The 57,671-nt window shown below is 40.5% G+C and carries 54 protein-coding genes (2 of these 54 only partly in view); 25 read left to right on the forward strand and 29 right to left on the reverse strand.

The genetic code is table 11. From position 1 onward, the window contains the following. Together R2S08_RS01265 and R2S08_RS01270 are read right to left on the reverse strand one after the other, a co-directional pair. Positions 1-343: the beginning of a permease prefix domain 1-containing protein gene (locus R2S08_RS01265; RefSeq protein ID WP_316833500.1), read on the reverse strand. The gene continues 683 nt to the left of window position 1, outside the view; only the first 343 of its 1,026 coding nucleotides appear in the window; the start codon lies at positions 341-343; the stop codon falls past the left edge of the window. Between the two features lie 14 nt (positions 344-357). After that, positions 358-687: a PadR family transcriptional regulator gene (locus R2S08_RS01270; protein ID WP_316833501.1), complete on the reverse strand. Its 330-nt coding sequence runs from the start codon at positions 685-687 to the stop codon at positions 358-360. A 353-nt stretch (positions 688-1,040) separates the two neighbouring features. Here R2S08_RS01270 and R2S08_RS01275 point away from each other — a divergent pair, with 353 nt between their 5' ends. Next, positions 1,041-1,682, forward strand: coding sequence for a GIN domain-containing protein (locus R2S08_RS01275; RefSeq protein WP_316833502.1), 642 nt, complete (start codon positions 1,041-1,043; stop codon positions 1,680-1,682). Between the two features lie 582 nt (positions 1,683-2,264). Further along, positions 2,265-3,575 carry an ATP-binding protein gene (locus R2S08_RS01280; RefSeq protein ID WP_316833503.1) on the forward strand — a complete coding sequence of 437 codons (1,311 nt, stop codon included), beginning with the start codon at positions 2,265-2,267 and terminating at the stop codon, positions 3,573-3,575. Between the two features lie 47 nt (positions 3,576-3,622). On the opposite strand, the gene R2S08_RS01285 is transcribed toward R2S08_RS01280, so the two are convergent. The 3 genes from R2S08_RS01285 to R2S08_RS01295 form a co-directional block, all read right to left on the reverse strand. After that, on the reverse strand, positions 3,623-4,288 hold the full coding sequence (locus tag R2S08_RS01285) for a response regulator transcription factor (RefSeq protein ID WP_316833504.1): 666 nt from the start codon (positions 4,286-4,288) through the stop codon (positions 3,623-3,625). 3 nt (positions 4,289-4,291) lie between these two features. Continuing rightward, positions 4,292-5,056: a sensor histidine kinase gene (locus R2S08_RS01290; RefSeq protein WP_316833505.1), complete on the reverse strand. Its 765-nt coding sequence runs from the start codon at positions 5,054-5,056 to the stop codon at positions 4,292-4,294. A 674-nt stretch (positions 5,057-5,730) separates the two neighbouring features. Next, positions 5,731-6,207, reverse strand: coding sequence for a hypothetical protein (locus tag R2S08_RS01295; protein ID WP_316833506.1), 477 nt, complete (start codon positions 6,205-6,207; stop codon positions 5,731-5,733). A gap of 223 nt (positions 6,208-6,430) precedes the next feature. On the opposite strand from R2S08_RS01295, the gene R2S08_RS01300 reads away from it, so the two are divergent. Genes R2S08_RS01300 through R2S08_RS01315 form a run of 4 tightly spaced genes read left to right on the forward strand, consistent with a single transcriptional unit; the run spans position 6,431 to position 10,250 of the window. Then, positions 6,431-6,667, forward strand: a complete 237-nt coding sequence (locus R2S08_RS01300; protein WP_133777577.1) for a hypothetical protein — start codon at positions 6,431-6,433, stop codon at positions 6,665-6,667. Between the two features lie 57 nt (positions 6,668-6,724). Further along, a complete protein-coding gene (locus tag R2S08_RS01305; protein WP_316833507.1) occupies positions 6,725-7,081 on the forward strand; it encodes a hypothetical protein in 357 nt (118 codons plus the stop codon). An 11-nt stretch (positions 7,082-7,092) separates the two neighbouring features. Then, positions 7,093-7,992, forward strand: a complete 900-nt coding sequence (locus tag R2S08_RS01310) for a hypothetical protein (protein ID WP_316833508.1) — start codon at positions 7,093-7,095, stop codon at positions 7,990-7,992. A gap of 23 nt (positions 7,993-8,015) precedes the next feature. After that, on the forward strand, positions 8,016-10,250 hold the full coding sequence (locus R2S08_RS01315) for a hypothetical protein (RefSeq protein ID WP_316833509.1): 2,235 nt from the start codon (positions 8,016-8,018) through the stop codon (positions 10,248-10,250). A 181-nt stretch (positions 10,251-10,431) separates the two neighbouring features. On the opposite strand, the gene R2S08_RS01320 is transcribed toward R2S08_RS01315, so the two are convergent. Then, positions 10,432-12,681 (reverse strand): excinuclease ABC subunit UvrA, encoded by a 2,250-nt coding sequence (locus tag R2S08_RS01320; protein ID WP_316833510.1) that lies wholly within the window; start codon positions 12,679-12,681, stop codon positions 10,432-10,434. Between the two features lie 243 nt (positions 12,682-12,924). Further along, positions 12,925-14,328 (reverse strand): alpha-L-fucosidase, encoded by a 1,404-nt coding sequence (locus R2S08_RS01325; protein ID WP_316833511.1) that lies wholly within the window; start codon positions 14,326-14,328, stop codon positions 12,925-12,927. 153 nt (positions 14,329-14,481) lie between these two features. Here R2S08_RS01325 and R2S08_RS01330 point away from each other — a divergent pair, with 153 nt between their 5' ends. The 5 genes from R2S08_RS01330 to R2S08_RS01350 all read left to right on the forward strand — a co-directional run bounded on the left by R2S08_RS01330 (position 14,482) and on the right by R2S08_RS01350 (position 21,152). Next, positions 14,482-15,225, forward strand: a complete 744-nt coding sequence (locus R2S08_RS01330) for a LytTR family DNA-binding domain-containing protein (protein ID WP_316833512.1) — start codon at positions 14,482-14,484, stop codon at positions 15,223-15,225. After that, complete coding sequence (locus tag R2S08_RS01335) at positions 15,222-17,138, forward strand: sensor histidine kinase (RefSeq protein ID WP_316833513.1); 1,917 nt, start codon at positions 15,222-15,224, stop codon at positions 17,136-17,138. Before R2S08_RS01330 ends, R2S08_RS01335 begins: the two co-directional genes overlap by 4 nt. A gap of 129 nt (positions 17,139-17,267) precedes the next feature. Then, complete coding sequence (locus R2S08_RS01340) at positions 17,268-17,630, forward strand: hypothetical protein (protein WP_316833514.1); 363 nt, start codon at positions 17,268-17,270, stop codon at positions 17,628-17,630. Positions 17,631-17,692: 62 nt separating this feature from the next. Beyond that, positions 17,693-18,487, forward strand: coding sequence for a GLPGLI family protein (locus tag R2S08_RS01345; RefSeq protein ID WP_316833515.1), 795 nt, complete (start codon positions 17,693-17,695; stop codon positions 18,485-18,487). Continuing rightward, on the forward strand, positions 18,477-21,152 hold the full coding sequence (locus tag R2S08_RS01350; protein WP_316833516.1) for a hypothetical protein: 2,676 nt from the start codon (positions 18,477-18,479) through the stop codon (positions 21,150-21,152). The genes R2S08_RS01345 and R2S08_RS01350 overlap by 11 nt, the downstream gene beginning before the upstream one ends. A gap of 1 nt (position 21,153) precedes the next feature. Here the strand turns inward: R2S08_RS01350 and R2S08_RS01355 are convergent, their stop codons facing one another. After that, entirely contained in the window at positions 21,154-22,080 is a 927-nt protein-coding gene (locus tag R2S08_RS01355; protein WP_316833517.1) for a Dyp-type peroxidase, read from the reverse strand. Between the two features lie 195 nt (positions 22,081-22,275). Between R2S08_RS01355 and R2S08_RS01360 the strand changes: the two genes are divergently transcribed. After that, positions 22,276-24,423 (forward strand): alpha-N-acetylglucosaminidase, encoded by a 2,148-nt coding sequence (locus R2S08_RS01360; RefSeq protein WP_316833518.1) that lies wholly within the window; start codon positions 22,276-22,278, stop codon positions 24,421-24,423. On the opposite strand, the gene R2S08_RS01365 is transcribed toward R2S08_RS01360, so the two are convergent. The 9 genes from R2S08_RS01365 to R2S08_RS01405 form a co-directional block, all read right to left on the reverse strand. Continuing rightward, entirely contained in the window at positions 24,365-24,907 is a 543-nt protein-coding gene (locus R2S08_RS01365; protein ID WP_316833519.1) for a LacI family DNA-binding transcriptional regulator, read from the reverse strand. The genes R2S08_RS01360 and R2S08_RS01365 overlap by 59 nt on opposite strands. Beyond that, positions 24,877-26,322, reverse strand: coding sequence for a right-handed parallel beta-helix repeat-containing protein (locus tag R2S08_RS01370; protein WP_316833520.1), 1,446 nt, complete (start codon positions 26,320-26,322; stop codon positions 24,877-24,879). Before R2S08_RS01370 ends, R2S08_RS01365 begins: the two co-directional genes overlap by 31 nt. Before the next feature lie 36 nt (positions 26,323-26,358). Continuing rightward, positions 26,359-27,687 carry an IPT/TIG domain-containing protein gene (locus tag R2S08_RS01375; protein WP_316833521.1) on the reverse strand — a complete coding sequence of 443 codons (1,329 nt, stop codon included), beginning with the start codon at positions 27,685-27,687 and terminating at the stop codon, positions 26,359-26,361. A gap of 35 nt (positions 27,688-27,722) precedes the next feature. Next, complete coding sequence (locus tag R2S08_RS01380; RefSeq protein WP_316833522.1) at positions 27,723-29,549, reverse strand: RagB/SusD family nutrient uptake outer membrane protein; 1,827 nt, start codon at positions 29,547-29,549, stop codon at positions 27,723-27,725. A 41-nt stretch (positions 29,550-29,590) separates the two neighbouring features. Next, the gene (locus R2S08_RS01385; protein ID WP_316833523.1) at positions 29,591-33,025 is read right to left on the reverse strand and encodes a TonB-dependent receptor; all 3,435 of its coding nucleotides are present in this window, start codon (positions 33,023-33,025) and stop codon (positions 29,591-29,593) included. Between the two features lie 148 nt (positions 33,026-33,173). Next, positions 33,174-34,307 (reverse strand): FecR family protein, encoded by a 1,134-nt coding sequence (locus tag R2S08_RS01390; RefSeq protein WP_316833524.1) that lies wholly within the window; start codon positions 34,305-34,307, stop codon positions 33,174-33,176. Between the two features lie 86 nt (positions 34,308-34,393). Beyond that, positions 34,394-34,957 carry an RNA polymerase sigma-70 factor gene (locus tag R2S08_RS01395; RefSeq protein WP_316833525.1) on the reverse strand — a complete coding sequence of 188 codons (564 nt, stop codon included), beginning with the start codon at positions 34,955-34,957 and terminating at the stop codon, positions 34,394-34,396. Positions 34,958-35,355: 398 nt separating this feature from the next. Then, positions 35,356-36,063, reverse strand: a complete 708-nt coding sequence (locus tag R2S08_RS01400; RefSeq protein WP_316833526.1) for a Crp/Fnr family transcriptional regulator — start codon at positions 36,061-36,063, stop codon at positions 35,356-35,358. Between the two features lie 46 nt (positions 36,064-36,109). Further along, on the reverse strand, positions 36,110-36,706 hold the full coding sequence (locus R2S08_RS01405) for a methyltransferase domain-containing protein (RefSeq protein ID WP_316833527.1): 597 nt from the start codon (positions 36,704-36,706) through the stop codon (positions 36,110-36,112). A 142-nt stretch (positions 36,707-36,848) separates the two neighbouring features. Between R2S08_RS01405 and R2S08_RS01410 the strand changes: the two genes are divergently transcribed. Further along, the gene (locus R2S08_RS01410) at positions 36,849-37,226 is read left to right on the forward strand and encodes a YybH family protein (RefSeq protein ID WP_316833528.1); all 378 of its coding nucleotides are present in this window, start codon (positions 36,849-36,851) and stop codon (positions 37,224-37,226) included. Between the two features lie 78 nt (positions 37,227-37,304). Then, positions 37,305-38,018, forward strand: a complete 714-nt coding sequence (locus tag R2S08_RS01415; protein ID WP_316833529.1) for a 2OG-Fe(II) oxygenase — start codon at positions 37,305-37,307, stop codon at positions 38,016-38,018. A gap of 202 nt (positions 38,019-38,220) precedes the next feature. On the opposite strand, the gene R2S08_RS01420 is transcribed toward R2S08_RS01415, so the two are convergent. The 3 genes from R2S08_RS01420 to R2S08_RS01430 all read right to left on the reverse strand — a co-directional run bounded on the left by R2S08_RS01420 (position 38,221) and on the right by R2S08_RS01430 (position 40,433). Continuing rightward, complete coding sequence (locus R2S08_RS01420; protein WP_316833530.1) at positions 38,221-39,027, reverse strand: phytanoyl-CoA dioxygenase family protein; 807 nt, start codon at positions 39,025-39,027, stop codon at positions 38,221-38,223. A 254-nt stretch (positions 39,028-39,281) separates the two neighbouring features. Further along, complete coding sequence (locus tag R2S08_RS01425; protein ID WP_316833531.1) at positions 39,282-40,061, reverse strand: SDR family oxidoreductase; 780 nt, start codon at positions 40,059-40,061, stop codon at positions 39,282-39,284. Between the two features lie 105 nt (positions 40,062-40,166). Continuing rightward, positions 40,167-40,433: a hypothetical protein gene (locus tag R2S08_RS01430; protein WP_316833532.1), complete on the reverse strand. Its 267-nt coding sequence runs from the start codon at positions 40,431-40,433 to the stop codon at positions 40,167-40,169. A 222-nt stretch (positions 40,434-40,655) separates the two neighbouring features. Between R2S08_RS01430 and R2S08_RS01435 the strand changes: the two genes are divergently transcribed. Beyond that, the gene (locus tag R2S08_RS01435; RefSeq protein WP_316833533.1) at positions 40,656-41,009 is read left to right on the forward strand and encodes a hypothetical protein; all 354 of its coding nucleotides are present in this window, start codon (positions 40,656-40,658) and stop codon (positions 41,007-41,009) included. A 67-nt stretch (positions 41,010-41,076) separates the two neighbouring features. Next, entirely contained in the window at positions 41,077-41,244 is a 168-nt protein-coding gene (locus R2S08_RS01440) for a hypothetical protein (protein WP_316833534.1), read from the forward strand. Between the two features lie 151 nt (positions 41,245-41,395). Here the strand turns inward: R2S08_RS01440 and R2S08_RS01445 are convergent, their stop codons facing one another. The 3 genes from R2S08_RS01445 to R2S08_RS01455 are packed head-to-tail and all read right to left on the reverse strand — an operon-like array spanning position 41,396 to position 43,801. After that, the gene (locus tag R2S08_RS01445) at positions 41,396-41,665 is read right to left on the reverse strand and encodes a hypothetical protein (RefSeq protein WP_316833535.1); all 270 of its coding nucleotides are present in this window, start codon (positions 41,663-41,665) and stop codon (positions 41,396-41,398) included. Then, on the reverse strand, positions 41,662-43,059 hold the full coding sequence (locus tag R2S08_RS01450; protein WP_316833536.1) for a radical SAM protein: 1,398 nt from the start codon (positions 43,057-43,059) through the stop codon (positions 41,662-41,664). Before R2S08_RS01450 ends, R2S08_RS01445 begins: the two co-directional genes overlap by 4 nt. Continuing rightward, positions 43,052-43,801: a prolipoprotein diacylglyceryl transferase gene (locus R2S08_RS01455; RefSeq protein ID WP_316833537.1), complete on the reverse strand. Its 750-nt coding sequence runs from the start codon at positions 43,799-43,801 to the stop codon at positions 43,052-43,054. Before R2S08_RS01455 ends, R2S08_RS01450 begins: the two co-directional genes overlap by 8 nt. Positions 43,802-43,966: 165 nt before the next feature. On the opposite strand from R2S08_RS01455, the gene R2S08_RS01460 reads away from it, so the two are divergent. Together R2S08_RS01460 and R2S08_RS01465 are read left to right on the forward strand one after the other, a co-directional pair. Then, the gene (locus R2S08_RS01460) at positions 43,967-45,703 is read left to right on the forward strand and encodes a GMC family oxidoreductase (RefSeq protein ID WP_316833538.1); all 1,737 of its coding nucleotides are present in this window, start codon (positions 43,967-43,969) and stop codon (positions 45,701-45,703) included. 11 nt (positions 45,704-45,714) lie between these two features. Further along, positions 45,715-46,347 carry a gluconate 2-dehydrogenase subunit 3 family protein gene (locus R2S08_RS01465; RefSeq protein WP_316833539.1) on the forward strand — a complete coding sequence of 211 codons (633 nt, stop codon included), beginning with the start codon at positions 45,715-45,717 and terminating at the stop codon, positions 46,345-46,347. Between the two features lie 8 nt (positions 46,348-46,355). On the opposite strand, the gene R2S08_RS01470 is transcribed toward R2S08_RS01465, so the two are convergent. Further along, positions 46,356-46,589 carry a hypothetical protein gene (locus R2S08_RS01470; protein ID WP_133777545.1) on the reverse strand — a complete coding sequence of 78 codons (234 nt, stop codon included), beginning with the start codon at positions 46,587-46,589 and terminating at the stop codon, positions 46,356-46,358. Positions 46,590-46,671: 82 nt separating this feature from the next. Next, a complete protein-coding gene (locus R2S08_RS01475) occupies positions 46,672-47,502 on the reverse strand; it encodes an AraC family transcriptional regulator (RefSeq protein ID WP_316833540.1) in 831 nt (276 codons plus the stop codon). An 85-nt stretch (positions 47,503-47,587) separates the two neighbouring features. On the opposite strand from R2S08_RS01475, the gene R2S08_RS01480 reads away from it, so the two are divergent. The 4 genes from R2S08_RS01480 (at position 47,588) to R2S08_RS01495 (ending at position 50,414) form a co-directional block, all read left to right on the forward strand. Beyond that, positions 47,588-47,860 carry a hypothetical protein gene (locus R2S08_RS01480; protein ID WP_316833541.1) on the forward strand — a complete coding sequence of 91 codons (273 nt, stop codon included), beginning with the start codon at positions 47,588-47,590 and terminating at the stop codon, positions 47,858-47,860. Between the two features lie 4 nt (positions 47,861-47,864). Beyond that, positions 47,865-48,047, forward strand: a complete 183-nt coding sequence (locus tag R2S08_RS01485) for a hypothetical protein (RefSeq protein WP_316833542.1) — start codon at positions 47,865-47,867, stop codon at positions 48,045-48,047. Further along, positions 48,044-48,784 carry a metallophosphoesterase family protein gene (locus R2S08_RS01490; RefSeq protein ID WP_316833543.1) on the forward strand — a complete coding sequence of 247 codons (741 nt, stop codon included), beginning with the start codon at positions 48,044-48,046 and terminating at the stop codon, positions 48,782-48,784. The genes R2S08_RS01485 and R2S08_RS01490 overlap by 4 nt, the downstream gene beginning before the upstream one ends. A gap of 154 nt (positions 48,785-48,938) precedes the next feature. After that, on the forward strand, positions 48,939-50,414 hold the full coding sequence (locus R2S08_RS01495; protein ID WP_316833544.1) for a hypothetical protein: 1,476 nt from the start codon (positions 48,939-48,941) through the stop codon (positions 50,412-50,414). Between the two features lie 129 nt (positions 50,415-50,543). On the opposite strand, the gene R2S08_RS01500 is transcribed toward R2S08_RS01495, so the two are convergent. Continuing rightward, a complete protein-coding gene (locus tag R2S08_RS01500; RefSeq protein WP_316833545.1) occupies positions 50,544-50,957 on the reverse strand; it encodes a hypothetical protein in 414 nt (137 codons plus the stop codon). Between the two features lie 329 nt (positions 50,958-51,286). On the opposite strand from R2S08_RS01500, the gene R2S08_RS01505 reads away from it, so the two are divergent. Continuing rightward, positions 51,287-52,249, forward strand: coding sequence for a glycoside hydrolase family 19 protein (locus tag R2S08_RS01505; protein WP_316833546.1), 963 nt, complete (start codon positions 51,287-51,289; stop codon positions 52,247-52,249). A gap of 16 nt (positions 52,250-52,265) precedes the next feature. Here the strand turns inward: R2S08_RS01505 and R2S08_RS01510 are convergent, their stop codons facing one another. Next, positions 52,266-54,635: an ABC transporter permease gene (locus R2S08_RS01510; protein ID WP_316833547.1), complete on the reverse strand. Its 2,370-nt coding sequence runs from the start codon at positions 54,633-54,635 to the stop codon at positions 52,266-52,268. A 193-nt stretch (positions 54,636-54,828) separates the two neighbouring features. Here R2S08_RS01510 and pepE point away from each other — a divergent pair, with 193 nt between their 5' ends. Beyond that, the gene (pepE, locus tag R2S08_RS01515; protein WP_316833548.1) at positions 54,829-55,533 is read left to right on the forward strand and encodes a dipeptidase PepE; all 705 of its coding nucleotides are present in this window, start codon (positions 54,829-54,831) and stop codon (positions 55,531-55,533) included. Here the strand turns inward: pepE and R2S08_RS01520 are convergent. Both R2S08_RS01520 and R2S08_RS01525 read right to left on the reverse strand, forming a co-directional pair. Further along, positions 55,494-56,174 (reverse strand): ATP-binding cassette domain-containing protein, encoded by a 681-nt coding sequence (locus tag R2S08_RS01520; RefSeq protein ID WP_316833549.1) that lies wholly within the window; start codon positions 56,172-56,174, stop codon positions 55,494-55,496. The genes pepE and R2S08_RS01520 overlap by 40 nt on opposite strands. A 340-nt stretch (positions 56,175-56,514) precedes the next feature. Beyond that, positions 56,515-56,994 carry a GNAT family N-acetyltransferase gene (locus tag R2S08_RS01525; RefSeq protein ID WP_316833550.1) on the reverse strand — a complete coding sequence of 160 codons (480 nt, stop codon included), beginning with the start codon at positions 56,992-56,994 and terminating at the stop codon, positions 56,515-56,517. Between the two features lie 122 nt (positions 56,995-57,116). Between R2S08_RS01525 and R2S08_RS01530 the strand changes: the two genes are divergently transcribed. After that, positions 57,117-57,671, forward strand: the 5' portion of a protein-coding gene (locus tag R2S08_RS01530; protein ID WP_316833551.1) for an HAD family hydrolase. It continues 141 nt past the right edge of the window; only the first 555 of its 696 coding nucleotides appear in the window; it begins with the start codon at positions 57,117-57,119; its stop codon lies beyond the right edge, outside the window.

Genomic DNA, 57,671 nt, shown 5'->3' on the forward strand with positions numbered 1-57,671 from the left:
AATGAAAAGCTGTGATGATACAAACACCTGTAAGCGATGTGTTGAAATTCTTATAAACAAGATGATACAGTAGGGCTATAATACTAAGAAAGATAGACGGTAATGCATATAAAAGATTAAACCCGATAAATAAGTACGCCCAAACTTTATTGGTATGAACAGATGTGTTTACTTTGCTGTACTCCTCAGCGAGAATAACCTCATTTCCCATTCTTTTGCAAGCTATTGTAAAAGCTTCTTCTTCAGATAAGCCCTGTTGCTTCAAAGCGTCTGTGGCATCGTAGAGGTGCGCTGTTAACTCTGCAGCATCAGAACCAGTAATACTTCCCTGAATCTGGATCAAGTGTATGTAATGATTTATGGATTGCTGGAGATTGAAATTGGAAGATCCCATAGTTTATGAATTAATGCATTAATAAAATTTAATTGTGAATACTGCTCTTCTAGTTCCTGTTTGCCTTTCGAGGTGAGGGTATAATATCTTCTTTCTCTTCCTGTATCAGCTTTTTTCCAGGTACCTTCAATCCATTTCTTTGCTTCCATTTTTTTTAAAACAGGATAGAGTGTGCCTTCTGCGACGTTTAGTTCTCCACCTGTTTTATCACGCAGTTCCTGAATAATCTGGTAGCCATAACTTTCCTGTCTTCTAAGTATCAGCAATACTATCGGAGCAAGGGAACTAGCCATTAAGTCTTTGTTTAATTCTATCACATAGTAAATATACATAGAAGTTCTAAGTATAACGAATATTTGCAGGGAAATTTAATTCATAATGAAAATTTTGCCCTATTGATTCGGGGCTAACGATATCAGGTGCGCTGAAGAAGCGCACAGATCTCTGAGGCCGCCTCTTCAAATAAGGTAAAATTTTCTGTATAAATTGCAGAGGGGGCTGAGTGGAGAGGACTGGTCGTGAATAACTGTGTGTTCGTCGATGGTTACCCTGCTGTTGGTCTAATAGGGGCAAAAGGGGTGAAACGTTTCTGGTTTGAGCACGTCTTATGTACAAAGAGAATTTAAAAAACTTAAAACATAAAGATATGAAAACCGCTATCAAAACCTTATTCGCAACAGCATTAACCGCTATCGTTTTAACTTCATCTGCATTTGCCACTTTTGCAAAAGAAGGGGATAAAAATCCATCTGCAATTTCTACCGTTTCTGGTGCAACAATGATCAAAGTGACTGGGAATTTAAAGGTGTATTTAACTCAGGGAACTAAAGAAGGTTTCCGTGTAGAGACAGATCAAACTGAAGCTAAAGTTTCTTTCAAAAGAGAGGGTAACAAATTGTTCATCAATTCTACTGGTGATGAAACAACAACGGTGTATTTGACCGTGAATGATTTGAAAAGAATCGATGTTTCTGAAAATGCAGTTGTAAAATCAACCGGCCGTTTCAACTTGCCAGTGCTTCAGGTATTTGTACAGGACAATGCCAAAGTGGATGTGAATGTTGTTGCTCAAGATGTATACACCGTGACCAAAGATGCTTCTTCGTTAAAATTAAGCGGATCTGCAGAACGCCATGTATCGGTAATCTCTGATGCTTCACACATCAATGTAAATCAATTTGCAGCCTTAAAAGCTGTTTCATCGAGCCCTGTATTTCACGCTGATCTGGATGCGCAGCTTGCAGAATCAGTTAATATAGCTGTAACTTCCAGCAAAGTTTCGAAATAAGAATAAGAATAAAGAATCGGAATATAAATGGCGGATATCTAACTGATACCTGCCATTTCTGTTTTAGCGAGAGAATAGCCAGCATCTTTTGTTCTATTTTATCTGAGTTTAGAAATACCTGGTAATTGATCTCTGGAAATTTTTCCCGGGTTTTTTTGTATAGATTTTCTTTTGTCCTGCGTGCTACTTTCCTCTGTGTTGGTTGTTCGATGATCCGGCCTTTTAGCGCCGATTGTTCGGTAAAAGTACCTGTTTGCCTAAGTTACGGCGGAGAAGCGGCGGAGAAGTGACGAACCAAGACGAAGTCAGGTACCGCTTTGGGGCTGCATTTGTATAGGATTTGTCGTTTTATAATCCGGTTAAAACTTGGCATTAATATTTTTTAATCCTGAATTGGCTTAATAGGTGAAAATATGTTTTCTTGGATGCAGACCGGGGAGGAGCGTACAATTTCCTGTTTTTGAGTGAGAGATTATATATTAAGTGGCCTGAACAGATACATCCTAATATTTAAAATGTTATTTTTGTAATAGCCGTTATCTTAATGGCCATTAAGATAACGGCTATTACAAAAATAGAGATATGAAATTTTACGGCAGAAAAAAGGAACTTGAAATATTAAAACTTAACGAAGTCCAATCTAAAAAAACGGCGTGTTTTACCGTTATGGTTGGTCGTAGGCGTATTGGTAAAACCTCACTTTTACTCGAATCTGTTAAAAATCAGAAATATCTATATTTATTCGTTTCCCGTAAAAACGAGCAGCTTTTGTGTGCGCAGTTTCAAAAAGAAATGCAAGAGGTACTGGGTTTACAAATATTCGGCTCAATTACGGCGTTTCAGGATATTTTTGAACAGTTACTGATGTACTCGACTAAAGAAAATTTCACCTTAATTATAGATGAATTTCAGGAATTTGAATATGTAAACGCGGCGATTTTTAGTGACATCCAACGTTTGTGGGACAAATATAAAGATCAGTCTAAGCTTAATTTCATTGCATGTGGCTCAATTTATTCCATGATGCTTAAAATTTTTGAGAATAAAAAAGAGCCGCTCTTTGGGCGTTTAACTTCAAAGATGGTTATTCAGCCATTTTCTGTGGGCGTAATGAAAGAGATTCTAAAAGATTATAATTCTAAATATACATCAGAAGACTTGTTGTGTATGTATGCTATTACGGGCGGGGTGGCTAAATATCTCACTTTATTAATGGAGGCTGGCGCAACAACTGAGGCGCAGATGTTTGATCTGATCACCCGTCCTGATTCTCCTTTTCTTGTGGAAGGGAAAGACCTGCTCGTATCGGAATTTGGTAGAGAGTATGGTACTTATTTTTCCTTATTACAATTGATTGCATCGGGAAAAACCACACAAACGGAGATGGATTCCATGGTTGGCAAAAATACCGGGGCCTATCTGGTCAATCTGGAAAAAGAATACTCCCTGATCAACAAAAACAAGCCTATGTTTGCTAAGCCGGAAAGTAGGAAGACACGGTGGAGCATCAGCGACAATTATCTGAGGTTTTGGTTTAGGTTCATTTATCCAAGCCAATCTATGATTGAATTGGGAAAGCATGAATTGCTCCGTGAATATATAGTTCAAAATTATGAACAATATAGTGGATTGATGTTGGAAAAGTATTTCAGGGAAAAGCTTTCTGAAAGCGAACGAATTACTGCAATTGGTAGTTATTGGGACAATAAGGGAGAAAACGAAATTGACTTGATTGCGATTAATGATCTGGATAAGACGGGTATTGTGGCTGAAGTGAAGCGGAATCCCAAAAAAATAAATATAGAGCTACTGAAAGCTAAAGTCAAAACTATACAAAAAGAACTGTCCAAATACAAAATTGAGGTTTTGGGTTTTTCTTTGAAGGATATGTAGTCTGTGAAAAATATGTTTTCTGAAATCGCTGAAGGTTGCGCTTAAAATTAAGAGATCACTTCAAAAATATGGTGTTTAATGGCAAATAAAACCAAACCTGCTGTATTGCGACAGCCTGTTTTGGTTAACAGATTGTTGCGGTGCCCATCAACAGTCCGGATATTAATAAATAGCTTTTCTGCTATTTCGCCATTGGTATGTTCCTGGCAAATGTACTGCAATACTTCCCTTTCTCTTGGTGATATTTCAATAACGACACCATTATCGTTTTTAAGCGCATGTGGTTGTAAGGAAGTGTGCTGCATCGCTTTTAATACCTGCATATTCATATAAAATCCAGTTTTATAGGTGGTCTGCAGGGCTAAAATTAATTCTTGCTTATTGCAGTTCTTGGCCAGATAGCCACTTGCTCCATCATGGATCATCCTTGCCATCAATCGTTCTTTCGTATACATGGACAGGATAATTACCTTTATCTGAGGATATAAACGCTGGATCTGGTTATTGAGCTCTATACCATCCATTACAGGCATTTCCATGTCTATTAAGGCAATGTCGGGCAGTATATATGCACGCTCAAGGGCGAGCAGAAAATCCTGACCATTTTCGGCTTCCAAAAGGAGCTCGAAGTCCGGTTGAAGTTCAATAATTGAAGCTATTCCCTCCCGAAATAGTTGTTGATCGTCTACGAGTGCAATTCTGATATTTTCCATAAGTTAAACTGGCAATGTAACCGATAAATTGAAACCACTATTGTTATCTGTAATATGATAGCTGGCACCGATCATTCCAAGTCTGCTTTCTATATTTTGCAGACCCATACCTTTTTTGTGATCAGGAGCCATTCCTGTGCCGTCATCCTGGTAGTCCATTGTACAGAAATCGTCTCCAAAAGAAAAACAAAGGGTAATTAGTTTTGCTCTGGCGTGTTTAATGGTATTGTTAATCAATTCTGTAATTACTCTGTAAATAGCCAGCGTAACCGTATCCGAGAAATTGATCGTCTTATCCTGATCAAAGGTTACCTGGATCGCTATTTTTCCGGAACTATTAATACCATCACAATAATCATAAATCATATCTTGAAAGCCGTACGACTTATTGAGCAGCGGGGATAAATTGTGAGAAATATTACGTGTATTGGTGATGATGTTGTCAATTATTGCCCTGCATTGCTCGTTAAACTGATTAACCGAGCTGATTTCCTCATTTCTTTCTACGAAGTTCTCTATCAGAAGCCGGAGATAAGACAAATTTGCACCCACTTCATCGTGCAAATCCATTCCTATACGTTTACGTTCTGATTCCTGTGAGTTGATGGTCGCTTTTAATAAGTTCTTCTGATATTGCACTTCTGCAGTCTTAAGCTCGTATTGTTTCTTTAAAATGTTTTTCCGGTACTTGATATAGAATAAAATAGTTGCCAGGCACAGCAGAAACGTGGCTGTCATGCCCAATATGATATATAGATAAATACTCATCGGCTTGGCTTTAATCGGAGAAATGCCCAGGCAAATATAAGGTACATAATGGCCATGATCGTGGCGTGTAAATTCCAGACAAAAATAAGGGCGCCATGACTTGCCTTATTATGCAAGGTTTGTGATAAGCCAAATAATATGGAACAACTGGAGAAATAAAGCATCAGACCTATTATTGTTGTAAAATTGAAACCGGACAAATTGACTTCCGTATTGGTGAAATTTAAGTAAAGAAAGTATATACATATTCCCACTATTGTTATACTGCTCAAAAAGCGGGGTAAGGTATTATATTTGAAAAGGCTATGTGTTAGCAATACATATGCAATGGCAAATAAGCTAAAAAAGATAAGTGAATAAATTAATGATTTCCGGACTCCACGCTGTTCAAAAATACCTCTAAATAACAGGCATAATAGACAAAATTCAAGTATGGTATATACATGCAGGATAGGCATATTATTGATATGCAGGAAGGTAGTTATTGAGGCGATACAGTTAAAGAATACGGAAAATAATAGATAACCGAATAACATTTTTTGCGGCCCTAACCAGTATTTACGATTTATGAGCGCAATTATAATTGGCACCACCAAAATAGATGGAGCAATCACAGCCGGGTAAACCGTTCTTATCGAAAACAGTAAATGCATCTTCCTTAATAAAATGGCTATTTACTGCGGCTCCGAATATAATGGACTTGAAGTATCGCATACATCAGGGCAAGGGGCCGAAAAATCATAAATTGCTGATTCCTTAATTTCAGTGCCATCTTCGTCGGTCCCAGAAACATGGGTTATGTCTATCTTTTTCGCAACGGGCAGCAGAAGTATATGCACCAGGCCAGGGGTATCCTTATCGATAGGTTCATCCATCGCTAAATAGCCTCGAACTGCATCTATTTGGTTGTCTTTATTCTTCTTCTTGTTATTGTGGTTATCTGCTGTTGTTACAATTTTTCTCAAATCATCAAGAGGAATCGTAAAGCCTCGGAATACATCCTTGTCATTAGGCGTTACATTAATATCGATTTGTTCCTTATTGTTCCAGTTTTTATAGGCTCTTAACAAATCTGCATAATAAGTACGCCATCTTGTCGTCAGGGCTTTAGCTGTGTCAAGGTTTATAGGTGGAAATGGTTTCTGATTCATTTTCTTGGTTCTTTAATAGGTTGTGGTATGACTAATATAAAAATTAATATCAATTAAATCATCCAAGGGTGACCAGGTCTTTTTACCTATAGGCTAAATCAGGTTTTTTAGCTCTGAATAATGCTTTGTCCTTGCTGTTACTTTGCTTATGTCAAAGAGAAATGACAAACAGGGATGCCGAAAACTGTATAGAGTAGGCCGTATTCTTTTAAACTATAAAGAAATGCCACAAAAAATTCTAAGTCATGCACATTTTTCAACCACAATCAGGACTGCTAATCGGGGTATCAAATTAACATCGAATAGTGCCGGTGGGCACAGGTTAAATATAACAAATTATGGAAATGTAAATCTAAATCCGGGTGAAGTCAGGCAATTGCCTGGGATAAATGCCAATACTCTATATACGATTGAAGTGCTTCCTTCAGGTGCTAACGGAGATATTATAGTTGATTATTAATAAAGTATTGAAAAAGAACAAATTAAAGTGTTTTAATATAACCTAAAAATTAACATTATGGCTAGATCAGTTAAAATGACCGTCATCAACAATACAGGTAAGGTGTTGAAATTCAAAAGTAAAAATGCAGTGCATGGAAAGTTTAACTCAGATCCCCCGACCAGTATTGAAGCTTCGGGCAGTTGGACTTGTACAACCAGAACAGGTGGTACTTATGGTCCGGAGGGTACTGTAACTTATGAAACCGATGGAGGAGATGTTACAGTTGAATTTTATTATAACCATCCCTATGGCAGTGCGGCCAGTTCCTATCGTGTCACACCTAATCCTTCTGATTCCATGGGCTATGAGATCAAAGGCAGTTTCAAAGGTCACGATCAGAAGATCACTTTTGAACTGTATCAGACATCCTAAAATCCAAAGATATGACTATGGAAACGTCAACCTGGATGAGCCGCCTGGACAGTAGTACAAAGCTGAACGGCATAGTAATGCCTGGAAGTCATGATGCGGGTATGTCTCAATTGAGTCATTGTGATGGAGGGGCTAAATTGAATTGTGGAATTATAAAGACCCAAGCCTTAAATATCCTGCAGCAATTGGAAGCCGGTTCCCGGTATTTTGATATCAGGGTAGATTATGATCATTGGGAACTGGTTACCTATCATAGAAGTGGTGATGCCGGATGCAATGGCCAATCACTGGTTGCTGTTTTAGACCAATCTCTCCAGTTTATTCAATCTCATGGTTCAGAAACCTTTATCCTGAAATTTTCCCATATCCGTACCAACCGAAAGAACGAGAGGGAGATAAAAGATAGGATTGACGAGTTTCTGGCGGATGTCAAATACCGGGGATATCTATTCACATCTCCAAAAAGGGATGTCAATCTGGCCAATATCGCCTTGGACGATTGCAGGGGGAAAATGATTCTGGTTTTCGATTATCCCGAACATACCGGGGCACGGGCGGGCCGGTTCCGCTACCACGATGGATTTGGCTATTGTGGGCCTAATATCACCGTGTGCGATTCCTATTCCAGTACCACTTCTCTGGAAAAAATGAAGCAGGATCAGCTGGCAAAACTGGATGCGTATGGTGGCTTAGATAAGGACCATTTCTTTCTGTTGTCATGGACGCTGACGCCCGACACCGATACTTTTTTTAAAAGCTCTGTCGAGAAGTTGGCCGGGGAAGCAAATCCTGCATTGGAAGAAGCATTGGCAGAGCGTATGGGCCAGGTTGATAAACCGAAACCCAATATCGTTTATATAGATTACCTCAATGCGAAAACCGCGCAAAGCATTATTCAGTGTAATTTTTAAATCATCTATTTAAACAATGTATTATGAACAATTCTGAAAGAGATAACCCCTTGTATGGGGTGACTATTGGGACAACAATATATGCCCATAACGGGAAATTCAAGGCTAGTGTGGTGAAGGGGCCCATTAGCTTAATGATTTCCCAGGAAAAATCCGAGAAATATATGTCGGGCGAAAGTAGTTATGTATTTTCGGAAAAAATGAACCAGGGGTCATTTGGACTCTCTGGGGCCTATGGAGTTTCGGGCGTAAGCTTACTTAAATCTTCATTGTCCGCTTACGTAGGGAAATCTTCGGCGGCCAGCAGTAAATCGGTGGCGGTAAATTACAATGCCATTTCTGTTGGAGGAATAGAGTATATCAATTTTGAAGAGCTGACTGCCAGCCAATTTATGAAAAGCCTGAACGAGGCTTGCAAGCAAAGTATAGAGTCAGTACTGGATGCATATAATGCGGTAATGGCTGAGGCTTCAAAATCAGGTTTGGATTTGTTGAGTGTTTTTTATAATGAGGATGTTCAAAGTAAGCCATTAAAAAAGTTAGTAAGTGATTGGATAAAGGCTTCAGAACAGTTTACACATGATTTTGGTGATGGGCTGGTGGTTGGGGTTACCTGGGGTGCTTTTGGGGGCGTGAAAATGTTGATGACTTCTGAGGGTGAATCCAGATCCTGGAAATATGGAGGTCAGGCAGATTTTTCCTATGCCAACACTTTTGCTTCGGTGGCTGTAAAAGCTACTTATGATGGAAGCCAATCCAGTGGTAACGCAAAGGTGAAGGTGAATTGTACCAGTTATTTAAGTGGGTCAGTGCTTTCCTCGCAGATTAAAGAATGGTTCGATCAGGTGGCGAACAAAACATTTGAGGATCTGGCTAACGTAAGTGTTATTGATAAAGCGCCGCCTATGGATATTACCCATGGAGCACCTTCGATTCCGGAATTTGTACAACCTGTACCTGGAGAGGAAATCGTGAAAAAAGTAGAAGAAATAAAAAATCTGGATGGCTTGGATACTATGGCAAAAGCTTCGGCTTACGAGAAGACAAAAATAACCAACCCAAAGCTTACTTTTGACGAATTCATAAATAATGCGGGTAAGCCAGCGAAAAAGGAAAAACTCGATGAGTTTAAGAAGAAAATAATTAATAATGAGATTGATACGCTGGATTTTTCTAATAAGCAGAAGAATAAGGCGGGAAAGATAGGGGAGAAATACGTGGACTTGGCGATGGATTCTGGCGATAGCTTTTTCTCTTCTGAAGCACTGGCGTTTAATACAGACGTAAAAGCTGAAGGATATGTTCCTCTGGGTGTATGGATCAGCAATTGGCCTGACCTTTTTCCGTGGATGGCCCAGGGGTATTATAATAGTATTGATGGCATCGAGGGGGAGGATGTTGTAAAAGCAAGGGTAATGTTGCAGGACTATCAAACCCTGAGCAAGATGTACTACATTGCCCATTCCTCAGGAATCACCGAGTTTAAAAGAAAGGATTCGTCTAAGCCAAGAGTGACTTCATTGAGTATCGCGGATGCCTTTGCCAATGCTGCAGGAAAGATGCAGGATATTTCTGAAGACCTTAACGGAACCGGAATTGAGGAGATTTATGAAAATTTGAGCGAGGCAGCCAGAAATATTTATAAGCTGTGGAATAACGTGGCATTCCTTAGAAATTGTGAATTGGGACTGGGCCTAATAAAAGATAATAAGACTATAGGCAATCCTTTACCGGATGCAGATAAAGATGGCAATCACCGAACCTATGCGTTAAGTACTTGTGATTTTGATGGAAGAAACTACACGGCCTTCAGCCGTGCCTACAAAGTATTGCCTTTGCTGACGCCGGATGGGGATATTTGGGTTTTTGGTCCGGAGAAGGGTGCGTTGAGTTCTATTTATAACAAAGAGATTGTCTTTTCTAAGCCTGGAAGGGCGAACTATTTGGTGTTTGAGTATAGCAAGGAGGGGAGAATCTTGAGTAATAGTGATAACGGGATTAAATTGTATCCGATCCCATTCTCGGCTGCACAGAATGTTTCTGCCTGGAAAGGCATGTCTTTCAGTACGAATATAGGTTCTGTTAAGAGTTTAAATGATCGCTTGAAATCTCTTAGTGATGATTTGGGTAAGCTCAATGCCTGGTCTTTTAGCAGTGCCAATTGGAACAAAAGCTGGAAGGGGAAAGATTTTTACAGGCAGCGGAATATTAAAAAACAATATATCGGCCTTGTCGAAGAGATCGGGAATGTATTTTGATTGAAGGGGGGGTGAAAATATGATTTCTGATCGCGCTGAACCTTACAGGTTCTGAGGCTTGATCATGAAATCATATTTTCTTGGGTGCAGACCGGGTATGGTGCAGATTGGGGATGGTGCAGACTGGGTATGGTGCAGATTGGGTATGATGCAGACCGGGGATGGGGCAGATTGGTTTTATTTATGTTCTATTTTGAAGGTAATTGGCGGTAAGCGATTTTTTATTGTTCAATAAGTCTTTTACAGAACCCTGAAACATCACTCTTCCTCCTGCATTACCTGCACCTGGGCCGAGATCTATAACCCAGTCAGCTTGGGCGATGATATCGGGGTTGTGCTCAATCACGATTAGTGTATTGCCATTGTCTACAAGTACATTCAGGAATTTTAGCAGTTTTTTTGTGTCGCTTGGATGCAGGCCGTTACTTGGCTCGTCTATGATGATTATTTTATCAGTGCCGGGAAGTTCTCTTGTTAACTTTAACCTTTGCCGTTCTCCACCCGAAAAGCTATCCATTCGTTGCCCCAGGGTGAGATAATCCAGCCCGAGTTCAATCAATGTATCAAATGCAGAACGAAACTTCTCCTTTGGAAAAAAAGCACCCGCATCGTGAACTGTCATCTCCATAATTTCGGCAATGTTCTTTTCATGGTAAAGATATTGCAATACTTTTGGATGGTATCCGGAGCCATTACATACGTCACATATCTGTTCGATGTCATCCATAAAGGCCATTTCAATTTTCTCCATTCCCAGTCCTTTACAATTTGGACAGCAGCCTTCACTGTTCCGGCTAAAAAGTTTGTCTGAAACTTTATTTGCGCGTGCAAAAAGTTTTCTCACCTCATCAGAGAGGTCAAGGTAGGTGAGCAGGTTTGAACGATAGCTTGCCGCAGGCAAGGATTGGTCAATAATAGTCACCTGAGGGTAATGAAATGGAAGTACTTTAGTTGCTAATGTACTTTTCCCAGAGCCAGCTACGCCCGTGAGAACAGTAAATATGCCTTTGGGGATATCTATACTGATGTTTTTTAAGTTGTGTGTTGAAGCTTTTGTGATTGTCAAAACTTCTTTAAATGTCCTGGGATCTTTGTTGTACGAAGTTTTTTCGGAGAAGCAGGTGCCTGTTATTCCTGCTGATTGCTTTAGGCCTGCAAAATCTCCCTGATATACGATTTCGCCGCCTTTCTTTCCTGCACCCGGGCCCATATCCACGATATGGTCTGCCAGTCTGATCAGGTCATGATCATGTTCCACCAATAGAACTGTATTTCCTTTATCCCTTATTTTCAGGATGATGTTTGCTATGTTCATCACATCATGAGGGTGCAACCCTGTACTTGGTTCATCAAAAATATATAATAAATCTACCAGGTTGTTACCAAGATGCCTGACCATTTTAATGCGTTGGGATTCTCCACCGGAGAGTGTATTTGTTGACCGGTCCAATGTGAGGTATTGTAGACCTATATTCATTACATATTGTAATTTCCTTTTGATCTCCTGCAAAATCGTGTCAAAAGCATCTGAATTTAATTTACTGATAAATGCATATAAGTCTTCAATGGTCATCATTGTGCAATCGGCAATGTTTTGACCTTTTATCTTACAGGATAAAATTTTAGGGGCCAAACGTTGTCCCTGACAGCTCGGACATACCTTTGTCACAATCACCTTCTCTAACGAAACTCTTATGGTTTCCCGATGTTCTATTTCCCGGTTGAGGAATGCAGTTTTGATCCTGGGGATAAGTCCTATATATTTTGCCGATTTCCTCCAGTCTTTGGTTGGATGCTTTGGTTTCTGCTCCTCTGCATAGAGCAGCAGATCCCATTCCTTTTTACTGAAATCTTTCAGTTTCTTATCGTTGTCGAAATTTCCTGAGTCTACGTAACGTGTTAAACGCCATCCTCCGGGTTGAAAGGTTGCGAATTTAATTGCACCTTCATTCAACGATTTATCTTTGTCAACCAGTTCATCAACTTCTACTGCCTGCACATAGCCCAATCCCTCACACTCCGGGCACATGCCCAAGGGATTATTAAATGAAAAGGAGTTGGAGTATCCCACAAAAGGTTTGCCCATTCTGGAGAAAAGCAACCGTAAAGAAGCATAAATATCTGTAGCGGTGCCCACAGTAGAACGTACATTTCCTCCCAGGCGTTTTTGATTAATGATAACCGGGACATTTAGGTTTTCTATCCGTTCTACATCAGGAACACCATAATGTTTCATACGCATTCGGGCAAAGCTGCTTTCTGATTCATTGATCTGCCTTTGTGCTTCAGCTCCTATAGTATCAAAAACAAGTGATGATTTTCCTGAACCGGAAACTCCGGTAAAAACGGTCAGCTTATCTTTGGGGATTTTCAGGGAGATGTTTTTGAGGTTATTTTGCTTTGCGTGCGTTATGGTAATATATTTTATCATAAAGTGCCAGGCTTTTATTTCGTCGTAACAGATTGATAAAGTTCTTCAGATATTAAATAACATATCAGAACTTTATTGGTTTGACGTTGGGGGAAAAAATATGATTTCTGATCTCGCTGAACCTTACAGGTTCTGAGGCTTGATCATGAAATCATATTTTTCTTGGGTGCAGATCGGGTATAGTGCGGACCGGGTATGGTGCGGACCGGGTATGTTGCTGATTGGGTATAGGGCAGATTGGGTTTATTTATGTTCTACTTTGAAGGTTGCAGCATACTTGAATTTTCCTTGTTGAAGAGCAACAGGGATGGTCAATAAGATTCCATCATCCTTTGCTTTCCATTTGATATTCATTTTGGTTCCAAGCATGCTTACTTTTTGTATTTTCTTTGCTCCATCCAATGCTATGAAAATTTGCTCTGGTAAGTGAACATCTTCTGTTTCTGCAAGCCAAACGGCATAAGACTCTGTGCCTTTTTTAGACTGGGTGTAAAAGATGTTTTTCGTGGAATATGGTGCTATTGGTTTTGAGCCGTAGATGCACTCGCCATTAATTTTTATCCAGGAACCAATATCTTGTAAACGCTCGTAAGCTACCGGGTCCCAGTCTCCATTAGGACCAGGGCCAATGTTAAGCAGAAAATTTCCACCTCTGGATACAATTTTGACCAGCAGATCCACCAGTTGTTTGGCAGATTTATAGGTGTCATGTGGTACATAACTCCAGGAATTTCCCATCGTCATGCAGGTTTCCCAGGGATAAGGAAGGGGCTTGTCTGGTACTTGTTGTTCTGGAGTGGTGTAGTTCTCAAATTCACCTGTTACCGTGCGGTCTACTACAATTAAACCAGGCTGATGACTTCTGGCCATACCGGCAATTTTGGCCATATCTATGTCCTGATTAAGTTTCTTATTCGGTCTGACCTGACCACCATCCAGCCATAGAATGTCGATTTTTCCATAATCGGATGCTAGTTCCTCAATTTGATTGTAAGTGAAATCTTTAAATTTCTGCCAGCGCTCAGGGTATTTGGCCGGATCGTAATTTACGTTTCTGTCTTTGGGTGGAAAATATGGCCACCAATAATATTCACTGTGCCAATCGGGTTTGGAGAAATAGGCGCCAATTTTAAAATTCTCTTTTCGGAAAGCATTAAAAACCTCTTTTGTGATGTTGCTTCTGGGGTTAGAAGAAAAGGGGGTTTTAGCGTCTGTTATTTTATAGTCTGTTTGTTTGGTGTCAAACATACTGAAGCCATCATGATGTTTTGTTGTAAATACCACATAGCGCATGCCTGCATCTTTAGCTGCTTTTACCCATTTTTCCGGATTAAAAGCTATAGGGTTAAACGTAGTCTGAAGGTTTTCGTAAGCTTTTTTATACTTGAAATAATCGTCTGAAAACGGTCCCTTGCGTTGAGTCCAGTCCTCATCTTCCGGACAAATGCTCCAGCTCTCTACAACTCCCCATTGACTATAGGGCCCCCAGTGCATAAATAAGCCAAATTTAACATCTTGCCATTCCTTAATGTTTTTTCGAACCAGGGAATCTTTAGGAACCACATAGTCAACAGACATTTTATGCTGCTGGGCCTGAGTTCCAAGATGGAGTATTAAAAAAGCGCCAATTATTAGAAATTTCTTCATAATCAAAAATACCTATTTAGGTTATACAATCGGTTTGTAATTATGATTTTACGAAAACGTTTGTTTCGTTTTATAAATGAATGGTAGCGAATTGTAAATAAATGGGATTTCGTAACCTATAATTATTATTTTACGGGGCACAAATAGTTAAATATGATAACTGTAGCGATTATAGAGGATGAACCTGCGATCCGTAAGGAAATAAGCTATCTGATACAACAGGAAGCCAATACAGAACTTGTTGGTTGGAGTGACAGTGTGCGGACTGCTGTAAAGCTGATTGAAGAAAAACAGCCTGATGTCATACTGATGGATATACAGCTTAGGGATGGAACTGCTTTTGACCTCCTTAAAATGCTGTCTCCTATTCCGCAAAATATCATATTTATTACTGCATATAACCATTTCGCGATCAAGGCCATTAAGTATGGTGCATTGGATTACCTGCTGAAACCGGTTGATCAAACCGAATTGAAAGAAGCACTGGAGCGCTACAGGCGCCGCACGGATAACAATCCGCAATGGATGCAGCAATTATCGATGGCACAGGATTCTATCAGCACAGCAGAGCTGCCGGAAAGCATTGCACTTAACTCCGTTCATAATGTGCGTATAGTATCCGTAAACGATATTATCTATTGCAAAGGCGATGGTCCCTATACTTTTTTCTTTCTGAATGATGGTACAAAGCAACTGATTTCCAAGCCGCTTAAATATTATGAAGAATTGTTGCCCGCACCACATTTTCTGCGAACGCATCAATCTTATTTGGTCAATCGCCGGTTCGTTTCGGGCATTAACCGTTCTGAATATATTGTGCTTAAAAATAAGGAGGAAATCCCAATTTCTACGCGACGGAGAAATGCTGTATTAACCCAACTTTTTCCTGAAAAATGAAACAAATATTGCGTATCTCGCTTTTCGGATTGATGATTTCATGGACGTTGGCTTGTCATAAAAAGCCGCTTGCGTCCCTTCAAAATAATTTGATTACAGAGAAAATAAAAAAACTGGAAAAGGTGGCTGTCTCTCCGGCAAATGGTGATTCAGTGGTTAGGGAATGGCGGAAATTCGACGAAAATCCACTTGTGAAAAAGGATGCTGTACTTTCAGCAAATGTTAAATATAATTTGGCCCGGCTATACGGTATGCGCGGGCAGGATTCGGCTCGTTTTTTTGTGGAAAAAGCTTTAGATCTTATAGAACCAACAGGAAATCAGAAGTATAAGGCGCTTATATACAATGGGGTGGGTAATGTACGAAGCATGGAGGCAAAGCTAAGGGAGGCGAGCTATTATTATAATAAAGCAGCAGCGATTGTGTTATCTGATGCTACAGCTGACCTGTCTCCCGAAGCCAGATCTGCTATACTGCTTTCGGCTGCGCAGAGCAACCGGTCTTTCTTTCAATATCATCTGGCTGAAAAAATGAACCGCGCTGCATTGCGATTGACCGACTCTCTGCCCCAAGGTCATATCAACCGGCAGCGTGTGCTGGTACAGACGATCCAGCTCCTGAACCTGCAACAAAAGCCAGCAGACAGTATAGCTCCTTATCTGCGGCGATTAGAGGTGCTTCAGGCTCGACATCCTGATCAATATGATATCAGCTACCTGTACGAATCGAAGATGAAATACTTTGAGGCAGAAAAACGAAATGATTCGCTGTTACACTATCAGTTGTTGAAAACAGAAGTAGATGAGGCTACTTATGATACCAGAGCCTCTTCGGTTAATATCAACAATTTACTTGTTGACTATTGTAATGTGGCCACCATCTATGTCGCATTCAAGCAACCCGTAAAGACGGCTCAATTCATCTATAAAGCGAAAAGGTTGAAGGAGCATCATCCAAATCTGATTCTGGATGATGATGAAGTCGTATATCAGAAAAGTTTGGCTGATTTATACCGTTTACAAGGTAGAAACAAGGAAGCAACAGAGGTGCTGAAGAATGTAGTCAAATTACAGGAAAACCTTTATCAGGCTGCACACACGCAAGCTCTTGCTGAAATGAATGCACTTTATCAATTGCAGGTTAAGGACCGTTCTATCCACACTTTAAATGAGAGCATTAAGATCAATCAACTTCAATTGCAGCAAAATCGCTTGTGGCTTGTTGTTGCGGTATTAAGCGTTGTTCTCTTGGGTGTTACGCTATTATTTCTATATTATAATTTTCGACAGCGCAGGGCGAGACAGGAAAAAGAAAAAGTATTGTTGCATCAACAATTGTTGCGGACACAGATGGAACCTCATTTCATATTCAATACTTTATCTGCAGTGCAGAGTTTTGTCCGTCTGGATAAAAAAGATAAAGCCATTAAATATCTCAACAGGTTTAGCCGTTTGCTCCGCAACAGCCTGGAGCTAAGCCGGGAAAGTCTGGTCCCCCTGGATGACGAAATTGATGCGCTGGAAAACTACCTCTGTTTACAGCAAATGCGTTTTGAAGAAGCTTTTACCTATCACATCCTGCAGCCAGAGGGAGAGGATCCAGGTGCAGTCATGTTGCCTCCTATGTTGATACAGCCTTATGTGGAAAATGCGATTCTGCACGGCATAGAACTGGATTCGGGCAATGGTAATATTGATGTTTGCTTTGATCTTGAAAAAGATGTGCTGCAGGTAACAATTACCGATACCGGGAATGCTCAGGGCCACCAATCAGATACAACGCACCGTTCGTTGTCGGGTACCATCAGCCGGGAGCGAATGGATTTACTGGGTAAAAAAGCAGGCGTATCTATAACCCGTGGTACAGATGGCGGTACAATTGTAATCCTGCAGATTCCAATAGTGTATGGATAGTTTTGCGAATTGTAAATGGCAATTGCGAATCATAAATGACTTGATAATTTAAGTAGGATGACTTTTATTTTTACACTGAATTAACGCATACGACAAACGTATGCAGTGGTTTAATAAAAATAAATAACTATGAAAAAATTATTAATGAGTTTGGTAGCCGTGGCATTTATGTCATCTGCGGTGTTTGCAAAGACTGGTGAAGTAAAACCAGCAGAGAAAACAGTTGAAAAAACAAAGGTCTACACAGCTGTTGCTGGTAAGTCCAATGTTAAAATAGTCGGAGAGGCTAAAGAGATCAAGAAGGGGAACTTCAAGACATTATGCAGATTGACTATGAGTATCTACAACACGAGCGGTCAGCTGATTGACACTCAGGTTTTAACGTATACGTGTTATGGAGCCACCGACATGTTCTACAGTAATTGTGGTGAATACTTTAGCGCCACAATACAAAATTATCAAAATTATTACGGAAATCCGAACCATAATTAAGTCGCACCTATGAACAACAACAAAGTGAACCGGAAGGTTCACTTTGTTGGTTTTTAAGATCCATGAAACAGTATTTACTATTTTGTTTGCTGCTGTGTGCTTCGTGGAGCGTACACGCACAAAAATTACATGCGGTATATGAATATATACCTTCTGCTGTGGCGACCTTCCGGGAGCATGTCTATTTCGGAGACGGTATTAAAATGGCTGTCCGGGATTCAGTGCCGGTTGCAGTGGATAAGGGAGAAGGTAAAAGTGAGGATGGCGAAATGTTTTCCAGTTTTTCTTTGGTACTCCATACCGATAAAAATTACAGGAACATTGTTGTTCAGAAAAACAACGAAAACGATCTTTTAGAAATCCGGTCGATTCAGGGAAAGAATTATCAGGTGACCGATAAGTTTCCCCAATTGCAGTGGAATACTGACTACAGCAGCACGGATACCATAGGCAAATACATCTGTCATAAAGCGACGGCCAGTTATCGTGGTACCAAGCTTATTGCGTATTATACCAATGATATTCCGGTGCCGGCAGGCCCTTACAAATTCGGCGGACTGCCGGGTCTGATTGTGATGTTGTATAATGAAAGTGCAAACCCGAACTATTGGACACTCAAAGAAGTCTCCTATCCGTATGAGGGAAGCATTCCTGTAGATCAAGGATATATCTATTCCTTGCCAAAATTGTCCTTACAGAGCTATATCAAGAAAAATGATGCATTGGTAGAGGAACAAATGCGTATTATGGAAAGTAAAATGCCGGCGATGGAAGGTGTGACGATTGAAAGGAAAAAGGTGAGGGGTACGGTGGAGCAGGTCTATGAATGGGAAGAAAAAAGTCTGCGTGAAAAGTAGATTTTGGTGCTGTGGATGGGTATTACTTTGCTTGTGGTTTGTTGCCTTTCCTGCCCGGGCACAGGTATCGATCGACGGAAAAGTGACTTCGGGGGGCCGCCCTGTTGGTGGTGTTCGGGTAGACCTTCATCGGGATAGCATCTCTGGTCTTTTGGCGTATACATTTACAGATGGCGAAGGAAAGTACCATGTACAAACTACCTATGCCGGCAAAATGAACTTGTATTTTAAGGCACTGAGCTATGAGCCCGTACTCAAAGAGATTAAACCGGGGCAGTCAAATAGGACTGTGGATGTAGAGCTCAGTACTGGAGGTGTGGAGCGTTTACAGGAAGTTGTGATCCATTCGAAGCGGCCATACAGGCTGGGCAAGGATACTATCGAACTGAATGTACAATCGTTTCTGCAAGGTGACGAACGGACTGTGGAGGATTTGCTGAAGAAGATTCCTGGATTAAATATCGGTACCGACGGGAGTATTAAAGTTGGTGATAAAGAGGTGGAAAAGGTAATGATAGAGGGCGATGACTTTTTTGAGAAGGGTTATCGGCTGCTCACACAAAATATGTCTGTCCAGCCCTTGGAAAAGATACAGGTCTTGCAGCGTTATTCTAATAATAAGCATCTGAAAGGGATTGAAAATTCAAATAAGGTAGCCCTGAACTTGCAATTGAAAGAAGACAGCAAAAGTCAATGGCTGGGTTCTGTATCTGTTTCAGGTACGCCGATAGCACCGGCATTCTACTACGGCAGCGTCAACCTGATGAATTTTGGAAAAAAAAACAAGTATTATCTGTTAGGCACCGCCAATAACAACGGCGTGGATGCCGTAAGCAGCATCAACCATCTGCTGTATCCTGGCAAATCTGATGAACCTGGACAGATCGGTCTGGGCGTGGTTACGCCTACGATTATCGATTATACACCTGATCTCCCAGGTTTTGATTATAAAAGAACAAATTTCAATCGCGACAGGCTGTTGTCATTCAATACCATATTAAACCCGACCAAGCAGCTTAAGATTAAGTGGCTGGGCTTTGCGAACCCTACAAAAAAATCGTTCTATCAGAATATATTGCAGGAATATCATATTAAGGATATTCAGTTTACCAATACAGAGGTTTATGAATTTAACAAACGCATTGACAATTATTTTTCGAGATTGGAATTGCAGTATGAAATCAATAACCGGTCAACGCTCATCTACACCGGAAATCTGGGGTCACTTGGCAGGCACGATACTGGAAACCTGTTGTTCAATGGAGACAGCGCAACAGAGTTGACCTCCACCCAGGGCTATGTAACCAATCACAGCCTTACACATACCTACAAGTTGTCAGACCGGGAAGCCCTAGTGAGTTCTGCCCGCTGGATCATGCAGCGATCTCCCCTGGATTACAGCATTGACCAATACTATTATGAAGATCTGTTCCAGGTCGGCGGCATTTCGGATGTACATCAGCATGTCGAGAATAATCTGCAGTACCTGGGGGTCACCTCACACTATGTACGCAGGCAAAAAGGGGGTGATTTTATGGAGATTGCTTTTGCAAACGAATATAAGAACCAAGAGCTGGTGACGGATTTCGTTTTGCAGGGAGGTAATGGCAACCAGATTCGCCCTTCCGGCTTTTCAAACCAGGTGAGGCTCCTTGCCAATCAGTCCCGTCTCCTGGCTAAATACACCTTGAAGCGTAAAAAATGGGAATGGACACCGCAATTGAATGCAGGGTTTATACATAGTGACCTGCAAACGCAGGGACTGGCTCGGGACCGAAATAACTGGTTGATTTCTTCGCGGTTATCTGCAAAATGGGAGCCGTATCGAAAGGGAAAGCTGGAGACAGAACTTTCGTTTCAGCAGACCAATACCGAACTGATGGATGTCATTCCCGGCTACTATAATACCGGCCTTCGGAATTTTGCAAAGGGGCTGGACGATATGGCCACTTTGAGCAGTTCGGGAGCAATACTGACCTATACGCATGGCAATATGCTGGATAAATTTTTTGCCAGTTTATCGATAGGCTATAAAACGCTGTTCGATTATATGAGTAATCAAAGCATGCTAAATGCAAACTATAACCTGGCTCAACAAGTGCTGTTAAAGAATAAAAAAGTGGCCTTTTATAAAGCACAGTTCAACTACTATATACAGCCGCTGAAAGGGAATTGTAAATTGGATATAGGTGCTGATCTCTCTGATTACGAAGCAGGTATAGCGGGAGTGGGAAACCGAAAGATACAATCTGGATCGTATGATTATGGCTTATCCTTCAGGAGTGTTTGGAAAGGGAAATTAAACATACACACTGGAACCCGTATGCAGTTCACCTCTTTTAACAGCGAGACCAAGAGCCGGCTGAAGAATACCTACAGTTTTCTGAATCTATTCGTCAATGTTGCTGATGGTATCCAGGCCAATCTGAAGAATGAGGCCTATCATTTTGGCGACTTTTTTGCTACTTCAAAAACGTATTATTTTTCAGATTTTTCGCTGTCATATGATGTGAAAAAAATTAAGACCAGATTTGAGGTGACCGCAAAAAATCTTTTCAATAACCGTCAGTTTAAGAATGCAGTGATTACAGATACCTACCAGGCTGTAACCGAATATCGTCTGTTACCGCGCTATATCGCATTGGGGGTTGATTATAGTTTCTAGGTCAATCAGATGAAAGTTCATCCAGCATGTTAAATGTGGGTACAAAAAACAAGCTACCTGTTTTGGGGGTGCTGAAATCTAAAATTCTATCATAATTTCCTGCCGGAGAACCAATAAACATATTGTTCAGCATTTTCTCTACAGTGCTGAACGTACTTGCATAGGCTATAAAGTAGGTCCCCATTTCATTTGTAGAGATGTTACCAAAGGACATATTGTCACGTACGATTTTAAAGTCATCACCCACATTAGCCAAGGCGATGTGGGCATTTGCAGGCTTAACATCGTCTGGCATTTCTACATCATTAGATTTGTATCTTCCAATTACTTTTTCCTGCTGCTCTGTAGAAAGCGTCTTCCAGTCGGATAAATTATGGATGTATTTTTGTACGAAAAGATAACTTCCTCCTTTATAAGCCGCATCATCGTCTCCGATCATACTGAAGAATTCCCGGTCTTGCCCCTGTGGGTTTTCGGTGCCATCTACAAAGCCTAAAATGGAACGGCTGTCCCAGTATCTGAAACCATGGATTTCTTCTACACTGGTGGCTACTGGTTCTAAAATATTGGTAATGGCCGCTGCCATATCGTAACAGATGCTGGTGTTATCGGCCCTTATATGGAAGTGTAAATCTCCTTTGGAAGAAACGGCTGTATGTTTTTCGCCAGTAATGGGTGCAAAATTTGCCAATTCCTTAGGTAAGGGGGTTGGAAGATTGAGCTGATGCCAGGCGTTATAACCAATTCCCATTACACAACTGGCTCTGGAAACCGGGAAGCGAACGTTAACCGAATTGTTCAGGTTGATCACGAGTTTACAAAGCTGGTTAAACACAGACCTAACCGCTGAATTATCTTTAAAATTCCATACCATAAATATGGTGTTGTTATTGGTGTAGTCTGTTACATTCTGAGAATCCTGTTTCATCTGCGTATAATTTGTGAGGTGGCACGAAAGTAAGAAAAATTGCACATGTTAATTGAAAATTACACAATCGATTGTGCCATCCCATGCAACCGATTGTGTAGTTTTTACAGCTACGAACACCCGGTTGCAGGGAATATTTTATTCCAGGTTTTAATTAGATTCGGGTCATTAGAAATTGAAAATCAACCTTAAATTATGCGAAAATTTACCTGTCTGCTCTTGTTCTTAATTCCATTAGATCTTTTAGCCCAGCAATTTAAACCTGTACAAGACCTGATTAAAAGGAGAGCCCCCTGGTTAGAAAATCAAGTTGTTTTCAAATCATTGAAAAGCGGGGAGAAGGATATAGCTGAATTACAGAGCCAGGGAAACAAACTGGTGATTACAGCTTCAGGTCCTAATGCGGCCGCAGTAGGATTGAATTGGTATTTAAAGTACTATTGCCATCGTTCCATGTCGCATATGGGAGATAATCTTGCTCCGGTGACTTCGATTCCAATGGTAAAAGAACTTGTACGCATAGAGGCACCGGCCAAATACCGCTACGCTTTGAATTATTGCACCTATAATTATACCATGAGTTTTTACGACTGGAAAGACTGGGAACATGAACTGGACTGGATGGCTTTAAATGGTGTAAACTTAATGCTTACCGTAAATGGAATGGAAGCGGTGTGGCAAAGTACATTGAAACAAATTGGGTATTCTGATCAGGAAATTAACGATTTTTTAGTAGGTCCTGCCTATACCGCATGGTGGTTAATGGGGAATATACAGGGTTGGGGTGGACCAATGCCTCAGAGTCAGATCGATGGCCGGAAAATGTTGCAGCAACGAATGATGGAACGGATGAAAGAACTCGGGATAGAGCCGGTGTTGCAAGGTTTCTATGGAATGGTGCCGAGCTCTTTAAAAGACAAGACCAAAGCGCCGATTATTGACCAGAAAACATGGGGTGCATTTAAACGCCCGGATATTTTAATTCCTGGTCATACTGACTTTTCCAGGATAGCGGGGATATACTATAAGGAATTAAAAAAAGCTTATGGCAAAAACATCCGCTTTTTTGCTGGAGATCCTTTTCATGAGGGAGGAATTACAGATGGTATAGATTTAAAGGAGGCAGGTAGGTCTATTCAAACAGAAATGCTAAGGAGTTTTCCCGGATCTACCTGGGTATTACAGGGCTGGCAGGATAATCCTAAACAGAAAATGCTGGAGGGACTTGATAAATCCCATGTGCTGGTGCAGGAATTGTTTGGTGAGTTCACCAATAATTGGGAAAAAAGAAATGGTTATGATTCGACACCATTTATTTGGTGTGTAGTAAATAATTTTGGAGAAAGACCTGGTTTGTACGGTAAATTACAGCGTTTCGCAGATGAAGTTGACCGGATAGGTAAAAGCCCGTATAAAGATTTATTTAAAGGGGTAGGCATTATGCCTGAAGGACTCAATAACAATCCGCCTGTATATGATCTGATGTTGGAACTGGGCTGGAGAAAGGATCATGTTGATGTTAAAAAATGGGTGACGGATTATACCAAATATCGGTACGGAAGTACAAACAAAGATATTGATGTGGCCTGGCAGGGATTCCTGGAAACGATATATCAAAGCCTTCCTGGCTACCAGGAGGGGGCAAGTGAGTCTGTGTTTTGTATCCGCCCGGCGCTGGATTCCAAACCTGCCTCCCGTTGGGGCACCCGGGAAAGAAACTATGACAGTGCAAAGTTTAAAGAAGCGGTTCTGGAGTTTGCTAAAGCAGCACCTGAATTTAGACATTCGGATACTTATCAGATCGATCTGATTAATATGTTAAGGCAAGTGTTGGCAAATGATGGTGAGGTGGTTTTTCAGGCTATGGGAAAAGCCTACCAGGAAAAGAATACGGATGAGTTTACCAGGCTTTCCGGTCAATTTCTGGATATGATCCGTTTAACAGATGATCTGCTGTCCAGCCATCCTTATTATCAGTTAAATACTTATAAGGCCCAGGCCTTGAGTTTGGGGAAAACCAAGGAAGAGAAAGCGCTTAATATCAAGAATGCCATGATGCTGATTACCTATTGGGGAGAAAACATCAGGACTGAGGATAACCTGCATGAGTATGCTTACAAAGAATGGGGAGGCTTGATCAAGGACTTTTATCTGGTAAGGTGGGAAATGTATATAGATTATTTACTAGATAACCTGCGGGGTAAAAACACGCAGGCTCCCGACTTCTTTATGTGGGAGCGTGCGTGGGTAGAGCAGAACCTGGAGGTTAAGCCCGAAAGTCAGGTTAAGCCTTTAGATCAGATAACTGCGGAAATTCTAACATTGAAAACAGGTGTTCAATAGCCTGATCGGATTGATTTTCTGCAATATCCCTGTTGTCTAAAGTGACAACAGGGATATTGTATCTTCTGAGCTGTTCAAACTGCTCTATATCTATGGTGGATTCGGTCACTGCAATCAGGATGCCGTCAACCCTAAGGTTCTTCATGTTTTCTAAGATCTGTTTTTCCCGGTCTGGTTCTTGAAAAGACTGACCGAAAATTACATTATAATTCTTATTATGAGCGCAACACTCTATTTTACGTAAGATTGAACAATAAGAATTTTCTGCGATATCCGGTAAAACAACACCTATAGTAAAGGTTTTTCCCTGCTTAAGGAACACTGCATTTTGGTTGGGGTGGTAGTTTAATTCTTTAGCTACTTTGTTGACCCGCATGGTGGTCACCAGACCGATACTTGGATGTCCCCGAAGCGCTCTGGATACTGTTGACGGATCGATCTTAAGTCGTTTCGCTATATCTTTGATTGTGGGTATCTTTTCCATTTTCTGCTTAAATTTGAGTAAAACTTAGGGCTCACTATTTTTAGGGTGGAATTGGCATCCTGACCGCTGGTTTTTTTCCAGATCTGAAAATCGGTAATCGGGTTGCCATTGGTGCTGTTCCAGATCCATTGAGGCTGTATTGTGGTAAAATAGCTGTTGTGATCAATGGTATTATGACTTCCGGTTAGGGTGTATTTATGGACCAGCACGTCCTTAGGTCCTGCATATACGCTGTTGTTCTTAATTACATTGCTGTCGCAATGCTCCGTTAGTCTGAGTTCTCCTTCAATTTCTCCAAATGCCCCTGGAACACGATTATTCTGAAATAAGGTATTGTTCAAAATGCTACAGTTTTTTGTGCCGGCGATGGTGTAGTTTAAATAATCTCCCATATAAATGCCTGCCCTATAGCAGTTATAGACCAGGTTGTTTCTTACTGTAGTGGTTCTTGTTGGATAGATATTGCTTTCACTGACCAGTCCAATACCTCTGTCGCTTTCGTAAACGATGTTTCTTTCAATAATGGTATTCGCTCCGCCACAAACGTAAATGGAAATGGCACCGAATCTATCCGCGCCCCATGTCTCGGGTGTTTTGGTCATTGTGTTGTGATGGAAAATGTTGTCGCTGATTACACCGTTGCGGGCATAATTGGTTTTAACCAATCCATGGGGGTTTAAACCATCGCCTCCGGCTACTATAACACCGATATTCTCGGTGTCATAGACCTTATTATGACTAAAGATAAAGCCATCAATATTTCCAGCCAGAGTTACGTTTTCACTTGTTCCGGTTTGTGTATCGTGTATGGTACAGCCTGTGATTAACAGGTTAGAGATTGGTGTGTTGTCACTTCCAATAACCAATATGGCGTGGCCGCTTCGTCCTTGTGCAAGTGTAGCCGTACTTTTGATATTGTAAATATGGCAGTTTTTGATCGAAATGTGCTGCGCATTCCCATTGATCGTGATGCCTTGGGGGTCTGTATTCATACCGGAACTGCTGAGGTTGCAAATGTCGAATCCCTCCATAGATACATAGCTTACATTACTTACAGTAACCATGGCCATCCATCCGGAAACCACAGTTTTGCTGCCGTCAATGATGGGCTTTTCTCCTGGGTAGTTTTTTAGACTGATGTATTTACCAGGATGGCCTGATTTTGGAAACTTCACCTCTTGATGGTAGGTGCCTCCTCTAACGACTACCTGATCGCCAGGCGCAGCGTGGCTTAGTGCCCTATTGATGGTTTGAAAAGGGGCGGTGATGCTTCCAGTGTTGGCATCGGAGCCCTTAACTGATACATAATATTTATGGGGCTTTTCTTTTGTTTGAAATAATGTCGCAAAAGTACTCGTAGTACAAAAGAAGGTTTGTACTACGAGTACCAGGCTTAAAAAAGCGGATGGTCTCATGTTTTAATTGAAATTTGGTGTATGTAGGGCTTTGAATTATTCGGAAACGATCTTCCTGATCCTGTTGTTGTTCTTATCCAAGACATACACAGTTCCGTTTTTATCTACTGCAACTCCAGTTGGGGCGCTGAAGGATGCCTGTCCGCCCACTCCGTCTGAAAAACCAGCGTTGCTGCTTCCGGCAAATGTGCTCACTTCATAAGTGCCGGCCTGAATATAGCGGATGCTTTGGTCGGGATTGGTCGTGCTTCCACCACCTGTCCCGTTGCCGGCCACATATATGTTATTATTGCTGTCTATTGCGATTCCCCATGGAAAGGAGAATAATGCGGATGTGGCTGCTCCATTTACATAACCTGCATTTCCCGATTGGCCTGCAACGATACTGCTTTGCCAGGTACCGGCAGTGAATTTTTTGATGACCTGATCGCCATGCAGGGACACAAATAGATTGCCTGTATTGTCAAATTTAATACCCGCAGGGTAATTGAGCCCAGAGATGATCGCCTTACTATTACCTTGGGCATTGATCTGATAAATGTTGCCGGGACTGGAACAACTTGCGTAGTAAACATTGCCGCTTGTTTTATCAAAAGCAACACTCCAGGGTTCCTGGCTTCCAAAGCCCAATGTGGTGGCCTGTCCATCTGGTGTGATCATTCTAATATCCCAATTGCCCGGATCTACACAATACAGATTTCCATGGGTATCAATAGCGAGGTCATATGGCAGAGAGAAATTTGCAGCAGTACCTTTACCATCGGCGTAACCCGAGAGGTTGGGATTGCCGGCTAAAGTACTGACGTTCCCTGCCGAATCAATTTTTCGGATGCAGTGGTTGCCAGGATCGGCGACATAGACATTGAGGTTGTCGTCTACTACGATACCAGCGCTCCTGTACCAGTTCTGGCCGCCAAGGTTAAATGAGGCATCTGTTCCCTTGCCATTGGCGAAGCCTGGGTTGCCAGAGCCTGCCAGGGTAGTTACCGTTTTGGTAGATTCGTAATTGAAAATGGCCTGGCTGGATCCTTCTCCGTTTTCTATTTTTACTTTTATTGGACCTGTCTTTGATCTTTTAGGTACAACTGCCATAATCTGCGTTGCATTAGCGCCTATTACTTTAAGTGGCCGGTCGTTCAATGTAACAGAGACTTTTGACAGATCGGAAGAAAAGTTACTTCCCGTAATGAGTATTTCAGTTCCGCCTCCACCTTTTTTCGGAATGAAATCTGAAACAGTGATGGGTGAGGAAGGGTTGAAAGTGCTGTCCTTGTCTTTTTTACAACCTGCAAAAAAGAGCTGCAGGCCAATGGCGAAGTATACCAGATGAATACATTCTGCCTTTATATTGATGAATTGTTTCATGGATTGCTTTGTTAAATACATATTGATGTTTGATTTTACCAACCTGGATTCTGTACAAGTGCTCTGTCTCTGTCCATCTGGTATTGAGAGATTGGAAAGAGATACATCTTGTTGTTCCATGCTCTTTTTTGAAAAAGGGTGCGGTTGTAAAACCGGGTAAAAGCAAAACCCTGTCCACCATCATCTTCATTGACATTCATGCCATAGATGGTTTGGTTTTCCGTGGCCCCCAGCATCAGCCTTCTGACAAGCGTAAAGTACCTGTCGCCCTCAAAGCAAAGCTCCACCTGTCTTTCCTTCAGGATGTATTTTCTCATCAGGTCCTTATTTCCAACCGCCAAAGGGTATACGGTCTCTATGCCCGGGAGCCCTGCCCTTGATCTGACCAGGTTCAGCGTCCTTACAATATCTGCGTTGGAGGGGTCATATTCATTTAAAGCTTCGGCATAGTTCAGGAGTATTTCAGCATAACGGATAAGGATAAAGGGCCTGTAATTGGTCGCATCCTGTCTGATGTTATCGGCAGGGCCTACATTTTTCAGAAAATCATAACCGGTAATGTTATTGGTGATCCCGGATGCTTTGGCACCTGCTTTGCCTGTATAGTAGAATTCTATGCGACCTGTACCATCAACATTGCCTGTTGAAGAGAAAAAGTTTTTATCATCGACAGTAGGGGCGGGCAATACCGGGCGGGCATTATACTGTACGTAAGCATAAAAACGTGGTTCACGATTGGCATACATGTTCCATTGGCCTTTTTTATGCGCCCAGTAATGTGCTCCGTCGGTTCCTGCAAATCCTGTTTCATTATATTGGGACTGAGGATCATCAATACTGCGGCCGTTGTCCATATAAAAGGCGTCAACTACGTTTTGGGTGGCATTGTACAAGTTGATACCTCCGGGGTTGGGTGAGGAGGCCTTAACGTAACCCCAATAGTTCCATGAATTTCTGGAGAACAGGATTTCGCTGTTCCAGTTGGTCAAAAACAAATCGCGTACAGATAGGTAAGGGTCAAACTGGGTACCACCGTTATCCAGATTAGTGAATAATTTATAGGCATTAAGGTCGATCACTGCTTTTGCAGCATCTGCAGCGATTTTCCATTTATTGGCGTCATAGCTTGCAGGGGCCAAAGCAGTTCCGTCCTGATTTTTAAATGAAGCGAAGGCCGGGTTTCCGTTCCATAACGGGCTGGCAGCCCATAAGGCCAGCTGTGATTTAACGGCAAGGCAGGAGCCTTTGGATGGTCGGCCATAATTACTGGATGCAGACCAGCTGGTGGGTAGAACCGCAGCTGCTTCATCCATCAACTGATTAATATAGTTTTTACAGTCGTCAAATGTAGCCCTTGGATAGGTATTGAAATCTGCATCCAGCGCCAATGGGCCGGTAAGTTTTACAACCGGTCCATATTGTTTGATCAGCTGCCAGTAAAACCATCCTCTCAGGAATTTGGATTCTGCTTTATACTGCGCTTTTAAGGCAGAACTCAACTGCGATTCCGGAACTTTGTCTACATTGGCCTCAAAAATAAAGGAGGACCGGATACCCTTATAATAATTGTCCCAGTGGTCATAATGGGCATTTACCGGACTCCAGTCTCCGGCGGCCATCCGTCTTGCGCTGGTGCTTGGTATGGATATAGAAGCTTCGTCGCTGGTACCCTGGTGTGGATAGTCGATTTCCAGTATGGCACCATAGATATTGTATAAATAGGATTCGGCATTGGCCCTGTTGCTCCACAGGATATCCGAGGTGAGCAAGTTATCCGGTTTTTCATCCAGATGTTTACAGGAAGACAAAATGCTTGTCAATAAGCATGATCCTACTGCGATGATGAATATATATTTTTTCATTGCTTTATTTTTTAATGCTTGTAATTGATCAATATGTCTGGTTAAAACGATACTTTCAGTCCCAGTGCAAATGTTCTTAATGGCGGATATCCTGCGGCATTCGCACCCAATTCCGGATCCCATAATTTAAATTTGGAGAAGGTGAGCAGGTTCTGACCTGTCAAATAAAAGTATACCGACTTAATACCTGATTTTGTTAGAAATGCATCTGAAAATCTATATCCCAAAGTGGCCTGTTTCAGGCGGACAAAACTGGCATCTTTTGACCACCAGGTACTTGGCTGGTAGTTATTGCTGTTTTGATTGGCAATGCCCAGTCTCGGATAATCTACATTCTGGCTTGGGTTTTCAGTAGTCCACCTGTTTTCCAGGTTGGCCAGCATTCCGGAAGGGTAGAGACCCATTCCTGTAAAAGGAACGATACCCGCACCCTGTGCCCCGTCGCCAGTTACCGCAGATCCATTAGCCATAAAGGTTGCGCCGGAAATGCCCTGGAAGAAAAGGGAAAGATCTATGCCTTTGTAGCCTACAGTAAAACCTGCACCATATAGAATGGTAGGAACATCAGATTTACCCGTAAATATCCTGTCAAAGCTGTCTACCACACCATCGCCGTTCACGTCTTTATATTTAATATCTCCCGGTTTTAATATCGCACCAAACTGACCCGGGCTTTTGGAAATCTGGTCTTGTGAGGTAAATAAGCCTTCCGCAACATACATCAGGTTGTCACCATATTTACGCCCGGTTGCCTGTTGATAGGCATAGAGCTGCTTAGGTTCATCCTGCTGCATAATTTTATTGTTGTTATAGGTGAAATTCCCATATAAGCGAAGAGATACATTGCCCAGGGTTTCATTATATTCTATATTGGCATCTACACCATGATTGTTCATTTCACCTAAATTGGCAAATACAGTACCCGTGGTACCCAAAATGCCTGAAAGGGAACTGCGTGAAATTAGTATGCTCTTTCTTTTTTCCCTGTAAAGGTCTATGGTCAGGCTTAATTTGTTCAATAAACCGATTTCTATACCCAGGTCGTCTTTAGTGGCTTTTTCCCAGGTAAGGTTTTCGACACCGATCACACTTTCCGTAACGCCGTTGAAAATGGTGCCATTGTATCCAAGGCCTATAGAGCTACCAGGACCATACTGGTTCATGTAAGGGAACCTGTTCAGACCGAGATTTCTACCGATCTGATCATTTCCCACCAGACCGTGGGACCCCCTGATTTTGAGTAAGTTTACCGTGGAGGATAATTTTTTGAAAAATGGCTCTTTGGAAATTACCCAGCCTGCTGAGAAGGAAGGGAAAAAACCAAATCTTTTGCCAGGCTCGAAGTTCTCGGAACCAGTGTATCCCGCATCAAATTCGGCTATGTACCGATCGGCATAGGAATAGGTAATCCTGCCAGCCATACCCTGATTTTTGAAGGGAATAGAAGAAATCACATCGCCAGCTGAGCTCACGATTCTTGAACGCATATTGTATAAAAGCAAGCCGCCGAAATGATGATTGCCAAAGTTGCGGTCATAATTGATATTGGTTTCCAGGTACATGGTTTTTTCTGCCTGTGCAGATTGGGAATAGCCTAAAAACTGATCTCCGATCCGGGACTGGTTCAAGACCAGGTTTCCATCTGCATCTCTTCCGCTGGCCATATACAGACTGTTTTTTCCGAACCTTCGGTTGTCGTTTTCACTGTAGGAGTCAAAAGAGAACCTGGCCATGGCGCTTAGACCATTTGTAATGCGGTCCAGTTTTTGGTTGATGGAGAAAATGGACTGTATGGTTGGTCTGAACTCTGTTGCATAGCCGGTGTTCTGGATCTCATTGAGCGGATTGGAGCCTACATTGTTATAAGGCCCAGCCCAGGATCCATCGGGATATTGTACAGGAAAAGCGATAGGTGGGGTCAAATACGCATTATACCAGATTTTGCTGGCAGAAAGGCCTGGGTACCTGCTGCTCACCAGCATCGCGTCCAGGTTCATGGACAGGAGCGTGGTGGGGCTCAGATCAATGTCAAGATTGGTCCTGAAATCATATCTTTTGAAGTTAACATTTGGGTTATAGTCGTTTTGTTTGGTTACTTTATAGTTGCCGTCCTGGTCATAAAAGGAAGCAGAAACATAATATCTTACGGTCTTGGCTCCCCCGCTCACATTTAAATTGCTGTTGAAACCAGGAGCCCAGTCTTTATAAGTCGCTTTGAGCCAGTTGACATTCGGATACAGATAAGGGTCCAGGCCACTGGCTGTCTTTTGGATCAATTCTTCAGAATATACCGGCTGGTTGCCATCATTAACAGTTGCTTCGTTGTACAACCGCATCCAGGAAACCCCGTCGAGCATTTTTGGCATTTTAGTAAGGCCTGACATCGAAACTTCAGTTTTAACAGAAATCTGCGGCTTGCCGGCAACCCCTCTTTTTGTCGTAATGATCAATACACCATTGGCTCCTCTGGCACCATAAACTGCAGTAGCCGACGCGTCTTTTAGCAAGGAGATGCTTTGTATGTCCTCCGGGTCAATATTATTATAGGAGCCTCCAAATGAACTGTTTACATCATCCCGTTGTACGCCGTCAATAATGATCAATGGTTCTGAGTTGCCTGTGAATGTGCCAATACCCCGAATGGTAAAGGAGGCATTGTCGTAACCCGGTTCCCCACTTCTCTGCATAGAGATAACCCCGGCAACCTTACCTGCCAATGCATTGGAGAGCGATCGGTTAGGTGTTTGCATATCAGCCATATTAATGGTGCTTACAGAACCGGTAATGGTTACCTTCTTTTGTTTACCATAGCCAACCACGACAACCTCATCAAGTGCTTTATCCTCATCTGTGAGGGCAATATTGAGTGCCGTTTCATCTTTTACGGTTATTTCCCTGGTTACAAAGCCTACCATTTGGATCATCAGGATATCATTTGGATCGGCCTGGATTTTAAAATTCCCATTGTAATCTGTAGAGGTCGCTTTTTTTGTGCCTTTGATGATTACGGTTGCTCCCGGAATCGGATTACCTTTTAAGTCTGTTACTTTGCCGCGGATGTCCAGGGCTGAGAAAATGTCAATCAGTTTGTCTACGGCCTTATCCAGGATTGACGTTTCTTTTGGTTTGATCATAATGGTTTTTCCATCTATGATATAGGTTAAGGGCAGGTTGTTCAAAACTTTTTTAAGTGTGACTTCCAGTTCCTCGTTGTTCACGGAAATAGTGATCGGTTTGACTCCATTGAGTATCTTTTGGTCAAATAGAAAGTTGTATCCACTTTGATTATGGATCTTTTCCAATGCACCCTTTAATGATACTTTACGTTCATTAAGTGTAATGCGCTGCCCAAAGGTAGCGGCACTGACCTGCATTAAAGTGAATAGGAGCACGATGGTGGTTAGGCGCATAATCATCCATATTTTACGGATATAACGGCCTGTTATACCCGGTTTACTGGCATAAAATCTATACATTTTGCTATATTTGGTTGCGCAGTGGCCTCTCAGCTCTAATTGTTAGGCAACTGCATGTTTCGGTTAATATGATTTGTTTATTAACGATGCCAATAATTATCGGGGGTGTTTGCAGCACCCCTGGTGATTTGGCATTCCAGGGAAGTAGTTATTCTGTCACAATTATCCTCCTTTCTTTTATTTCGAAATGAACATTGCCAACGGTTTCTATCCATTTCAGTACTTCCGAGAGGTTGCTTTTTCTTGAAACTAATCCTTCAAGGATGAGGTTTGAGTTGGCGTTTGACTCGTAAACTACCTCAATATTATACCACCTCGAGATCTTACGCATAGCAGATTGCAGGTCTTCTCCATCGAATATGAAATTTTCATTTTTCCAGCCTATGGCTTCATTTGTGTTGACCTGCCTTATATTTATCAAGCCCGCAGCATTAAGGGATGCTTGCTGGCTAGGTTTTAGCACAAGAGGTTTCCTGACTTGCTTGTTTTTTAAACTCTGGACCTGCATACTTCCTTCTACCAGTGTTGTTTTCGTAAAGGGTTCGTCAGAATAACTGTTAATGTTAAAGGCTGTTCCAAGGTCCTCTGCTATTTGCGTTGGTGTATGCACCCGGAAGGGCTGTTTAGCATCGTATTTAACTTCGAAATAAGCCTCTCCGCTAAGCTCGACGAGACGTTCTTTAAGCCTTGAGAAAGTAGAAGGGAATTTTAGAGAAGAGGCGGCATTTAACCATACCCGGGTTCCGTCTGATAAGGTGATTTGGTACTGGCCACCTTTGGGGGTTGATACTATTAACGGCTCTGGTTGTTCAGTTCCTTTTTGAGCTGGAATAATATTGGTGCCATCATTATAGGTGAGCCCTGAATTTCCAATCACAATACCGCCTTTGAGGCTGTTTAAGTCGAGTTTTTGGCCATTTGCTAAGATTACAATTGCCTTATTACTTCCTGGTTTGACATCATGAAGCGCTAAATTATAGGCAGACTTCTTTTTGATCTGTATCTGTATATAGAAATATAGACCGGTACTTAAGATTAGGAGCAGGGAAGCGGCTACCAAAAAAGCTTGTTTTAGTTTTTTATGTTTGATTTCCGGCTGAAGGGTTGTCGTCATCTCTTTGATGGAGAGGAGATCCTCATGCAATTCTTCTGCCGTCAGAGCTATTGGGATATTTTGATTCCATTGGGCATACCAGCTTTCTAAAAAAGCAATTTCTGTAGCTGTGCAGGTGCCTTTATGGTATTTTTGTAAAAGTTGGTCTATTTCTTCTTGTTGCATCATATTAGCGGGGGAAGGAGCGTACCTTCCGCATTCAAAGACTAAAGACGAAGCAGACCAGCCTTGGGGGTAAAGGAAATAAAAAAAAATTAAAGGGATAGAAGCAGTAAGGATCCAAATTTAATGCGAAGTACCTTTAAGGCATTGTTTATTGTGCTTTTTACAGTTTGTTCAGAAAGGTCTAGTTCCTTCGCAATTTCCTGGTGACTAAGGAATTTCTTTCTGCTTAATTCAAAAATCTGTCGGGTGCGTTCCGGAAGGTTTGCTATTTCCTGATCTATAAGTGCTGTAAGCTGGTTTTGTCTAACCAGGTGGTCTGTGGTAACCAGCCCGGTTTCGGCGAAATGCTGGATGGATTGTGTATAGGAAATTTTTAATTTCTGTTTGGCAAGGAGGTCGAATATTTTATTTCGAACTGAGGTATACAGGTAGCCAGAAAGCGTTGTTTTAAAGTTAATTTCCCTGCGTTTAATCCATAAGGCCGTAAACAATTCGTGAACAATATCTTTGCATTCTTCCCTGGATTGAAGTCTTTTGAAAGCATGAATGTATAAAGCCGCATGGTAGCGATTGTAAATTTCAGTATAAGCCAGCCTGTCATCAGACTTAAGCAAATCTGTTAGTTCGCGATCATTATGGCTTTTATATGGCATTTTTGTTTGAGTATACTAACCTACATAAATATTAATTCTCTCCAAAATAAAAAGATCTTAAGAGTAGGAAGTTGGGAGGTGAATTGTTAAAAAAATTGTTCGGAAAATTCTGTACAGCTGCTTCAAGACTAACGATATCAGGCGGCTGAAGAAGCCGCAGATCTCTGAGGTCTTTCCGCAGCGTACGAGAATTTTCCTTAGCAAATTGCAGAGGAGGGAGGTGACCGGGTATGGAGCAGAAATAAATTATTTTAATTCTTTTCTTTCTCCACTTAATCCAGTCTGCACCCAGAAAAATATGTTTTTATGATCGAACATCAGGGCCTGAAGCTCTTCGCGGAAGGTCCAGAGAGATCAGAAAACATATTTTTAAACAAAACAATCAGGTATCGGCAATCTTATTTGTAATTGCTGCGGTTAACCAGTTTAACAATATCATTGACCCATATCTTGCGGCCTTCAGTCCGGATAATTTGTTCGTTTTTAAATTCTTTCAGTAAACGGATCACATTTTCTTTAGCAATACCAGCCATATTTGCCAGGTCTGCTCTGGAGAGGTTGATGCTGGGTTCTTCGCCGGCAGGTGTTCCTGTTTTTGATTTTTCGCGGATTAGAATAAGAGATAGAGCAAGTCTTTCAGCTGCGGTGCCCTGGCTGGAAATGGAGAGGTTATTGGTCAATACACTGTATTCATGGCTGAGGGCTTTAAGCAGGCGCCTCGCAAATGTGGTGGATCGCTGCAATATATCAAGAAAGTCTTCTTTTGGGATAAAAGTGATTAAACTCTCTTCCAGAGCGGCGGCTGAATCCGGGTAACGCTCTTCCGCAAGAATAGCATGATAGCCAATCAACTCATTTTTATTGGCTACGTAAATAATCTGCTCTCTGCTGGCCGGCCCGGTTTTGTATTTTTTGACTTTACCTTGGTGGATGAAATAGATACCTGAAGGTACCATGCCTTCTTTGAAAAGGATTTCACCTTTCTTGTATTTTTGCGCACCTTGTTTGGTGATCAGGGACTGATATTCTGCTTCCGTAAGGGCGTTAACCACTGCTTGGGTGCTGAAGTTCCATTTCTCTATGGGGAAAATTCCTGATAAGCTCATAAGGCAAAGATACTTTTATAGGGATGCTTTTTAAAAAAGTACTTGCCTAATGTTTAATTAAAAGTTTTAGTTTTTGGTTAAAATCGCTGTCTGTAAGCCGATAGGAAGCGGGGATTTCGTTCTCATCAACATGGTAGGTAACCAGCCGGGTCCCTATCGGTTTTTCTTCGAGTATCTTATATAAATAGTTCGCATAATAGTTGTATAGGCTTGGAGAGTATTGTATGCTGTTGTCAATTCTTCCGTTACTAGATAGGTTTTCGGCAAAAGAATTGAAAAAATAGATGCCATCATAGTCTTTCAGATTGATTTCGGTGAAATCTCCATGAGTAAAATGGACGTTATTTAATCCTGATCGTATTTTCAGCCGCTTAGAAGTTTGATAGAGATTTTTACGCTGTTCTATCCCATAGAATTCGGCATGAGGACAATAATGTGCAGCTGCGATACAGAATTTACCAGCTCCACTGCCGATGTCAATAACTTTGCTCCCAGGCTGTGGAGCAAGAAAGATTGCTGCTGTTTTGATGATTTTTAGTGGACTCCAGTGTATTTTAGACAGTTTTTGTATTCTCGGCGAAAATTGTTGGTCGAATGCTTCGTCGTCTTGGTAAGGTGTTGAGTTCAGGGAGTTGATCTTCATTTATTATCTTATTTGAAGAGTGTTTTCTTTCAACGAAATTAGGTGGTTTTATAGGTAAATGTTGTGGTAGAAGATCAGTTCAAAAGCTGATAAATATCATGTTTTGCCCTTTGGTGTCGACTGTTATTTATATTTGGTGTTTATGACTATAATTAAAAAAGAAGAAGATTTGATCAGACAATACCGGTTGGATTCTAATGCCTGTATTGCAAAAAGAGATGTTGATGGTGTTTCTAAGTACTGGATGGCTGATTTTGTCCAGGTGGCTGGCGATGGCAGTCATACCATAGGTAAAGCCCTTATTGCCGCCGATTGGAAATATATGTTTTCTCAAAGCAGTCCTGTATTTGAACGTTTGCCCGATGAAATTGTAATTGGAGAAGCGGGAGATTTGGCCTGGGAGAAGGGGAAGTGGGTTTATAAGAATGATAAGTACTGGGGAAACTATTCTGCAATGTGGCGAAAGGTTAAAGGCAAATGGCTTACGCAGTGTGAGTTGTATGTGTCGTTGAATAAGTAGTATAACAGGGTCAACTGCGCAAGATCCGGGTTTTTAAGCCGATACTGTGAGGTTAATTTTGTGTCTTCAATATTTGATATGATGATACAAAATTTAGATGAACGCCTGGAAGAAAAAGACTGGAAAACCATTTCCGGAGAATTGCACAACAAAGGTTTTGCACAAGTGAAAAATGTGCTTCTTAAAGAGGAGTGCAAACAATTAATAGAAAACTATAATTTGGCGGGTGCTTACCGTAAGACCATTACGATGGAACGGTATCGTTTTGGAATTGGAGAGTATAAGTATTTTCAGTATCCTTTGCCTCCTTTAATTACTCGAATACGGGAGACAGTATATGCTAAAATTGCCCCTGTGGCCAATGCCTGGATGGAAGAATTAAATATCAATCAACAGTTTCCGCTCTCACATGAGGAGATGAGAAAGCGTTGTGCGGATCACGGGCAAACAAAACCCACCGTTTTAATTCTAAAATACGGAGCGGGAGGATTTAATACCTTACATCAGGATTTGTATGGAGAGATCTATTTTCCAATACAATTGGTGTTGTTTTTAAATAGTACCGAGGATTATACAGGCGGCGAGTTTGTTTTAACGGAACAAACTCCAAGGGCACAGTCTAAAGCAAATGTACTTCGTCCAGATCTTGGCGATATGTTGTTGTTTACAACAAATTTCAGGCCGGTTAAAGGTACAAAAGGCTATTACAGGGTAAATATGAAACATGGTGTAAGTCCATTGCACAGCGGTGAGCGGCACAGTCTTGGAATTATTTTTCATGATGCGCTTTAACAAGAAAGGGATGTCGCATCCACGCACATCCCTTTTCTAACCAAATATAAACTGTATGAACGAGTTTCTCTTTTTATGCTTTTTTTACGAGCATCCATTTATGTCTTATCCTTGTTAATCTGGCAGAACAAAATAATTGTAAGTTATTCAGCTTTCCGGATCTGGATAAATAGGTAATTAACAAGGCAATGATCATAAGCAATTATTTTACCAATCCTGCAAAGCGTTGATAAAACGCGGTTGGACTGTTTTCAGTTTTAGGTTCATATTTACCGGCTATAATTGGCAGGTAAATCACTCTTCTCCGGCTTGATTCCCCGGTGATGGATGATTGTGCCACCCGATGCCATAAGCGTCCGTCATGCACAGTTAAATCTCCTGCAGAAGGTGCAATGGCCAGTTCATTGGCATCTGCATGGTTATCCAGAAAATATTTTTTTCTGAAAAGCAGGTTGTACAAACTTTGCTTATGTGTTCCTGGCAAAATTCTTAGCCCACCATTTTCAGGGCTTAAGGTATTCAGATGAATCCCGATATTTAACATGGGGTTTAGTTTTAAACCCTGAAAAATGTCGCGTAAGCCATCAGTATGCCAACCCATTTGAGTAAACTTACTTTCCTCGCTATTTACATAGTGATTGAGTACCATGCCATCCTTTTCTTCCGTTCCCAGCCTTGCACCCGGGGCAATAAGGTTTAACAAAACTTCCAGCCGCGGATCTTGCGCCAGTTCAGCAAACAGGGGATGCTGTTGGTTTAGGAAGGCAAAACGCTGTACGATTGGAGATCCATTGAGGTCTTTGCCGTATTTTACCGGAATACCATTAACCTTAACTTTATTGATTTTTATCCATTCCGACTGGACTTGCTCAGATGCCCGGATCACATCCTGAATGGTCTCTGTTTTTATAAAGTTTTTGAAGTGGATAAAGCCATTTTCATTGAAGAAGTCTTGTTGTTCAGTGGTGATTTTATCACCTAAAGTGAATTGTACATACTGGTGGTTCATGGTTAAAAGGGTTTGGGTTTAGAAAAAGACAGGATGGGCCAGCCGCTGGTCAGGCCGGTTAGAAGATATTAATCAGGAAAGAACAAAGATTAACAACAACAGCAACAACCGGCCCCTTTGAGAAGGGACATTCGCATGGTACATGCAGCGTGGTTGTGGTTGATTTGATTCATTGAAATAAAGTCTACTTTATTAGTAGACTTTACAAAAGTATAAAATTATTTGACATAAAGAATTTATTTGAAAATAAATTTTTATTCCTTGTATAAACCGGCTGCAACTTTCTCTATCAGTGATTTAGGAAGGTGACTGGCACCAAAAGCAGAAATCCAATTGATGAAGCCTGGTATAATTTCTGCTTTTTTGTTAAACATTCCTTTTAAGCCTGCTTTGGCAACGGTTTCGGGTGACATGTTAAATTTATCTGCCAGGTCTGCAAAGGCGTCCAGGCCTGCCCGGCTGGCGAAACCTGTACTGGTAGGCCCAGGGCAAAGGCAGCTCACAGAAACTGTAGAATATTTTAGTTCATAACGTAATGCGCGGCTAAAAGATAAGATGAAGGATTTTGTTGCTGAATAAACAGCTAAACGCGGAACAGCCTGATAGGCTGCAGTACTGGCTATGTTTAATACGAAAGCTTGTTCCTGAAGCTTAAGCAACGGCAATAAGAGATGCGTTAACTCTACAACTGTATTGATATTGAGCTGAAGCATATTCAACTGCTCTGTTATAGAAAGACTTTCAAATGAACCAAACAAACCATAGCCTGCATTATTAACCAGAATAGAAGGGGCAACAGATTGTTGCTGAATCCATTTGAACACTTCGCCAGAAGCTGAAGATAAGGAAAGATCCAGAGACAGATAAGAAACTTTAATCTGGTGATCATTTTTAATTTGTGCAGAAAGAAGGGAAAGTTCATCTTCTGATCTGGCCACTAATAAAAGGTGATAACCAGCTCTGGCAAGTTCCAGCGCCATTTCTTTTCCAATTCCCTTACTTGCACCGGTAATTAAAGCATATTTATCCATCATTTCGTTTTATGGCGAAATATAATGTTTAATTTCCATACTGATTTTGAAACAGCAGAAGAGCAATAAAGAAACAAGGTCTGCAAAGAAATGCAGACCCTGTTTATACTATGCTTTGCTTTCCGCTACTGTTTCAGCTTTATCCTCAGCAGCTACTTCAGTTGTAATGATATTGCTTAGATTTTTGTTTACTTTTTTTGCAAGCTTTTTTGATAGCTTATCGGAAGCTCTTTTTAATTCTTTTTTGACTTCCTTTGGATCATGACCAAGTGTAGTGATGGCTTGCTCAAGTTCTTGCAGAATTTTAATGTCTAACTCTTTACGGATCTGTTTTTTCGCAGACTTCGCTGCAAGTCTTTTCTTTTTCTTACTCATGGATAATGTTAATTTACAGCCGCAAAGTGACATAAAATTATTGTTAATTTTATATTATCATTATGTTAAATGAAGAATTGAAACTTAACATTGAAGTAAGGAATCAATTAAAATAACTGTTAAAAATATTTGGTAAATCCCTAGGGACGATTGGTTTTGTTATCTTTGTTAAAGATGAACAATTTGCAACAAAAAATAAACTGGAGAATTTTTCCGCATATCATGCTGGCAATCCTACTGTTTTTTGGTTTGCTGAATTCATTCGGTATCACAGTTTCAAGAACTTCTGGCTTTGAAACCAAAGCGACAACTGACCAGCCTGTTCAAACAGAAAGTTTTAAGAAAACGCAGATTTATTACAAGAGTTTTCTGCATCAAAGGATTTTAATTAAGCTGGCCTATAAAATTCTAAATGTATCTCAGCAGATTTTGTCTTTGATCTATTCTATAGAAATTCATATCAAGTTCGTGCTCATGGCAATCCTGATGCTCTTGATTGCATCTATAAAGATGGAATTCCTTAAAAAGGCATTTCTAAAGTTCAGCAGAAGACAACAGTTCTGTAACCTGGCCTAGTTCCAATCATTTTATTAAAATTTATTAACGGACACTAGCGGCCTGTAGGCCGGTTACATCATTTTCTATGAAACAGTTTAAAAAAATACTGCGTCTTACCGGACTTGGTATCTTAATTATATTAGCCTCATTTGGTATTGGACTGGGCGGCCCACCTCCGGTGTTGCCAAAAAACAGAGAGAAAGACAGGATGGAATGGGTAGAAAACAAAGAAGAGAAGGAAAATCCAGATTAGACAAAAAAAACAGGTAGGCACCCTGCAAAAAAAAAAGATATATCTGCAGAGAATGCCTTCTAAGATTTGCGGGCTTTTTCAGCCCGCCTAAGCTTAGGCAGCATTCGAGCAGATGTATCTTTTTTTAATAAAACACCCTGCTATCAATCCCTTATCTCATGTCTAGCTTAAAATTGCTTACACAAGTGGCAAAACCAATGACCAGAATGAGCAAAGCGGCCAACACCCAGATCCATCGCTTTTGAACAATAGCCAGGATAACACAAATAAAAGCGTGAAAGCCAGCAAACATAAAAGCGGCAATGCCACCATCTCCGCCGCCGGTATATACACATAAAATGGAATACACTGCAAAGATACCCAGATTGATACCCAGTATTTTCAAATCACCAGGTTTCTTATTTTGTTGTTGCTCTATCATATACTGACTTCATTTTTAAGAACGTTTAGATACTCAATCTTGTCATCCCTGTAGAAAAGATTCATGGTTTCAAAAGGGATGATCTTCATGTCTTTATTAACAATGTGTACACAAGATTTTTTAATTGCTCTAACATCAAAATTCTGTGCATCAATAAAGTTCATAATAATCACTCTAAAAAGATTATCATAACTCAATTCGGGCGCATCAATGGCAGGTAAGCAACACAGAATTGATTTTAAATGTTCATTTGCCACCTCTACAGAATTTCCTGTACTAAACATATGCAGCAAATGCGGTTTTAAATGCTCATCGTTTTCATATACAATTGTGTTTCTGGAATTGTCCAGCAAATCATTAGGATCAATTAGCCGGGTCAGTGGGAAAACACTCCCGCCGAGCTTTAACGCATAGCCCATAACCAGGGCATCCGGATTACATGGAACCGGAAGAAGATCAGCAGCCGTAAATACATCAGTTTGGTCGAGAATGGCCGATCTGACCTCGGTTAAAGTATATCGGTCAGTTGCCTGATTATAATTTTCCAGGCGACCGGCTTGTTGGGTTGGCTGAAAAGTAACGCCCCTGATGCAGGGTTGTTTTAGAGCATACTCGATAATTTCTCCGATTTCATCGGTATTCAACCCTTTCTGCAGCGTTACGACTAAAGTTGTGGACAGATTATATTTGTTAAGGTGTTCAATAGCTTTTCTTCTTACCTCTCTTAAATCTTCACCACGTAGCTTTTCCAGGGCTTCTTTTTTAAAGGAGTCAAACTGGAGATAGATTTCAAAATCTGGCATATAAGAAGCCAAGCGGGCTACAAATTTTTCGTCCTTTGCAATTCTGATGCCATTGGTGTTCAGCATAAGGTGTTTTATGGGTTTGCGTTTGGCGATATCCAGAATTTCGAAGAATTGAGGATGCACGGTGGGCTCTCCGCCACTAATTTGCACCACATCAGGTTCACCCTCATTTGCAACAATCACATCAAACATTTGTTCAATTTCTTCCAGCGTCCGGTGGCGGCCATAGCTTGGTGAAGACATCGCATAGCAGGTAGGACAGGAGAGGTTGCAGCGGTCAGTAACTTCAATAACAGTTAAGCAGGAATGCTGTTCGTGGTCCGGGCATAAGCCGCAATCATAAGGACAGCCAAAGTGGGTAGAGGTATTAAATTTTAAGGGAATTTCACTTCTTTTTGCATAATTCCGGCAGCTTTTATAATAGGCTATGTCGGTTGCAATCAATACCCTTTCACGTCCATGTTTTGGGCAGTGTTTAAGCATGTAAACTTTATCGTCCTGAAAAACGATCTTAGCATCAATTCTTCTCAGACAGGTACTGCACAAACTTATGGTATAATCGTAGTAAATGTACGGGCGTTCAGGCATAGGATTTCAGTAGTTTTGAGGGGTTAGCGAATAATTTATAATAATATAGTAATCCGGCAATACAGGCCAGCTGTATCACAGATAAACCGAAATTAAAAACATAATCAGGTTTTATAAATTCAATACAAAAGCGAAAAAAGAGATAGGAAGCCAGCATTAATTTAAAGCGTGCCCCATTTTCCAGTGCGTATTGCTTTTCAAGATTATAAAGTGAAATCCAAAGCAGGATCCAGAATATGATTTCATATAAATTGGTGGGGTGCCTGGTTATACCATCGCCAAAATCAATGGCCCAGGGCAAGGAACTTGGAATTCCATAGGTGCCATCATCCAAACCAGCAAAATGGCAACCCAAACGGCCGAGGATCATGGCCAGTATAATTGGGTAAACCATCATATCACCCGAGGAGAGGGATACGCCAATTTTCTTCTTTATCAGTTCAACACCAATCAGCCCACCCAATAAACCACCAACAATAGTTGTATTTCTCATAAAATAGAGAATGCCCATATTTTTTAGATATTGTGGGTTTTCCAAAACACCAAGAATATGAGATCCCAGAAAACCACCCAGGGCCGCACCAATGAAAATAAGAATACGGTGTTCATCACTGATCTGATCTTCCTGTTTACTTCTTAAATAAATATAGTACCGGTAACCAAGAAAATAAGCGAGTGTTTCGCATATAAAATGGATTGGGACAAAGGATTCACCTAGTGGAATATTGGCTGGATAATGCAAATCTTAAATTTTGGTTGTACCAATTTACAACAAATTATGTACCCTTTATGATTTTTTGCCAGCCAGCCCCGTTCTAAATGCTGGCGTTGATAAATTGTTTTACTTAAGTTGTAACTAAGTATTTGAAAGTCATATATTGTAGTCATAAAACTCCGAACCAAATATATGAGTGAATTTCAAATCAAAAAATCACCTACTGTTTATGATGCTATTGTAGTAGGTTCAGGCGCAGGCGGTGGAATGGCTGCATATGTCCTGGCTAATGCAGGTCAGAAGGTTTTAATGCTTGAAGCTGGCCAGTATTTCGATCCAAAATTAGATGCACACCAATTAAAATGGCCCTGGGAATCTCCCCGGCGAGGTGCAGGTACCGTTAGACCTTTTGGCGATTTTGATGCTTCTTATGGAGGCTGGGAACTGGATGGTGAACCCTACACGAAAAAAGATAAAACGGAATTTGAATGGTTCAGGTCAAGAATGCTTGGTGGAAGAACCAACCATTGGGGGCGGATTTCCCTGAGAATGGGGCCTCATGATTTTAAATGCAAAGATGGTTTGACGGATGACTGGCCAATCACCTACGATGATCTGAAGCCGTTTTACGATAAAGTTGACCGCATGATCGGTATTTATGGTACTGTTGAGGGCTTGGAAAATGAACCTGATGGAATTTTTATGAAGCCACCAAAACCCCGGTTGAATGAGCTTTTTATAAAAAAAGGCGCAGAGAAAGCCGGAGTAAAAGTGATTACCGGCAGAGGTGCTGTACTCACTGAATCTATTAAAGGGAACAATGATCGTGCGCCTTGTTTTTACTGTGGCCAATGTGGCAGAAGCTGCAAGGTATATGGTGATTTTTCTGCTTCTTCCTGTTTGGTTATTCCTGCTGTAAAGACAGGTAACTTAACTGTCATTACTGATGCAATGGTCAGGGAAGTGATTATAGATAAAGATGGAACGGCCAAAGGCGTCTCTTATGTGAACAGGCGGGACCTGCAGGAGTATCAGGTCAATGCCAGATTGGTCATTCTAGGAGCCAGTGCCTGTGAGTCGGCAAGGATTCTTTTAAATTCCAAATCTCCTCAACATCCGGCTGGACTGGCAAACAGCAGCGGGGTAGTTGGTAAATATCTACATGATTCTACAGGAGCCAGTGTTTCTGGATTTTTACCGCAATTAATGGATCGGAAACGATATAACGAGGATGGCGTGGGCAGTGTCCATATTTATTCTCCCTGGTGGCTCGACAATAAAAAACTTAATTTTCCAAGGGGTTATCATATAGAATATGGTGGTGGAATGGGTATGCCTTCCTATGGATTTGGTTCGGGAGTATCTGTCATGAATGGCATGGTGCCAGACAGAAATGGAAAGATGAAAGATGCCGGTGGATATGGTGCCTCACTGAAAGATGATTATCGCCGTTTTTATGGGACAGGAGTTGGTATGGCCGGCCGTGGTACCGCAATAGCCAGAGCCGATAATTATTGTGAAATTGATCCGGATGTAATAGATAAATATGGAATTCCTGTGCTGAGGTTTCATTATAAATGGGCACAGGAGGAGATTAACCAAGCCAAACATATGCAGGAGACTTTCCTTTCTATTATGAAAGAAATGGGGGCTGTGGTCACTTCAAAAATACAAGGCCAGGAAACAAATTACGGTCTGGAGGCTCCCGGAAAGATTATTCATGAAGTTGGTACCATTCGTATGGGAGATGATCCAAAAAAATCAGCCTTAAACAAGTATTGTCAGGCGCATGATTGTAAAAATCTATTCGTAGTTGATGCAGCACCTTTTGTTCAGCAAGGAGATAAGAATGCAACCTGGACAATTTTAGCTTTGTCTATGAGGACCGCTGAATATATTCTGGCACAAAAGAAAAAACAAAACATTTAAAGATTGAGCTTATGAACAGACGTGACTCGATAAAAGCATTAGGACTTACAGCGATAAGTACCAGCGTACTTATAGATGCCTGCAAGCCATCTGAAACTAAAACGGACGCCAGTGCGCCAGAAGAAACAACAAAAGAGGCTGGGCGGGAACATTGGGAAATAGAACGGGATAAAGAACTCCATTCAGAAACCTTCTTTACCAGCCATGAAATGGCAACCATTACAGTCCTTGCAGATATTATTATTCCAAAAGATGATGTTTCCGGAAGTGCATCAGATGCGAAAGTCCCGGAATTTATTGAATTTATAGTAAAAGATATACCCGAACATAAGATACCAATGCGCGGCGGTTTAAAATGGCTGGATCTGCAGTGTCTGAACCGTTATCAGAAACCTTTTGTTGAAGTTTCAGCAAAAGAGCAAATTGCTATGATCGATGAGATTGCTTATCCTCAAAAAGCCAAACCGGAAATGAAGCCTGGAGTGACTTTTTTTAACAGGATGAGAAACCTCACTGCATCCGGTTTTTACACTTCAAAAATTGGTGTAACAGATATTGGTTATGCGGGCAATGCTCCAAATCAATGGCAAGGTGTTCCCGATGAAGTATTAAAACAATATGGAATGCAGGATGTAAAGATTTAAAAAGAAAATCAGGACCGGATCACGACCCTGTACTTGCCTTCATTGAGGTGTTCATGGCGTGAACGGTTCTCGAAATTGATATTAATGGTGTTTTTATCTACTATTCTGGTGTCAGGAGTAATTTGCTGACCTGTCGCAACTTCATAAATGGCGAGGATAACATCTCTTGTGCCCAGATTGTGTACGATGTAATAGTTTCCGTTTTTCTCTACTTGTATAGTCTCAACGTATTTATTTTCCATGGTCAAAGGTACGGATAATATTACGGTGCAATTGTCAAAGAAATATTATGAATAAATTAATAGTGTAATTTATTAAGATGGTTTATCTTGCTTCTTTTGGATTGGTCCCGTAATTTTTTTTGAAAAACTTATTGAAGTGACTCAAATCATTAAACCCAAATTCCATGCTGATCTCTTTTAGCGGGTGTTCCGTGTATTTAAGCCTATTTTCTATCAATTTCAGTTTGTAGTTATCTATATAAGTTTTAATTGGCACCCCCATTTGCTTCTTAAACAATCCAGTTAGATAATTAGGCGAAAAATGAAACACTTCTGCAAGCTCCTTGAGTTGCAAATTACGAGGATTACGGATGTGCTTATGGATATAGTTTACAATAGACATTACTGTGTTTTCCTGACTGGAAATCTTTGGAGACAATTCCTTTACTGCCGTTTTTTTGAGGAGTGAAAACACCGCCCTGATGAGATAAAAGATGGTTTCATTTCCAGAATTGTGGCTGGTTTCCCATTCCCGGATAATTAAATGGATCAATTGCTCTATTTTAAAAAGCTCTTCGGCGGAATTGACCAGGCAAGACTGCAGGGTAGAACTCAGTGCTAATAACTGTTCCATTAATTTGCTCCATTCCTGTAAGCCCTGATCGGCAAAAGGACCGTCTAAATAGATATTTGTAAACTTCAAAATACTAAATTCTGTTCTGTCCTGGATCTCGAAAATGTGATAGTCTTCAGGAGAAAGCAGAAACAAACAAGGTCCCTGATACCATTGAGGTACTTCATTGAGGTAGTGAAATCCATTGCCCGAATGAATAAATGCCAGTTCGAAATGATTGTGGTTATGTACGGGGAAAGGCCATTTTGTTGTGGTAAAATGCCTGATATAAAGCGCATCGTGCTGTATGAATCTTTCCAATTGGTGTTATTTACAATTTTATTGTTTAAATGTACAATTTAAGTGGTGGTTGAAGGCCTAGGTTTGTGTCAAAATTATTCCGCTTATGGCTATCACTATACTACTCAAACTTTATTTACCTAACGTAGCGCCCAAATTCAAAGGAAATTATCTTGACCTTTTAAAATCAACTTTGTCTTTGATTAAAGAGCACAGAGTATTAAGACAAGCCTGTTTTCTGGGATCTTTTACCTTCGGTGTGTTTTGTTCCTTTTGGACAACCCTAACCTTTCATCTGAGCACAGCGCCTTTGAATTATCAAACCGGTACAATAGGTTTATTTGGCCTGATCGCCATCGGAGGAGCACTTGTTGCATAGTCGCTTGAATACCATTTATGTAACTGTTTATTTTATTGGCGGAGCTTTAGGTACTTATTGTGGTTTGCTTTCCTGGAAATTAGGCGGCTGGAATCTTTCTACCTATCAGATGCTGCTTTGGAGTGGAATTGCCCTGATTATTGTAGTTGTATCCCAAACTGTAACCCGAAGGAGAACTGTAAAATGATAAAAATAGCCGTTTTTAGTGATGTACATGGAAATCTGCCTGCTCTTGAAGCCGTACTCGAAGATATAGAAAGGAGAGGTGCAGATCAGATCTATTGCCTGGGGGACCTGGTTGATTTTGCCCCCTGGAATAATGAGGTGATCGATCGGATCAGAAAACAAAAAATACCCTGCCTGATGGGTAATCATGATGAAAGAATTGCTTTTGATTTAGATATCCTGCCCCTGGTTAAACATAGTGAAGAAGAAACAACAGCAAGAACTCTGGCCATTCGTCACACCAAGAAAACACTGACCCGGACAAATAAAGCTTATCTGTCCAGTTTACCCCGTCAGATCAAATTGAACTTTGGGGAAACACCTGTAAAAAATCTTTTGTTTGTTCATGCCAGTGTAAGAAGTAATGATGAATATATCTATGAAGACCATGATACAGCAGACTTAAAACAGATGCTGCAGACTGAGCAAAGTGAGGTTCTGGTCATGGGGCATACCCATTTGCCATACATTCGGAAAATTCCCGCTGTTGAAAATGCTTCGTCAGATTTGTTATTCGTTAACTGTGGTTCGGTTGGCAGATCAAAAGAAGCCGGACGTTTAGCGACTTATTGTATGCTGGTTATTAATAATAAAGAGATTGATGCTGAGGTTGTTAGGATTGAGTATGAGAAAGATAAAACAATCTTGGCTATCTGTAAGAGTGAGATCCCAGACTTTTATGCTAATTTTTTGAAATGATAGTTGATTTCAAAGGGTCATCAGTTTATTGTAACAGATTACACAATAAATAGAATAAATTCATGATATTTATCAAATTTAAACCGAAAATGCAGTTAAAGGAATATTTCTTAACACCAAATTGCATTTCAGTATCATGGAAATTTGATTATATATGGATGAGAAGCCTCTCCTTGATAAATTGAAATCGTTAATATGTTTTAAGGCTGGCCTTAATCATGTAACGCCTGCCGACTGCAAACGGATTTCGATAGATATCAGGAAAGAATTCGATAAGAATGTTAGTGAGACAACGCTGAAAAGACTTTTTGGCTTTGCAGCCACGAAGTTTGCTTTTTCGAAGTACACCATCACAGCTTTGTGTGAGTATGCCGGAAAACCGGAGTATATTGAATCTCTGGCAGAGGGTGGTACGCATTTTGGTGATAAGGAAGACATATGGGAAAAAGTAAGTTGTCACGCTGATAGAATTACCAGAATTACACTAAAGAATATCAGCTGCAGATCTGGATTACCCTATCAAACAACTGTAGGCAGAAAGTTTGCTGAACACGCTTTTGAAGAATTTTGTGAGGGACGGTTTAATTTTATGGCGTTTGTAGCCCCAGCTGGTTATGGTAAAACTATTTTACTTAGTCGGCTGATCGATAAGTATATTTCAGATAAAGAAACTATTTATAAGAGTTATTCTGTTCTTTTTGTAAAATCGAAGCTTTTTTTAACCCACAATAAAACAAAACTCCAGTTTGAAAATCAGCTTAAGGCGCTCCTTGGTTTTGCAAATCATTCAAAAAAACTTTTTGAACTGCTTTCTGACCAGTCACCAAAAGAAAATAGAAAACTGATTCTGATTGTCGACGACTATAGTGAATACCTCGCTGACTTTATGAACCGATTGGTTCCGGGGCTTATAAAAGTTGTTGTAGCAGTATCGTCGGAAGATTGGAAATGTTTAAATAAAAGGCTAAAAGTTCCGGCATATGTGTCGCCCGTCCCCTTACTCAACCAAATTGAAGTCGATCAGATATGCTCTAATCTTGGGATTCTTAAGGCTGAGCCCGAACTGTTTGGATTACTGACATTTCCATTTTATATATCATTCTATTTTCAATTTAAAATGGAGAATAAGAATGATCATCACAATCGTGTTGTGATTTACCAGGAGGTAATTGCCAGGTTTATAAAAGAGAAGATTTATCAGTCCAATAATTACACAGAAAAAATCCTGCTCCTCAAAAAACTTGTCCAACAGATGGGGTATGGGGTACAACAAGATGAAGTAAACCTGGATCTGTTTTGCGTCGAATTAATGGTGTTTAAAAATGCCTATGATGAGTTATTGATCGATGGTATCCTGGTGGAAGATCTAAAGACCATACGTTTTATGGATAAAAATGTTTTCGAATACTTCTTGTTTATTGAACTTTTAGAGCAGTTTAATCTGAATGCAGACCTCATTTTTCTCCGCTTCATCAACCGTGTTTATGGTGGTAGCCAAAGAGAGTTTGCTTTGTTAAAATGGTCAATACGATATATGGTAAAAACCGGGAATCCGAATGCAGAAGAATATATTTATCGCCTGGAACTGGAGGGAACAGAGAAAAAGGAAATTAAAATGCTGTTGGTTTAATTAAACCAGAACAACACCTCGCCATCTGCTGTCGCTTCTGTGAGAGATATAGAGAAAGCAAAATAATTTCTATAAAACTATTTGTTATGGCCGTTGTCTCCCAAAGAGGAAGACAACGGCCATAATAACTTACATGAACGGGTAAACCAGTGAACCTGTAACGACTTGATTTCCTGAATAAGACTCGGTTTTTACGGATTTTCCATCAACAAAAATCTCTGCTTTAATATTACCTCCGGTATAAGATGTAACGCCGATAGAAGCTGCTTCAGCATATTTTACATTTCTTTTAAATGTTTTTGTAAAAGGAAGCGCAGCATCACTAACATTGCTGTTTCCTCCTGTTTCGTTGGAAAAAATAACATTTGCTTTAGTTAAATCTGGTGAAGTGATTTTATATTCTATAGTCACTTCTTTCGGATAGCTGCTGTCTGGTGATTGTGGGCCGTCATCCTTACTTTTGCTACATGAAACCACAATAGCCATACAAGAAATAAACGCTGCAATTTTTAAAGTTTGTTTTTTAAATACAATAAGATTCATAGGTTTTTATTTAAATTTATAGATGAATATAGCGGCAAAAATCGCCCATCCTTTGAGTTTCTGCAATCCTCGGATTTGTGGTTTTTCATCTACTGGTTTTTTGGTATTTTCGAAAACCAAAAACTATTGAACAATAAAATTAAGCAGCCCATGATAGCTTCATAACCTTTAAAATTAATTATATACTAATGAAACCATCATGAGCAAACGCTCGCAAACAGCAATGAATATGTTCATGATAGCTTCATCTCCATTAAAAAACAAACCGAGTTTACGAGTTCATTAATACAAATGAAAACAATACACAAAGAATTAATAATTATATACTGATGAGAAATATAATATTGAAAATGAGTATACTCTTTTTAGTTATGGCGATGGCTGCATCTGAAGCAAGTTGCAGTTTATATGCTCAGTCACGGAAATCCTCTCTTCTTTCATTTTTTTCAGAAAAGGATTTTAATCGGTTTTTCCCTCAGCATGATCAGTTTTTTTCTTATAAATCATTGAAACAGGCGGTTTCGGAAATGTCAGTAGTGAAAATCAGAATTGAAAAAAGAGGGATATGGATCTTTAAAATAACCAAAACTGATCTGGTAACTGGGAAAAGTACAGTAGTACGGCAGGATCCCGATTGGGAACAAGACTGGGCGAAAAAAGAACCTTATTCCAGTACAGAGATCAATTATGGTGATTTCTGCGCAAATCTCAATAAAAAGGAAGCTGCAGCTTTTTTTGCCCATATTGCTCATGAAACCCGTAATGGTGTAAATGGAAAGTTTAATGATGGGCTGATGCTAACACATGAACTCCGTAGAGACCTTGATTATGTAATCCAAAATAAGGTATATCCAGCTGTAGCTGGTCAAAAATACTATGGGAGAGGCCCTTTACAATTGAGTTATAACGGCAATTATGGGTTTGCCTCTACCGTTATTTTTGGAAACCCAGATATATTGTTGAATAAACCAGATCTGGTGGCTAAGGATCCGGTTTTATCTTTTAAAACAGCAATTTATTTCTGGATGACGCCACAGAACAGGAAACCATCGGTACATGCTGTCATGACAGGAGAATGGAAACCCTCAGAGGCAGAAAAGGCCTCAGGTTATGCACCAGGTTTTGGAATGACCATTAACCTCATTAATGGCAGTATAGAGTGTAATAAGGGAGAAAATAGTTCCGGAATGCAGGACAGGATTGGTTTTTATCGGTATTTCCTGAAATTACTTAATGTTTCAGACCCCAACTGTGTCTGTTCCTGTGGTAAAATGGTACCCTTTCCATCTTAATAAGCCTGATTATAATTTATTCATCTCTTAAGCACTGAATTGGATCTGCTCCGGCAGCTTTTATCGCTTGCAAGCCCACTGTTAGCCAGGCAATGAGCAAGGCCAGCAAGCCTGCTGCAAAGAAATACCAGAGCTGGAGTTCCATTCTGTAAGCAAATGTGTTTAACCAGTACCTGGTCATTACATAGCTGAGGGGTAAAGCGATCAGGATTGCAAAGAACACAGGTTTAGCAAAATCTTTGGATAAAGTGTAAACAATATTCATTTCGCTGGCACCTAAAACTTTTCTGATGCCAATTTCCTTTAATCTTCTTTCTGCAGTAAAAATGGCCAGACCAAATAAGCCAAGGCAAGAGATGACTACAGCTATAGAAGCAAAGTACCTGGACAATACCGATACCCGGGTTTCTGCAATGTATTGTGCCCGGAAATCTTTGTCCAGGAATTTAACATTCAGGCTAAAGCCAGGATTATAGGTTGCGTTTAATTTCTGCAAATCATCTGTAACTTCTTTTACTTTACCCGGACTAATTTTGACCATCACTCTGTTGGTTCCAACAGGAGCATATCTTAAAAACATCGGTTTTACGGGCTCATGCAAGGATTCAAAATGAAAATCCTTGATTACACCAATGATTTCGAAATTTTTGCCCCAAAGCATAAATGTTTTGCCAACTGGATGACTTAAACGCATCACTCTTATACCTGCTTCATTGATAATGATCTTTGAGGTGTCTGCGCCAAACTTATTGGAAAAGCTTCTCCCGCTGGCCATTTTTATACCTAAAGTCTCTATCAGACCGGTATTTACCGTTGCCCTTTGAAACTTAATAGCCTCTTTTGGATTTCTTCCTTCCCAGCTGAACTCTCCAAAAGTATAACTCAGGTCTCCAAGTAGTTCCCGGTCTATGCTTGAGACATTGAGGACACCAGGGATTTTTTTTACGGCATCAATAGCAAAGTTTACATTGTCTCTGAATTTTCCTTCGGTTTCAAAATAGATCACGTTATCTTTCTGGTATCCCTGGTTTTTTGTCTGCACATATTCGATCTGCTTATAGATCACAAAAACACCTACAATTAAAATCACCGATAAGGTAAATTGGAAAACAACCAATCCCTGGCGTGTCCATAATGCTCCTGAACTGAGGTTGAGTTTTCCCTTTAAAGCAGAAACCGGCTTAAGTCCTGAAAGATAGAGTGCCGGATAGCTTCCTGATACCAGGCCGGTGAAAAGGGTTATGGCAAGAAGCGTTAAAATAAGTGAAGAACTATAATATAGGCTAAGTTCCTTTCCGACAATCTGATTAAATTGAGGCAGTAACAGTTCAACTATAAGCAAAGAAACAAATACCGCTAAGATAGTGAGCAGAATGGATTCTGCCATATACTGTAAAATGAGTGAGCCTCTTTGTGCGCCCATTACTTTTTTGATGCCTACCTCTTTTAATCTGCGGGAAGCTTTTGCTGTAGACAGGTTCATGAAATTAATGCAAGCGATCAAAAGGATAAAAACGGCAATAAGAGAGAATAGCTTTACATAATCAATCCTTCCTCCATCCACTTTCCCATTTTCAAATCTGTTGTACAAATAACCATCAGCAAAAGGTCTGATGAACAAGCTAATGTTTTTCTCTCCCTTTGATTTTAAAAAGCCTTCTAATTTTGCGTTAAATTGTACCGGGTCGGCACCTTTTTTTAAGACAAAGAAAGTATTTGGACCGTAGTTTCCCCATTTCAGATAAGTTTCACTAATGTTGAATAAGGCATCCAGGGAAATCAGGAAATCAAATTTGTCAGAAGAATTGGCAGGCGTATTTTTAAAAACGCCTGATATCAGCGCTTGCCGGTTACTTTTAACATCAGCATTGGTCCAGGTAAATTCTTTTCCAATAACATCTGTTGTATGAAACAGCTTTAGGGCCAGGTTTTCAGAAATGACCACGGTGTTGTTGTTCTTCAATACCTGATCAGCTCTTCCCATGATCAGCGGATAATCGAATATTTTAAAAAAGTCTGCACCAGCGAATTTTCCTGCAGCTTGTACCGAGGGGTTGTTATTTACAGACACCTGGCTTTGTCCAAGCCAATAAGTAGGGGATACCGTTACCGCAGATGCCACTTCCGGCATTTCTTTTGCCATAGCTTCGGCAAGAATTCCGGGGGTTCCGTCAACTGTATGGATCCCTTCGGTGATATGCTCGTTTTCCATAACCTGATAAATGCTTTGATGGTGGAACCGATCCATTTGCATTTCGTCATTTACCCACAGGTAGATCATTAGAGCGCAGGAAAGTCCTGTCGAAAGTCCAATCAGGTTAATAAAAAAAGAACTTTTATACCTTTTGAAATTTCTATAGATCAATAAGAGGTGGTGCTGAAACATAATTTTTGTGATTTGCCTCTGTTGTTCAATCTATATGCCATGCCATAAAAACCAAACTGACAGTGCCAAATTAAGGTTTTTATATTAATAAGTGTTCGTATACGGACAGATGTAGTTCATATGTGAACAGGTTGGTTAAGGAGAAATTCGATAATTCTATATAGCTTTGAACACAGGTTATACCTTTTACAGTATGAAGAATATCATTTTAGCAAGTACCTCTACTCTATTTGGGCAGGAATATCTTTCCTATCTTTTACCAGAAGTTACCCTTCTATTTAAAGGCATTGAAGAGATCATTTTTATTCCATACGCCAGACCGGGAGGGCTGAGCCACGATGCCTATACCCAGAATGCAGCAGTAACTTTTGCTACGTTAGGCATCCGTGTAAAAGGGCTGCATACTTTCACTGATCCTGCTAAAGCCATCAAAGAAGCACAAGGCTTCTTCACAGGTGGTGGAAATACCTTTTTACTGGTAAAGCAGTTGCATGAACTTGATTTAATGCAAATCTTAAAAGAGGCTGTTGAACAAGGTAAACCCTATCTGGGAACAAGTGCAGGAAGCAATATCGGAGGATTAAATATGCAAAACACCAATGATATGCCCATAGTCTATCCTCCCGATTTTACCACCATGGGACTGGTTCCTTTTAATTTAAATGCCCATTACCTGGATCCGGACCCCAATTCAACACACAATGGCGAAACCAGGGAAACACGGATTAAGGAGTTTCATGTGTTTAATGATGTTCCGGTCGTTGGGCTTCGTGAGGGGAGTTGGATAAGAGTTAAAGGGGAAAGGGTGACCACAGAAGGGAGTAAGAACTCGAGAGTATTCCTTCAAGGAAAAGAGCCTTATGAATTGTCTACAGGTTCTGAACTTAATTTTAAATAGCCTAAACGTTCAAGATCGTCTGAGCTTTTTGTGAGGTGGGTCTTGCCATCTGATAATACATACAAATTGTCGGAGATTTCAATGATATCTCTGTATTTGTGATCGGTAACCAGAATTCCTTTATTCTGTCGCTCGCCTATAATCATTTCCTTGATCTGTTCCACTAAAACAGGACTTAAAAATGAAAAAGGTTCATCCAGTATTGCAAATTGTGCCGACGATTTTAAGATCAGGTAAATTTCAAGTAACCTTTGTTGCCCGGAAGAAAGGTCTTTAAAAGACGATCTATAATGAGATTTAAATTCGGGAAATTGTTTTTCAAATGCCACATATTCTATATTAAAATCTGAAAATATCCTTTTTAATGTTAGCCCGTTTGGAATAAAATGCTGCTGTGGCAGGTAAACGAGCAGGTCCGGTCTTTTAAAAGCATGTAATATAAAATTTCCATCAAAACGGATGCATTTATGAGTAGGGGTTAAGTTGCCATAGATGATATTTAGTAAGCTTGTTTTTCCACATCCGTTTCTTCCCAAAAGTCCAGCTATTTTTCCAGTCTCGCATTTCAGGTAAATGTCGGATAGGATCCTTCTGCCTCCAAATTCGAGTTGAACACTATCTGCTTCTAAGGTATGGGTCATTTAAAGGCTAGCTTAAGGTAAGGGAAAAAATAAATAACATCAAGTCGAAAACCAAGGTGCAAACCCATAATCTTTGTTTCGAAATGCCTAAGTTTTGATAATAGTAAAATTCCTTTTTTTTGTAAGAATTGATGTAGAAGAAAATGGTTGCAAGGGTAAATAGTTTAAACCAAATGATGGCCGTTAAAGCATCCGGTCCAAGTTTAGAAAACATATACGCACAGCAAAGCGTTACAATAATTGTTGCTGCACAAAAGTTATAATAAAATGTAAATAAGAGCCTTACAGTTTTTTGAATCGACATGCTTTCTTTAGAATTCCATTAAGTTACTACAATCTTTTAGAAATAAAAGGTCATTTTATGAATATTGTATTTCTTATCCTTCCAAATTAAGATCGTGTAAATTTCCGGGCTATAGATGAATCCTGCTCTTTCATAACATTTTATAGCCGCAATATTCTGATCCCAGACCAGGAGTTCCGCAGTTTTGGTGTTATAAAGTCTGTCCGATTCTGCCAGCAGAGATTTAATGAACTTTCCGCCTAACCCTTTCCCTCTAAGCAAAGATTCGCCAACCAGGATCCGGGCTAATTTTGGTATCCCACTATCCTGCAATATGATCTCGCCAAAAGCAAAAGGGACTTCATGTTCGTATGCAACATAAAAACGTCGTTCAGGATAGCTTAACTGATAAGTAGTCATCTGTTGCGTGGTCATGGGGTAAGAAAAATCCGTGCCGGCAAACTGAAGTAGCAGGTCTTCATCAGTTACCCATTTCTCCAGGAGCTTAAAATCGTCGGAAGTATAAGGTTTGAGCATATTTGGTCAATAGAATGTTGCGGAAAGATAAATGAATTTTGATAGATTAATTTTAAACTATAGCACTAAATTTGTAACATTAGGCTTTTAAAAACAAATACCAATTGGAAAAAGCGCTCAAGATGACATTTTATAAGCACTATTCATTTGACCTTTGGTTAACTCTTATTAAATCCAATCCTGTATTTAAGGCAGAACGGACCAAATACTTCTATACATATTTTAATGCCACGCGTAAACCTTTGGAAGAGGTTGCAGCAATATTCAGAAAAGTGGATCTTCTGGTGAATGCTATTAACGAGAAGACGGGTAAAAATATAGATGCGGAGGAAATGTACCTGATGGTCATTAGCATCATTAATGACTATTCTACTGCATTTCAAGATGTAGACCTGGAACAGCTCTATCATGAAATGGAAGAATTATTGTTGAAACACATGCCGGTGTTATACTGTGCGGAGTGTACCGACGTTTTATATAAACTAAAGGATGGGAATTCCAGTACCATTAGCCTTTTAAGTAATACAGGATTTATTAAAGGAAAAACGCTAAGAAAAGTGCTTGAACATTTAGAATTAGATAAAGTACTGGACTTTCAGCTGTATTCAGATGAGGTTCGTTTGTCTAAACCCAATCCTGAATTTTTTAATCTCATGCTACAGTCGATAGACAAAAAA

It is taken from the genome of Pedobacter nutrimenti (genome assembly GCF_032678445.1).
GTDB lineage: Bacteria > Bacteroidota > Bacteroidia > Sphingobacteriales > Sphingobacteriaceae > Pedobacter > Pedobacter nutrimenti_A.

Bases quoted from the DNA above. Each gene is read 5' to 3' on its own strand.
- R2S08_RS01435 (WP_316833533.1), top strand. From the start codon at position 40,656: ATGCTGGCAATCCTACTGTTTTTTGGTTTGCTGAATTCATTCGGTATC.
- R2S08_RS01425 (WP_316833531.1), bottom strand. From the start codon at position 40,061: ATGATGGATAAATATGCTTTAATTACCGGTGCAAGTAAGGGAATTGGA.
- R2S08_RS01370 (WP_316833520.1), bottom strand. From the start codon at position 26,322: ATGAGACCATCCGCTTTTTTAAGCCTGGTACTCGTAGTACAAACCTTC.
- R2S08_RS01375 (WP_316833521.1), bottom strand. From the start codon at position 27,687: ATGAAACAATTCATCAATATAAAGGCAGAATGTATTCATCTGGTATAC.
- R2S08_RS01450 (WP_316833536.1), bottom strand. From the start codon at position 43,059: ATGCCTGAACGCCCGTACATTTACTACGATTATACCATAAGTTTGTGC.
- R2S08_RS01380 (WP_316833522.1), bottom strand. From the start codon at position 29,549: ATGAAAAAATATATATTCATCATCGCAGTAGGATCATGCTTATTGACA.
- R2S08_RS01465 (WP_316833539.1), top strand. From the start codon at position 45,715: ATGAACAGACGTGACTCGATAAAAGCATTAGGACTTACAGCGATAAGT.
- R2S08_RS01325 (WP_316833511.1), bottom strand. From the start codon at position 14,328: ATGAAGAAATTTCTAATAATTGGCGCTTTTTTAATACTCCATCTTGGA.
- R2S08_RS01330 (WP_316833512.1), top strand. From the start codon at position 14,482: ATGATAACTGTAGCGATTATAGAGGATGAACCTGCGATCCGTAAGGAA.
- R2S08_RS01395 (WP_316833525.1), bottom strand. From the start codon at position 34,957: ATGCCATATAAAAGCCATAATGATCGCGAACTAACAGATTTGCTTAAG.
- R2S08_RS01340 (WP_316833514.1), top strand. From the start codon at position 17,268: ATGAAAAAATTATTAATGAGTTTGGTAGCCGTGGCATTTATGTCATCT.
- R2S08_RS01470 (WP_133777545.1), bottom strand. From the start codon at position 46,589: ATGGAAAATAAATACGTTGAGACTATACAAGTAGAGAAAAACGGAAAC.
- R2S08_RS01505 (WP_316833546.1), top strand. From the start codon at position 51,287: ATGAGAAATATAATATTGAAAATGAGTATACTCTTTTTAGTTATGGCG.
- R2S08_RS01385 (WP_316833523.1), bottom strand. From the start codon at position 33,025: ATGTATAGATTTTATGCCAGTAAACCGGGTATAACAGGCCGTTATATC.
- R2S08_RS01280 (WP_316833503.1), top strand. From the start codon at position 2,265: ATGAAATTTTACGGCAGAAAAAAGGAACTTGAAATATTAAAACTTAAC.
- pepE (WP_316833548.1), top strand. From the start codon at position 54,829: ATGAAGAATATCATTTTAGCAAGTACCTCTACTCTATTTGGGCAGGAA.
- R2S08_RS01500 (WP_316833545.1), bottom strand. From the start codon at position 50,957: ATGAATCTTATTGTATTTAAAAAACAAACTTTAAAAATTGCAGCGTTT.
- R2S08_RS01510 (WP_316833547.1), bottom strand. From the start codon at position 54,635: ATGTTTCAGCACCACCTCTTATTGATCTATAGAAATTTCAAAAGGTAT.
- R2S08_RS01320 (WP_316833510.1), bottom strand. From the start codon at position 12,681: ATGATAAAATATATTACCATAACGCACGCAAAGCAAAATAACCTCAAA.
- R2S08_RS01285 (WP_316833504.1), bottom strand. From the start codon at position 4,288: ATGGAAAATATCAGAATTGCACTCGTAGACGATCAACAACTATTTCGG.
- R2S08_RS01355 (WP_316833517.1), bottom strand. From the start codon at position 22,080: ATGAAACAGGATTCTCAGAATGTAACAGACTACACCAATAACAACACC.
- R2S08_RS01420 (WP_316833530.1), bottom strand. From the start codon at position 39,027: ATGAACCACCAGTATGTACAATTCACTTTAGGTGATAAAATCACCACT.
- R2S08_RS01300 (WP_133777577.1), top strand. From the start codon at position 6,431: ATGCCACAAAAAATTCTAAGTCATGCACATTTTTCAACCACAATCAGG.
- R2S08_RS01345 (WP_316833515.1), top strand. From the start codon at position 17,693: ATGAAACAGTATTTACTATTTTGTTTGCTGCTGTGTGCTTCGTGGAGC.
- R2S08_RS01445 (WP_316833535.1), bottom strand. From the start codon at position 41,665: ATGATAGAGCAACAACAAAATAAGAAACCTGGTGATTTGAAAATACTG.
- R2S08_RS01360 (WP_316833518.1), top strand. From the start codon at position 22,276: ATGCGAAAATTTACCTGTCTGCTCTTGTTCTTAATTCCATTAGATCTT.
- R2S08_RS01440 (WP_316833534.1), top strand. From the start codon at position 41,077: ATGAAACAGTTTAAAAAAATACTGCGTCTTACCGGACTTGGTATCTTA.
- R2S08_RS01520 (WP_316833549.1), bottom strand. From the start codon at position 56,174: ATGACCCATACCTTAGAAGCAGATAGTGTTCAACTCGAATTTGGAGGC.
- R2S08_RS01480 (WP_316833541.1), top strand. From the start codon at position 47,588: ATGGCTATCACTATACTACTCAAACTTTATTTACCTAACGTAGCGCCC.
- R2S08_RS01390 (WP_316833524.1), bottom strand. From the start codon at position 34,307: ATGATGCAACAAGAAGAAATAGACCAACTTTTACAAAAATACCATAAA.
- R2S08_RS01415 (WP_316833529.1), top strand. From the start codon at position 37,305: ATGATGATACAAAATTTAGATGAACGCCTGGAAGAAAAAGACTGGAAA.
- R2S08_RS01525 (WP_316833550.1), bottom strand. From the start codon at position 56,994: ATGCTCAAACCTTATACTTCCGACGATTTTAAGCTCCTGGAGAAATGG.
- R2S08_RS01365 (WP_316833519.1), bottom strand. From the start codon at position 24,907: ATGGAAAAGATACCCACAATCAAAGATATAGCGAAACGACTTAAGATC.
- R2S08_RS01315 (WP_316833509.1), top strand. From the start codon at position 8,016: ATGAACAATTCTGAAAGAGATAACCCCTTGTATGGGGTGACTATTGGG.
- R2S08_RS01295 (WP_316833506.1), bottom strand. From the start codon at position 6,207: ATGAATCAGAAACCATTTCCACCTATAAACCTTGACACAGCTAAAGCC.
- R2S08_RS01405 (WP_316833527.1), bottom strand. From the start codon at position 36,706: ATGAAGATCAACTCCCTGAACTCAACACCTTACCAAGACGACGAAGCA.
- R2S08_RS01400 (WP_316833526.1), bottom strand. From the start codon at position 36,063: ATGAGCTTATCAGGAATTTTCCCCATAGAGAAATGGAACTTCAGCACC.
- R2S08_RS01335 (WP_316833513.1), top strand. From the start codon at position 15,222: ATGAAACAAATATTGCGTATCTCGCTTTTCGGATTGATGATTTCATGG.
- R2S08_RS01290 (WP_316833505.1), bottom strand. From the start codon at position 5,056: ATGAGTATTTATCTATATATCATATTGGGCATGACAGCCACGTTTCTG.
- R2S08_RS01490 (WP_316833543.1), top strand. From the start codon at position 48,044: ATGATAAAAATAGCCGTTTTTAGTGATGTACATGGAAATCTGCCTGCT.
- R2S08_RS01275 (WP_316833502.1), top strand. From the start codon at position 1,041: ATGAAAACCGCTATCAAAACCTTATTCGCAACAGCATTAACCGCTATC.
- R2S08_RS01310 (WP_316833508.1), top strand. From the start codon at position 7,093: ATGACTATGGAAACGTCAACCTGGATGAGCCGCCTGGACAGTAGTACA.
- R2S08_RS01305 (WP_316833507.1), top strand. From the start codon at position 6,725: ATGGCTAGATCAGTTAAAATGACCGTCATCAACAATACAGGTAAGGTG.
- R2S08_RS01270 (WP_316833501.1), bottom strand. From the start codon at position 687: ATGGCTAGTTCCCTTGCTCCGATAGTATTGCTGATACTTAGAAGACAG.
- R2S08_RS01430 (WP_316833532.1), bottom strand. From the start codon at position 40,433: ATGAGTAAGAAAAAGAAAAGACTTGCAGCGAAGTCTGCGAAAAAACAG.
- R2S08_RS01495 (WP_316833544.1), top strand. From the start codon at position 48,939: ATGGATGAGAAGCCTCTCCTTGATAAATTGAAATCGTTAATATGTTTT.
- R2S08_RS01410 (WP_316833528.1), top strand. From the start codon at position 36,849: ATGACTATAATTAAAAAAGAAGAAGATTTGATCAGACAATACCGGTTG.
- R2S08_RS01460 (WP_316833538.1), top strand. From the start codon at position 43,967: ATGAGTGAATTTCAAATCAAAAAATCACCTACTGTTTATGATGCTATT.